This is a genomic window from Mycolicibacterium arseniciresistens (assembly GCF_030519285.1).
Lineage (GTDB): Bacteria > Actinomycetota > Actinomycetes > Mycobacteriales > Mycobacteriaceae > Mycobacterium > Mycobacterium arseniciresistens.
Map to the genome: position 1 here is coordinate 1 of NZ_JAUMSQ010000025.1, position 56,136 is coordinate 56,136.

The following is a 56,136-nucleotide window of genomic DNA, read 5'->3' on the forward strand; positions in this document are numbered from 1 at the left end:
GTCGGCGTCGGCGCGCAGCGCGGCGGGCGCGTCGAAGTTCGGTACGCGGCCCTCGCCCGGCCCGGCGGGCGCGAACGAACACATGCCCAGCACACCGGCCAGCACGACGCACGCCAGCACCAGTGGGCCTATCGACCAGAACATGTCCCGGCCGTCGTGGAGCAGCCGTGACTTCGGCTCCTTGGGAGCGGGCTGCGGCTGCGTCATAGCTGCCAGTATCCCAGCTCCCACCGGTGCATCCCCTTCTGGGACAATCACCGCATGCCTGATCGCCGCCGAGAGGCCCCCGACCGCAACCTCGCCCTCGAACTCGTCCGCGTCACCGAGGCCGGTGCCATGGCGGCGGGCCGCTGGGTGGGCCGCGGCGACAAGGAAGGCGGCGACGGCGCGGCCGTCGACGCGATGCGCGAGCTGGTCAACTCGGTGTCCATGCGCGGCGTCGTCGTCATCGGCGAGGGCGAGAAGGACAACGCGCCGATGCTCTACAACGGCGAGGAGGTCGGCAACGGCGACGGCCCGGACTGCGACTTCGCCGTCGACCCGGTCGACGGCACCACGCTGATGAGCAAGGGCATGCCGAACGCGATCTCGGTGCTCGCGGTGGCCGAGCGCGGCGCGATGTTCGACCCGTCGGCCGTCTTTTACATGAACAAGATCGCCGTCGGGCCCGACGCCGTCGACGCCATCGACATCACCGCGCCGATCGGCGAGAACGTCCGCTCGGTCGCCAAGGTCAAGGGGCTGTCGGTGCGCGACGTCACGGTGTGCATCCTGGACCGGCCGCGGCACGAACAGCTGATCGCCGACGTCCGGGCCGCGGGGGCACGCATCCGGCTGATCTCCGACGGCGACGTCGCGGGCGCGATCTCGGCGTGCCGGCCCGGCTCCGGCACCGACATGCTCGCCGGTATCGGCGGCACGCCCGAGGGCATCATCACCGCGGCGGCGATCCGCTGTATGGGCGGCGCCATCCACGCCCAGCTGGCGCCGACCGACGACGCGGAACGGCAGAAGGCCGTCGACGCCGGACACGACGTCGACCGCGTCCTGAAGACCGAGGACCTGGTGTCCGGGGAGAACGTGTTCTTCTGCGCCACCGGCGTCACCGACGGTGACCTGCTGCAGGGTGTGCGGTACTCCGGCGGCGGCTGCACCACCCAGTCGATCGTGATGCGCAGCAAGTCCGGCACCGTCCGCATGATCGAGGCGTACCACCGGCTGTCCAAGCTCAACGAGTACTCCGCTGTCGACTTCACCGGCGACAGCACCGCCGCCTATCCCCTGCCGTAAGAACTCCGACAACCCAAGGGACACATCACACAATGGCCGACAAAGACGTCGAGTACCGCATCGAGCACGACACCATGGGCGAAGTCCGGGTGCCGATCGACGCGCTCTGGCGTGCGCAGACCCAGCGCGCCGTGGAGAACTTCCCGATCTCGGGCCGCGGCCTGGAGCGCACCCAGATCCGGGCGCTGGGGCTGCTCAAGGGCGCCTGCGCGCAGGTGAACAAGGATCTCGGGCTGCTCGACCCGGACAAGGCCGACGCGATCATCGCCGCCGCCGCTGAGATCGCCGACGGCCGCCATGACGACCAGTTCCCGATCGACGTGTTCCAGACCGGGTCGGGCACCAGCTCCAACATGAACACCAACGAGGTGATCGCGAGCATCGCCGCGCAGAACGGCGTCACGGTGCACCCGAACGACCACGTCAACATGTCGCAGTCGTCCAACGACACCTTCCCGACCGCCACGCACATCGCTGCGACCGAAGCCGCTGTGCGGCACCTGATCCCGGCACTCGAGGTGCTGCACGAGTCGCTGGCCGGCAAGGCGCGACAGTGGCGCACGGCGGTCAAGTCCGGCCGCACGCACCTGATGGACGCGGTGCCGGTGACACTCGGCCAGGAGTTCGGCGGCTACGCCCGCCAGATCGAGGCCGGCATCGAACGCGTCAAGGCGACGCTGCCCCGTCTCGGCGAACTGGCGATCGGCGGCACCGCCGTCGGCACCGGACTCAACGCACCCGACGGATTCGGCCCCAAGGTCGTCGAGGTGCTGGTGGACCAGACCGGGGTGGCCGAACTGACCACGGCCAAGGACTCTTTCGAGGCGCAGGCCGCCCGCGACGGGCTGGTCGAGGCGTCCGGCGCGTTGAAGACCATCGCGGTGTCGCTGACCAAGATCGCCAACGACATCCGCTGGATGGGCTCCGGTCCGCTGACGGGGCTCGGCGAGATCCAGCTGCCCGACCTGCAGCCGGGCAGCTCGATCATGCCCGGCAAGGTCAATCCCGTTCTGCCCGAGGCGGTCACGCAGGTCGCCGCGCAGGTCATCGGCAACGACGCGGCCATCGCCGTCGGCGGGTTGTCCGGCGCGTTCGAGCTCAACGTCTACATCCCGATGATGGCCCGCAACCTGCTGGAGTCGTTCAAGCTGCTGACCAACGTGTCGCGGCTGTTCGCCGAGCGGTGCGTCGACGGCCTAGTCGCCAACGAGGACCACATCCGCGAGCAGGCCGAGTCGTCGCCGTCGATCGTGACGCCGTTGAACTCCGCGATCGGCTACGAGGAGGCGGCCAAGGTCGCCAAGGAAGCGCTCAAGGAGAAGAAGACGATCCGCCAGACGGTCATCGACCGCGGCCTGATCGGCGACAAGCTGTCACTCGAGGAGCTCGACAAGCGCCTCGACGTGCTGGCGATGGCGAAGGTCAAGGACGGCGACTGAGCCCACCCAACGCGATTTCGGCGCGCTCACGTTCACGGAGCGAACGTTTCCGCGCCGAAATCGCTAGGGGACGCGGCGGTCGGTGATCGGGCCGCGGGTCAGGTCGCGCCGCAGGTTGGCCAGCATCGACCGATACTCAAGCACCGGACTCTCCGTCTGCCCACCGTGAAGGAAGCCGTCGCCCATGTCGGCCATCGCCTCGGCCGACGAGTAGCGCGGCGTCCAGTCGAGTTCGGTTCGCGCGCGGGTGGTGTCGAGCAGCGGCACGGTGAACGACAGGTCGAGCCAGCCCTCGTCGATCGGCTGCAGGCGCGCCCGCCAGCTCAGCGCGACGGCGGTGCGCAGCAGACCCGACGGGACGTGCACCGGCTTGGCGCCCAGCGCTTCGGCGACGTCGTCGCGGCGCACCGGCGGCTCGGCCGCCAGGTTGAACGCGCCCGCGGCGCGGCGGTCGATGGCAGCGACATACGCCGCGGCGACATCCGAGGCGTGCACGATCGGCACCACCAGCGAACGGTCGAGCGGCAGCACGGGTAGGAACCGCAGCCAGCTCGGCTCGATGAACGCCGGCAGGGAATAGCGGCGCAGGCCGCCGGCGGCGTCGCGCTGCACGATGAAGCCGGGCCGCATCCGGGTGATGGTCACACCGTCCGGATTGTGCTTCTCGTAGCCGTCGAGCAGGGCCTCGGCGGCGGACTTGTGCCGGCTGTAGGCCGACGACGGGACGCCCGCGGTTGACCACGACTCGTCGACGTACTGGCCGTAGCGGCCGGGCGCGTAGGTCCCGACCGACGACATGTGCAGCAGGTGACCGACACCGGCGGCGTCCGCGGCGGCCAGCACGGACCGGGTGCCGCCCACGCCGAGGGCCTCGAGGTACTCGATATTGCGGGTCGGTTGGAAGCCCCACGCCAGATGCACCACGCAGTCGGCGTCCTTGACGATCGGCTGCAGCCGCAGCGTGGCATCCTTCTCGGCGAGGTCGACCTGATGCCATGTCGCCGAGCGGTAGATGCCGGAGTCGGGCGGTCGCCTGCGGGCGATGCCGGTGACGTCGTAGCCGCCGGCTTCGGCGAGGGCGGTCAACAGAGCAGTGCCGACGTTGCCGCTGGCACCGGTGATCACGACACGTGTAGCCATGGTCCTGCCATACCCGTCGCGCCGCGGCTCAACCCCTCACCAGACCAGGGGCACCAGGAACCGCTGGGCGTAGGCGCGCACGGCGTCATCGTCGCGGATGTCGAGGGCGGGCGTCGGCACCTGGGCCAGCGAGCAGGCCAGCCGGATGTGCAGTTCGGCGACGGCCTGCAGATCGGCGTCGGGCATCGTGGCACCCGACGCGCGCAGTGCCTTGGCCATCGCGGTGGACGCGCTGGTGAGGAAGGTGACGGCCTCGGCGTAGACGCCGGCCACCGAGGTCATCTCCGCGTCGGGTTGCAGAAAACGCTGGATGACGGGTTCGGTGCTCATCAGCCGCAACCCCTCGCAGAAGGCCGCGACCGCAACGTCTTTGGGCCCGGAGTCGATGCCGACCGTGCGCAGCCGGACCATCGCGGCCTCGAATGTGCGCCTGCCGAGTTCGGTGATCAGCAGGTCGCGGCTCGGGAAGCGCCGGTACAGCGTGCTGCGGCTGACACCGGCCTGTCGGGCGACGACGTCCATGCTGGCGCGGCCGATGCCGACGAGCGCCACCTCTTCCGCGGCGGCCTTGAGGATCGCGTCCTCCTGCTCGGAAGGGGTGGCGGTGCTGCGCGAACGGGCCATCGTCACCAGTGTGTCACCCGACGGGGCATCCGCTCGGCGGCCCGAACGAGTCGAGGGACACCGAGCGGTGCAGCCGGACCAGCTTCTCGTACTGCAGCCGGTTGTAGGCCAGCGGGATCAGCAGCAGCCGGTCGGGCAGGGTGCGCCAGATCAGTTGCAGCACCCGGGTGTACACGGCGAACTCGGCGTCGTGGCGGGACTGCCAGTCGAAGCCGGTGAGCTCGCGGACGCCAGGATGCATGATGCCGAACGAGCACACCTTGATCACGCGCCCGGCGACCGGCCGGACGGCAGCCCACAGCGGCGTCAGCCCGGCCCGCAGTGGCGGCGGCAGGAGAAGCGTCGGCAGCGGCAACCGGGTGAGGTTGTCTACGACGCGATCGAGGAACGGGTTGGCCGCGAGTTCGGTCGCCACCATCCGGTCGTAGTAGCTCACCGCGTCGGCGTGGGTGGCAGGGAGCCGGCCGGCCTTTCCCGGCAGTTCGATCGACCTGAACGCCTCGAGGAGCTGCTGGTAGGCGGCTTCGCGTTCGGCCGGGTTCAGCGCGATGCCCGTGGCCGGGGTGAACGAGTTCAGGGTGATGAAGATGCCGCTGACCGCGATCCAGTTCCACAGGTCGGGGTTGAGTGCGCTGTAGCGGGTGTCGGCGAACTCGCCCTTGCCGCGGCCGCGCACCTCCCGGTGCATCGTCTTGAGGCGCTCACCCTCCGCTTCCCGGTCGGCGGGATCACCCCAGATCGCCAGCAGCGCCGAGAAGCCGCTGCGCACACCGCGATCGGCGAAGTTGCTCTCGAAGCGGCCGGTCCGGTCGACGGCTGCGGCGACCGGCACCAGCGCGACTTCGTCGAAGGCCGCCGCGCCGAAGACGCCGGTGAGCACGCTGCCGCTGTGCTTGCGGAACTGCCGCATCACCCACGGCCGAACCGTCGCGTCCTCCGCCACGTCAGGTACCCGCGCTGTCATTGCTTTGGTCATGACGACTCCCCTCGACACGTTGACACAAAGACTAGGCTTCTGTGTCAACGTGTCAAGAGCACCGCGATTTCGGCGCGCTCCCGTTCGTTCGCCCACCGAACGAAAGCGCGCCGAAATCGCTAGGTCATGGCAGGGCGCCGGGGCTGAACTCCTCCAGCATCTCGGTGACCAGCGCAGCGATCGGCGAGCGCTCGCTGCGTAGCAGCGTGATGTGGGCGAACAGCGGGTGACCCTTGAGCTTCTCGATCACCGCGGCCACGCCGTCGTGCCGGCCGACACGCAGGTTGTCGCGCTGGGCGACGTCGTGGGTGAGCACCACCCGCGACCCGGCGCCGAGGCGGGACAGCACGGTCAGCAGCACGTTGCGCTCCAGCGACTGCGCCTCGTCGACGATCACGAAGGAGTCGTGCAGCGAACGCCCGCGGATGTGGGTCAGCGGCAGCACCTCGAGCATCCCGCGCGAGAGCACCTCCTCGAGCACCGCGGGGCTCGCCAGGCCTTCGAGCGTGTCGAAGACGGCCTGCGCCCACGGGCCCATCTTCTCGCTCTCACTGCCCGGCAGGTAGCCCAGATCCTGCCCGCCGACGGCGTAGAGCGGACGGAACACCACGACCTTGCGCTGAGTGCGCCTCTCCAGCACCGCTTCCAGGCCCGCGCACAGTGCCAGCGCCGACTTGCCGGTGCCCGCCTTGCCGCCCAGCGAGACGATGCCCACCGACTCGTCGAGCAGCAGGTCGAGGGCGACGCGCTGCTCGGCGGAGCGGCCACGCAACCCGAACACCTCGCGGTCACCGCGCACCAACTGGACCCGCTTGGCCGCGTTGACCCGCCCGAGCGCGCTCGACGTGCCGCCGATCAGCCGGATACCGGTGTGGCACGGCAGATCTCGCGCCGCGGTCAGGTCGATCTCGCCGTCGGAGAAGAGCGTGTCGATCTCCTCGGCGGTGACGTCGAGCTCGGTCATCCCGGTCCAGCCGGAGGTGACGACATCCTGGGCGTGGTACTCGTCGGCCGCCAGGCCCACCGCGCCCGCCTTCACACGCAGCGGAATGTCCTTGGTCACCAACGTGACCCGCTTGCCCTCGGCGGCGAGATTGGCCGCACAGGTCAGGATCCGCGAGTCGTTGCTGTCGGTGCGGAAGCCCGCGGGCAGTACCGCAGGATCACTGTGGTTGAGCTCGATGTGCAGCGTGCCGCCCTGTGTCCCAACCGGAATCGGCTGATCGAGGCGTCCGTGTTCCAGCCGGAGGTCGTCGAACATCCGCAGCGCCTGGCGGGCGAACCAGCCCAGCTCGTGGTGATGGCGTTTGGCCTCCAGTTCGCTTATCACGATCAGCGGGACGACCACTTCATGCTCGGCGAATCGCGTCGCCGCCCACGGATCGGACAGCAGAACGGACGTGTCGAGCACGTAGGTCCGGGTGGAGGAATCAGTCACGTGGCGCTCCTCGAGTCCGCGCGGCCCCGCACGAACCTCTCGGCGGACACTGCGGTCCCAGGACCGGGGCCGGCCCTCTCATCGGGTACCGCCCGGATAGCAGAGCATGTCGCTAGCCATCGACTGCGACGCTACTCCCGCAACGGCATCCGTGCCTTTCGGCGCGCCGCGTGTCGGTTGCCCGCCGGGTTACGCCTGGGTGAACTGCGCGAGGCTCGGCTCGTCGGCCACACCCCACGCCGAGATGCGGTCGGCGATGACCTTGCGCAGGGTCGCCTTGTCGAAGATGCCCGCCTCGGCCACCTGCGCCACCTTGTCCTGGTAGGCGTCGATGTCACCGCCGACGACGTCCATCTCGCCGGCGATGCGCGCGATCGCGGGGATGGTCTCGTCGCGCATCGATCCCAGGCAGTAGGCGACCAGGTTCGAGAAGAACTCCTCGTGGCGTTCCTCGTCGGCGGCGATGCGGCCGATCAGGCCCTTGAGCACCGGCTCGTCGGTCTGCGCCTCGAGGTTGCGGGTGAACACCGCGTGCGCCCGCTCGAAGAGCGACATGAACACCAGCGTCTCGATCTGCGAGTGGCCCTCGGCGCGGTAGCCCTTCATCACATGCTCGACGCGCACGTCCTCGTTCGCCGTCGGATCCACCTCGCGGGTCACCACGAGGTAGTTGCGCAGCGCGACGGCGTGCAGGTGCTCCTCGGCGGTCCAGCGGCCGATCCAGCGTCCCCACTTGTCCTGCAGGATGAAGTTGAACACCATCTCGCGGTGGTATCCGGCGAGGTTGTCCTTGGTGATGAGCAGGATCTCGACCGCGTCGGTCACGTGCTTGGGCAGCGTGACCTGTGACGGGTCCCAGTCGCGGCCGCCGAGGAAGGCGAAGTTCTCGCCCTGGTCGAACGGCACGTAATCGTGTCCGTACCAGACGTCCTCGGTGTCGATGTGCCGACGGAACTCCTGGCTGACCACGGGCTCCAGCTCGAGCAGGAACGCGTTAGGGACAGGTATCTGTGCCATGGGGTTACATTAACCCAATCCTGTGGGAATCGTAAAATTCCCACGTCCGCGCGTCGCGGCTAGAGCGTCAGGCCCGGATACAGCGGGTTGGCCGCCAGCATGTCGGCCGACGCGGCATGCACCCGCGCGGCCGTGCCGTCGGCGATCGTGTACTTCGCCTTCGACAGACCGGACGATGCCTGCGTCGGGGTGGTGTTGTTGAGCACCTCGACCACCAGCTCGGCGACCCGGTCGAACTCGTCGGCGCCGAAGCCGCGCGTGGTCAGGGCCGGTGTGCCGAACCGGATGCCGCTGGAGTACCAGGCCCCGTTGGGGTCATTCGGGATGGAGTTGCGGTTGGTGACGATGCCCGCGTCGAGCAGCGCCGATTCCGCCTGGCGGCCGGTGAGCCCGAACGACTGCACGTCCAGCAGCACGATGTGGTTGTCGGTGCCGCCGGTGACCAGGTTCGCGCCGCGCTTGAGGAAGCCCTCGGCCAGCGACTTGGCGTTGTCGGCGACGTTCTGGGCGTAGGTCTGGAACTCCGGGCGGCGTGCCTCGGCCAGCGCGACGGCCTTGGCCGCCATCACGTGGCTCAGCGGCCCGCCGAGCACCATCGGGCAGCCCTTGTCGACGGCAGGCGCGTACTCCTCGGTGGCCATCACCATGCCGCCGCGCGGTCCGCGCAGCGACTTGTGCGTCGTGGTGGTGGTGACGTGGGCGTGCGGCACCGGGTCCTCGTCGCCGGTGAACACCTTGCCTGCGACCAGGCCGGCGAAGTGCGCCATGTCGACCAGCAGCGTCGCGCCGACCTCGTCGGCGATCTCGCGCATCTTCGCGAAGTTCACCCGCCGCGGGTAGGCCGAGTAGCCGGCGACCAGGATCAGCGGCTTGAACTCCCGCGCCGCGGCGGCGACGGCGGAGTAGTCGATCAGGCCGGTCTGGGGGTCGGTGCCGTAGCTGCGCTGGTGGAACATCTTGCCGGAGATGTTCGGCCGGAAGCCGTGGGTGAGGTGGCCGCCGGTGTCCAGCGACATGCCCAGCAGCCGCTGGTTGCCGAGCTTGTTGCGCAGGCTCTCCCAGTCCTGCTCGGACAGGTCGTTGACGTGCTTGGCGCCGAGTTCGGCCAGCCCCGGGGCCTCGATCCGGGTGGCGAGGATCGCCCAGAACGCCACCAGGTTGGCGTCGATGCCGGAGTGCGGCTGGACGTAGGCGTAGGGCGCGCCGAACAGCTCGCGGGCGTGTTCGGCGGCGATGGACTCGACGGTGTCGACGTTCTGGCAGGCCGCGTAGAAGCGGTGGCCGATCGTGCCCTCGGCGTACTTGTCCGACAGCCAGGTGCCCATCGTCAGCAGCACGGCCGGCGACGCGTAGTTCTCACTGGCGATCAGCTTCAGCGAGTCGCGCTGGTCGGCGAGCTCCTGCCGGGTGGCCGCCGCGATGCGGGGCTCGACCGATTCGATGACCTCGAGCGCCGACCGGTAGGCCGCGCTGGCGGTTCCGGCGTACTCGGCTCCGGGAGCTGCCGACGAGGTCAGAGGATCTGCAGTCATGGTGTCGAGGGTAGTCGGGCGGGCTGTCAGTCCGGTACCGGCCACCCACGCGTCGCGAACGTGCGGTCACTGCGAGATTCGGGCGGCTTTCTCGCAATGGGCGCACGTTCGGCGTGCGGGTGTTTCACGCGCCACACCCGTCCCTGGCCGGGAGAGCGTGTCCTCCCGCACGCGTCAACATGTGTTGACGGCGCGCCGACGCGAAGAAGTCAGGCGGCCCGCAGCGACGACGGGATCAGCGGCTCGTCGAGCAGCCGGCCGAACCGCTGGGTGAGGCTGACGTCGGCGGGACGGGCGTCCAGCCAGCCCCGCAGCAACCGGTAGCCCTCCACGTACGTCGACGTGTAGGCCCGCCACAGCGGCGACGACAGGAAGCGCAGCGTCTGCCGGGCGCGCTTGTCGTCGACCAGCAGCCAGTGCCGCAGGAAGTCGACGACGTCATCGACGTCGCGGTGCTCGTCGTGGAGCATCAGCGCGGCGTCCTGCCGGACGTCGGCCAGCGCGGCCGTCGCCTCGGACACCGCCTGGGCCCGATGGCCGTCGAACCGCAGCCCAAGATCGGCATAGATCTCGGACGCCCACGCTCCCCAGCCGGAGCCGATCGCGGCGTGCAGCGCCAGGTCGGCCAGGCCCTCTGCCATCAGGCACTGCGGAGTGTTCACCAGGAAGATCGTCTGCTCCACCTGACCCTGCCCCTCGACCAACCCGAATTCTTTGCGGCAGTGTTCGGTGTGGTGGCCCGGGTAGGACTCGTGGGCGACGAGTCGCGGCAGGTTGGCCATCTGCTGCTTGAGGTCGGCGTTCACCGCGACGGTCGAGGTGTAGTTGCCGAGGTAGTAGTTGAAGCCCGACCACGGCTTGTCGGTGACCACTTCGTAGTTGATGGTCTCGGCGTCGGGCAGCGGGAAGTCGGCGCGCACGCGGTCGCGCAGGGCACTGGAGAACGCGTAGATGCACTCCTCGAGCCGCTCCGGCGGGACCTCATTGGCGGTGCGGTGGGCATGCACGCGGGCTGGCAGCGGGCCGTCGCCGGGCAGCGCCTCCTCGAGCTTGGCGTGGGCGGCCTCGTAGCGGGAAGGGTCGCCCTTGCCGATGCGCACGTCGAAGTAGGCCTCGACCTCGTCGACGAAGCCGACCTGCTCGCCGGCGAACTTGCGGCCCGCACAGTCGAGCGCGCGCAGATGGGCGGCCAGGTAGTCGGCGCGGGCCTGTTCCAGTCCCCCGCTCTGCGGGATCTCGGCGAGCAGGCGTCGGGCCTGGCGGGCCAGGTCGGCGGGGTCGGGCGGGGGCTCGTCGGCGACGGCGCGGCGCAGAGCCGGATCGCCGGTGAACGAGTCGACGTAGCCGTCCTCGATGCGGTCGAAGCGCAGTCCCAGCAGCAGGTACTCACGGATGAGCGTGTCGGCCTCCATGGCCGTCAACGCTACCCAGGCTCTGCCGGGTCGCGCGCGTGCTGCAAGACTGGCCCCATGCCGCGGCTGAGCGAGCCGAGTCCGTATGTGGAATTCGACCGGGGTCAATGGCGCGACCTGCGCATGTCGACGCCGTTGAAGCTGACGGAACAGGAAGTCGCGCAGTTGCGCGGCCTCGGCGAGAAGCTCGACCTGCTCGAGGTCGAAGAGGTCTACCTGCCACTGGCCCGGCTGATCCATCTGCAGGTCGCCGCGCGGCAGCGACTGTTCGCCACCACCGCGGAATTCCTCGGCGAGCCGCAGCAGAATCCGGACCGGCCGGTGCCGTTCGTGATCGGCGTCGCGGGCAGTGTGGCCGTCGGCAAGTCGACCACTGCGCGTGTGCTGCAGGCGCTACTTGCCCGCTGGGGCAACCACGCCCGAGTCGACCTGGTCACCACCGACGGGTTCCTGTATCCCAACGCCGAACTGCACCGGCGAAACCTGATGCATCGCAAGGGTTTTCCCGAGAGTTACGACCGCAGGGGCCTGATGCGGTTCGTGACGGCGGTGAAGGCCGGCGCCGACGAGGCGTGTGCGCCGGTGTACTCGCACCTGATCTACGACATCGTGCCCGGCGAGAAGCAGTTGATCCGGCACCCCGACATCCTGATCCTCGAGGGCCTCAACGTGTTGCAGACCGGCCCGGCGCTGATGGTGTCGGACCTGTTCGACTTCTCGGTCTACGTCGACGCCCGCATCGAGGACATCGAGGGCTGGTACATCTCGCGATTCCTCAACATGCGGGCCGGCGCGTTCGCCGATCCGAAGTCGCACTTCCACCACTACTCGACGCTGACCGACGAGCAGGCGGTGTTCGCCGCCCGCGACATCTGGCATTCGATCAACCGGCCCAACCTCATCGAGAACATCCTGCCGACGAGGCCGCGGGCGACGCTGGTGCTGCGCAAGGACGCCGACCACAAGATCAACCGGCTGCGCCTGCGCAAGCTTTGACCGCCCAACGATTTCGGCGCGCTCGCGTTCGGTGAGTGAACGGGAGCGCGCCGAAGTCGGGTGGATCAGGCCGCGATGCGCTTGACGCCGACGTACTGCAGTTCGGCGAACACCGCGGTGTAGACGCCGCTGGCGAGCATCATCACCACGCCGAGCGTCGTGAGCGGCCACACGTCGGTCAGCACCACGGCGACCGCCGCGACGGTGCAGATGACGTTGGCGATCGCGGCGCCGATGCCGGCGGTGCGGACGGCGGGCCGCGAGGCCAGCCAGGTGACGATGACGCCCCAGGCGATGAAGAACGCGGCCAGCCCGTATGCGGCGGCGACGGGCAGGCCCAGCACCGGGGACAGCGGCTGTGCGGCGGCGGCGAAGACGATGCCGACGACGCCGACCGGGATGGCGTCGGCGCGCATGGCGAAGCGGAGCAGGGAGTCGGACGTGGTGGTCGAGACTGCGGTCATGACAGTTCCTTTCAGAGTGATCGGGTGAAGACCGGTGCGGGGCGGCGCGCCGTAACCTCTTGCGGCGGCGCCCCGCACCGGCGGGGAGGGAGTCACGCCGAGAGGCGGCGCACTCCGAGGTACTGCAGTCCGCCGAAGAAGGCGGTGTAGAGGGCCATCGCGAAGGTGACGGCGACGCCGGCCTGGGTGAGCGACAGCGTGCCCGCGGCCACCACGGCGATGGCGGCGACGGTGCACGCCACGTTGGCGATCGCGACACCGATGCCCACGCCGCGCAGCGACTCCACCGCGGCCAGCGCGTAGACGATCAGGCCGTAGAACACCAGGGCGGCGCCCAGGCCGTAGGTCTGCGCGCCGGTGAGTCCGGTGAGCGAGGCCGTCGGGCCGGCGGTGGCGGCGATGAGCAGTCCGGCGACGCCGGTGAGGGTGGCGTCGGCGCGGAGTGCGAAGCGCAGTAGCGAGTCGGTGGAATCGGACAGTGGTCGGTGGGTGATGGTGGCCATTGCGGGCTCCTCGGCGTTGAGGTCGGGGTGGAACACCACTGATGTTGCTTCCGAGGCACTGCCAGATCGACGCCTGCTACTGCCAGGCGCTGCCAACCGCAGGTCAGGGGGTTGTCAGTCGTCGGCGGTGACGAGGGTGCCGCGCAGATCGGCGGCGATGACGCGGGCTGCCGCGTTCTGCCAGTTGTGCAGGGAGCGTTGCGGGACCTCGGTGACGAACCACTGCCACGCCTTTCGGGCGACCGGGTCGAGCCCTGAGGCGGTGGCGTTCTGGGCGTAGGCGCGCACGCCGACGACGTAGGGGAAATACAGCGAGTTGTAGTGCCGCCAGTGTTCGGTGGTGCCGAAGTCGCCGCCGTCGCGCGGTTTCAGGGCGGCGATGCGGTCGGCCAGCAGGGCGCGCAGTTCGTTGGCGCGTTCGATCGGCTGATCGGGTGCGCCGCGGGCGGCGAGGCGCTCGTCGATGACGGGCAGCGCGGTGAGCGGGCTGGCGACGAGCTTGGACAGGTCGCCGTAGTGGCCGAGCGCGCGGCGGGTGAGGCGGGCGAAGGTGTCGTCGTCGACGTCGTCGAGCGGGTTGGCCGATCGCAGCGGCAGCGCGGCCTCGGTGCGGCGCAGCGCGGCGCGGTCGGCGCGCAGGTCGGGTGAGCGGGAGAAGGCGAGGCGGTCGAGCACGCCGGCGAGCGGGTCGGCCAGCACGTTGATGGAGATGGCGATGGCGAGGCTGGTGAACAGCAGGACGGTCAGCGCGGTCGCGGCGCCGTCGGTGGCGGCGAGGCCGACCAGCGCTTGGCCGCCGAACAGGAACGCGACCACGGCGGTGGCCGTGAATGAGCGCAGCATGTCCGCGCGCAGCGCCTGGCCTTCGTCGAAGGCGTCCCAGATGGCGACGGCGATGCCCAGCAGGGCGACGTCGAAGCCGGTGGACGCGAGCGCGAGCCAGCTGGGCACCAGGCCGAGCGGGATGATGAGGATCGCGTTGCCGAGTGCGAAGAAAAGCGTGGCGATGACGAGGAAGCCGACGACCGGGACGGGCCGGACGCCCTGCAGGACGGCACGGATCATCGCCCCCAGGGAGGACACGCTGACGACGGCGAACATCATCCAGTGGCCGGAGTTCAGCGGCCCGTCGACGGAGTCGGCCAGGTCGGCGCCGACGAGGGCGAGCGCGGCGATGACGGTGACGGCGGCGAGTTCACCGGCGCGGCCGCGCCAGGTCTCGATCGGGCGGGACAGTTCGACGACGACGGCGAACCAGGCGATGCCCGGCAGGGCGACGAGGTAGATCTCGATGCGGCCGAGCAGTTCGGATCCGGTGAGGACGCGGACGGCGTCGAGCGCGACGACGACGGCGAAGCTGGTGAGACCGAGGGCGGCGAGCACGAGAACGGGCTTGCGTGGGTCGCGGGCGAGCAGGTACAGGCCCAGCCACCAGCTCAGCGAGAAGACCACCGCCGACAGCGCAGCCATGTGATCAGTGTGTCACGGCGATGAGCGCCTGCGCGAAGAGCTGATCGCCGGGTTACTTGCCGTAGCGGCGGTGACGCTGGGTGTAGTCGCGTAGGGCGCGCAGGAAGTCGACGCGGCGGAAGGCGGGCCAGTAGGCCTCGGTGAACCACATCTCGGAGTAGGCGCTCTGCCAGAGCAGGAAGCCGGAGAGCCGTTGTTCGCCGGAGGTGCGGATGACGAGGTCGGGGTCGGGCTGACCGGAGGTGTAGAGGTTCTCGGAGATGGCCTCGGCGGTGACGGCTTCGACGAGCTGTTCGCCGTGCGCGCCGTCGGCGAGTGCCTTGCCGAGCAGGGCGCGGACGGCGTCGACGATCTCCTGGCGGCCGCCGTAGGCGACGGCGACGTTGACGTGGAAAGTCCCGGCAGCCGCTGCAGTCGATTCGACGGCGTCGCGCAGGCGGCGGGCGGCTTCGTCGCCGAGGAGTTCGAGGTCGCCGACGGTGCGGACGCTCCACTTGTTGGCGGGGGCGCAGATCTCTTCGACGACGTCGGTGATGATCTCGATGAGCTCGCCGAGTTCGTCGGGATCGCGCTGGAGGTTCTCGGTGGAGAGCAGATAGACCGTCGTCATCTCGATGCCGGCGGCCTGGCACCAGCGCAACATCTCGGCGATCTTGGCGGCGCCCACGCGGTAGCCGTAGCTGACGTCGTCGTGACCCTCGTCACGGGCCCAGCGGCGGTTGCCGTCGCAGAGAACGGCGATGTGGCGGGGCAGTTGGGATTTGGACCGCGCCAGCTCCTGGCGCAACCGCATCTCGTAGACCCGGTAGGCCGGCTCCTTGAGACGCGGGGGAATGATGTCCACGACGATCAAGACTACTGTGACGTTCGGGTACTCCAATGGCATTGGTGGAGGTGAGATGGCTCAGATCGATACCGCTGACGAAGCCCAGCAACAGCCGCCGCGGGTGTACGCGGAGGACTTCCCCGAGGCTGTCGTCGATCAGGTCGCGCAGTTCTTCGGGAAGCCGAGAGCGCGCGGGTGGATACACGTGTACTCGGCGATCGTGGCGCTCATCGCCGGCGCGGCGCTGGTGTCGGTGTCGTGGTCGCTGGAGTCGCAGCGGGCTGGGATCGCGACGCTGATCTACACGTTCACGATCGTGGCGATGTTCGCGGTGAGCGGGACGTATCACCGGGTGAACTGGACCTCACCGTCAGCCCGCAAATGGATGAAGCGGGCGGACCACTCGATGATCTTCATTTTCATCGCGGGCAGTTACACGCCGTTCGCGATGCTGGCTCTGCCCGAGCGCAGTGGCGTGGTGCTGCTGGCGATCGTGTGGGGTGGGGCGCTGGCCGGGGTGCTACTCAAGATGTTCTGGCCGTCGGCGCCGGCGTGGGTCGGGGTTCCGCTGTACATCCTGTTGGGCTGGGTGGCGGCGTGGTTCATCGGGCCGATCATGGACGGCGCGGGAGTGGCGGCGGTGGTGCTGCTGATCGTCGGCGGCGCGTTGTACTCGATTGGTGGGGTGCTGTACGCGGTGAAGTGGCCGAACCCCTGGCCGACGACGTTCGGGCATCACGAGTTCTTCCACGCGTGCACGGCCGTCGCGGCGATCTGCCACTACATCGCGATGTGGTTCGCGGTCTTCTAGGAAGTGGCGGCCTTGCAGGCCGTGCCGCGTTACCTGAGCTCAGATTAGGAGGGCTGAAGTTCTGACAGCGCATCAGCGGTGAGAACGCCGAGGTGCTGCCAGTAGATCCAGTCGGCGATGGCGGCGCGCAGTGTCGTCGCGTCGGCGGCGGTGTGCGCCGAGTGCAACGCCTTCTCCTGTGAGTAGTTCGCGTACTCGACGAAGGCCTTCAGGTGGAACTGCCCGCGCTCGTCGGACTGGCTCATCATCGGCTTCATCACGTTGAACCACTTCTGGAATGTCTCGTCAGCCGGAGGTGTCCCGTCCGCCGGCGCGACGGGCAACAACTCAGGAAGGTCCGCGTCGCTGACCGCCCCCAGCTGCGCCGCCGCTTGGGGCGCGATCACTTCGAGGCGCGAGCGGCCGTGCATCTGCCCGTTCTCCGGGATGTCGTCGGGTTGCAGGATCATCTTCGCCGCACCGGGGTCGAAGCCCTGGAATTGTGACTCCGTCGCTATGACCATCCGCAGAGTGGTGCTGTGCTGCTCTGCCCACCCCTTGAGCGTCAACATCGGATACGTCGCCCACTTGCCACGGTCGACCGCCGGGATCGACTCGTCGGCGCTGGCCATCTTCACCTGCTCGGGCAGATTGACGCCCTCGGGGATGTAGCCGATGCCGTAGCTGTTCGCGACCACGATCGTGCCGTCGACCGTCAGTGCCGTGACCCAGTAGAAGCCGAAGTCCTGCGTCGGAATCGCGTTGAGCGCAGCAGCGATTCGCGTCGCCACTTGGGACGGATCGTTGCCGCGGCGACTGACGGCTGCGATGGCGTCACGTTCGCGCCGAGCTGTCGATACCGGGATGGGCGCTGCAGCCGCGGCGGCGGCGGGTGGTGCCGAGGCCGGCGCCATGGGTGGCGGAGCCATCGGCGGCGGAGCAGCGGGTGACACTGTAGGCGGTGGCGCGAGCGGCATGCCGCCCATGCCGCCTCCGGTTACCGGCGAGCCAGTGTTAAGCGGAGCGGCAGGGGCCGATTGTCCGACGGGTGCAACGTTGCTCGGCTGGCTGGCAGACGGATTATGTCCAGCCGCCTGCGTTGAGGTGTTAGTCGGATCCGGCGCAATGGGTGCCGGCTGAGCGGCGGGCGCAGGCGAACTGCCCGCCGACGCCGGGTTCATCGAAGGCTCAGCTTCCGCGTATCCCTGCATGAAAGCTTCGACTGGATTCGACGGCGTGTGGCCGGCTTGGTTTGCGTTCGTAGCGGAAGCGTCGGTAGGCGACGATTCGGCTGAGGACCCAGAGTTCTCCCACAGGCCGCCGGACCCATCTCCACCGCTTCCTTGAGTCCCCGTAACACCCTGGGAAGCGCCCGAAACAGGCGTCACCGACGACGCGCCCGAAGCCGGACCTTGTGCCGCTCCAGAAGTCACGGGTCGATTACCCGACTGCTGCGCAGGAGGCGCACCCAACGGCGGCGGCCCATAGGGGCCGACAGCTGGAGGCGCGGACGTGGACTCGGTCGTCGTTCCAGCGTCCGTGCCATTCGCCAGCCCGACATTCGGGCTAGTGACCGGCGCAGGTTGACTTGGCTCAACTTCAGATTGCGTTGCACCCCCTGCGTCACCGTGTTTTACGGGATCGGCCGCGGAAAGAGGTTCGGGCGCGGGCATCGATTCGGTGGGTTTGTCACCGTCGCCACCCTTGCCGGAGAAAGCCGCTGACATCACGCTGAGGGCGTCGCTATCCGCGGGCGCCCCCTCTGCATCTTCTTCAGTCGAGAATGGGGGCGGACCGGGAGCCTGAGCTTCGCCGCCCAGCTTTCCAGCGGCATCGTTTACAGTGCGCGTGTTAGTCAGCCACGACTCGTTGACAATATTCTGAATAGCCTGGGTGGGATCGGCCTCATCCTCTGCGGCATTGTTGATGGCAGTTCTAATGCGTTCCTGCGCTCTTTCAACCTCGTTGCGAATTTCACCTTTCGCCGTCAGGATGGTCGTTGCAGCTGTCTCACATGAGGCGATGGCGCTATTGATTTGCGACTGTTGGTCCTCTAGAGCTTTGGTGCTTGCCGAGACGACGGCGGCTGCCGCTGAGGCGCTTGCACCGGCCCAAACGAGCACGCCATTGAAGATTTGAGCTCCGGACGTTCTCCATTGATAAATAGACTCCGCCAGCTCCGATTTCTGCTTTTCGAGTTCCGACTTTCGATCGCGGTAAACTGACGCGTTGGTCTCCGGCCAGGCGCCAGATTCGGTCATTTCTTCTGAATAGTCGCCCGACGGTTTTTCATCCGAACCGACTTCCGCGCCTATAAGCGAGCTTCCGATACTAACTAGCTTGTTTCCGAGTCCCGTTTCGCTCACGTCGCCGCCTTGCAAGCCCAATTAATTGTACGGACGAGTTGCGTAGCCGTCTGCGACAAGAAATTATCGTTGGCCGTGTACGTTGGCAGCGCTGCAACATATGCCCTGCGGTATTGGCCCGCGAGCGTAGCGAAATCTTCAAGGATTGCGTTTCCGCTTCTTCGACCCATGTCTTCGAGTTTGTCGGCATTTGCAGACATAACAGGACCAATCGCGTCATTAGTCGCTTTTTGTTCTGGCGTCCATTCGGACGCGGGTATTTTGGCATCTATCGCTTGCCATGCTCGAGTTTCGTCGTCGAATGACTGCGTTAGCGCGTCCCATTCCGAGCAGACTTCATTGGCAGAGCTTAGGAACATTTTCTCTACCGAAGCATCGATAGCGATAGTATTTGAGGGCGGCGAGGCAATCTGCACCAAAGGTGCAACGGCTGTTGCGGTGCCATATTCGATGGCCGAGCAGACTGAAGCAGTCGCAGTGACCAACGTATCGGTGACCACCGCTAGATCGCCGTCGTCCGCCGTATAGGACGGTACTTTCTGACTGAAGGCTCGCGCGTATTGTATGAATTGACCGTAGAGTTCGCGCATTGCCCGATGAGGCGTCTGGCGCATCAAACTGCCGGTGCGATCTGCAGCAGATTCCATCGCCTCAGCTACGGTTTGATACATTGCGCGCTGCTCCGGATTCCACCCATTGGCCGGTATGGAATCATCCCGTTCGCCCCACTTAACGTTCTTGGTTCGCTGAGAATAATCCCTAGCGATCTTCCCCCAAGCCGCACACGTCGGATCTTCCGTGATGATGTTCACCGGCCCGGTGTCATTCGCACTCGCGAATTCCGAGTCGCCATTCTGCTGCGTCGGATCACCATTCCCGCCGCCACCATCAGCGGGACGCACGACGAGCACCGTGATGACCACCGCCAGAGCGATCGCCAGAACCACAGCGATACCTCCGAGGATCCACTTCCCCCGGCCACTCTTCGGCGGCTGACCACTCGGGCCGCCCCACTGCTGCTGCGGTCCCCACGGCCCCTGCGGCGGTGGACCATAGCCGCCGCCGAACCCCTGCGGCGGCACCCCACCCTGCTGACTCCCCCACTGCGGTGACACCCCACCGCCCGGCTGACCTCCGCCGTGAGGCGGCTGCGAACCGTACGGATCCGGTGGGGGAGGCAACGTCATCGGCACACCTTCTCGTCGATCGGCATCACGGTCACACGATTATTGGAGCATCCGAGCCCGCCGGGCGGGTCGGCGCCGGTTTGGGCGGCGGAGCCGCTTCAGGCACCGGACCCGACTGCGGGGCGCCCTGTCCAGGACTCGGCTGCGGCTCTCCCACCGGCGCTTTCTCCGCACCCGGCTCCCCTGGCGCACCCGCCTGAGGCGAATCCGCTTCGTCCTTTTCCTTGTCCTCGTCGCGCTCCCCACGGCGCTCATCCTCGGACCGCTCGTCCCCGGGCGCCGCATCCTCCGCGCCGGGCAACTTGCCCGCCTCGCCGAGGTCGCCGCCTTTACCGCCCGCACCCGCCAGCTGACTGATCTGCTGCATGCCCTGCGAGACGCCCTGCGCAATTCCCTGCGGAATCGACGCGGCCATCTGCGCCATCTGCGCACCCATCTGGCCGGCCATCTGCGCCATCTGCATCGGCATGCTCATCATCTGGCTGAGCTGACTCGACGGGTCACCGCCCGCCGGCGATGAACCACTCGAGCCTGACTGTGACGACGCCTGCTGAACACCCTCGGCGCCCAGCTGATCGGCCTGCTCGTACAGACCCGCAGCTCTGAGGATGTTCTGCGCAGCCGCACGCGCCTCGTCCTTAGTCCTCGGCAGATTCTCCGCGATCGGCGCCTCGAAGCCCTGCACGTAACTCGTGGCGGCAGTCGACAGTGCATCGCTACCGCCGCCTGAGAACTGTGGCAGCGGGTCCGGGATCCCATCTGCGGCGCTTTCCAGTCCGGTGGCCCCGTTCCTCAGCTCCCCCGGGTTGACCCTGAGCTCACCGGACACCGCTAGCCCCCGCCTTCAGTTCGCGACTGACCGACGCCACGCCCGTCAACACCGAACGCTCCGCTGACACGGTCAGACGCCTCCCATCGCCGTCGCGCGAATAGGCCACAGCCGACGCGAAATCGCGCATGACCAGCCCTTCACCAATTCGATAGCAAATGCTACCGGAGCTGATCACACCTCAGGAGCACCAAATCCGACGCCGCAGACCCCCACGCAAGCGCTCAGATCTGCTTCATGTGCTCCTGCGTCCAGTACGCCTTCATGGCCTGGATCTTGCCCTCGTCGTTGAACACCATTACGTCGATCGGGTCGACCTGCATCTGCGTCTCACCGAAGTCCAGCGTCAGCCGGAAATGAAATGCCGCCTCGTGGCCCGCCACCCGCAGCGTCAGCAGCTCGGACTCGGCCTTGACACCCTCGACCGCGCCGTAGAACCCGCGGATCGCCTGCCGGCCGATGTGCACCTCGCCGCCCACCGGGTCCTCCACCGTCGCGTCGTCGGCATACAGCTCCGCCACGCCGTCGGCGTTGCCCTTGGCCACCAATTCGAGGTAGCGATTGACGGTTTCGGTGATGTGCTCAGCACTCGACATGGGCTCGAAGCTACACGGGAACGCCCAGCGCAACAGCCAATTCCGCGGTGGTCGTGACCGGCAGGTCGCACACCTGCCCCCGGCACACGTACGCCGCGTCCGCACCGCGCACCCTGTCCCGACCCGCCAGCAACTCCGAGGAATCCGCAGGCCCGCCGACCACCACCGCACCGCCCGGCGCCAGTGTGCGTGCGGCGCGCAACAGCTCCGATGACGCCGGGTCGCACGCCACCGCGATCTGGATCGGCCCACGCACCGCCGCCTCCGCGACCGTCAGCCAATGCCCACCGGCCCGCGGTGCCCTGGCCAGGATCGGCGTCGCCGATGCCAATGTGGCCGATGCCGCCTCCAGATACGTCGGCGAACCCGTCAGATGCGCCGCCAACTGCAGGGCCTCCGCCATCGACGACGCTCCCGACGGCGTTGCCCCGTCCATCGGGTCCGAGGGCCGCACCATCAGCTTGTCCGCGTCATCGGCCGTGTCGAACCACCGGCCCGGCACCTCAGGATCCGCGAAATGCTCCAACGCCACATCCAGCAGCCGCGAGGCCGCCCGCAGCCACGACGGCTCCCCCGTCACCGTGTACAGCGTCAGCAGACCCGTCGCCAGCATCGCGTAATCCTCGAGGATGGCCGCACTCTCCCCCACCCGGCCGCCCAGGCTGGCTCGCCGCAACCGGCCGTCCACCACATGGAAGTCGACCAGACGCGAGGCGCAGGCCACCGCCGCATCCAGGAGATCAGACCGTCCCAGCGCGACCGACGCCTCAGCCAGCGCCGTGATCGCCAACCCGTTCCACGCGGTGACCACCTTGTCGTCCCGCCCCGGCTGCGGCCGGTCTGAGCGCGCAGCCGCGAGAGCCGCGCGCACCTGTGCGAACCGCTCGACGTCGTCCGGATCGCGGAGCAGCTGTAGCACCGACGCGCCGTGCTCGAACGTCCCCGCCGCCGTCACGCCCAGAACATCCGCCGCCCACGCCCCGTCGTCGGGCCCGAGCACCTGGGTCAACTGCGCCGGCGTCCACACGTAGGTCAAGCCCTCGACGCCGTCGGTGTCCGCATCCAGCGACGACGTGAACATCCCGCCGTCACCCAGCGCGTCGATCAGGAAGCCAGCCGTCGCCGCGGTGACGCGCACGGCCAGAGGCGAGCCGGTCCGCCGGGCCCAGTGCGCATACAGCCGCAGCAGCAACGCGTTGTCGTAGAGCATCTTCTCGAAGTGCGGCACCACCCACGCGACGTCGACGCTGTAGCGCGCGAAGCCGCCGCCCAACTGGTCGTAGATGCCACCGCGGGCCATCGCGTCGCACGTCCGCTCCACCGCGGCCAGCGCCTCGGCGGACCCCGTGCGTTCGTAATGTCGCAGCAGCGCCTCCGACAACGCCGACGGCGGGAACTTCGGGGCGCCGCCGAAGCCACCGCGCGCCGCGTCGAAGTCCGCCAGCACCGCAGAGACCGCCGCGTCGCACAGCGCCGCCTCCATCGCAGGCCCACCGCCCGGCAATCCCGCAGCCATCACCCGCAGCTCACCCGCGATGTGGTCGGATGCCTCCTCGACGTCCCCGCGCCGCGACCGCCACGTATCGCCGACCGCCGCCAACAGCTCGAGGAAGCCGGCCTTCGGGTAGTACGTACCGCAGAAGAATGGCCTGCCGTCCGGGGTCAGGAAGCACGTCATCGGCCACCCGCCCTGCCCGGTCAGCGCGACGGTGGCGTTCATGTAGACCGCGTCCAGGTCGGGCCGTTCCTCACGGTCGACCTTGATGCAGACGAAGCCGTCGTTCATCGCGGCGGCCACCTCGTCGTCCTCGAACGACTCGTGTGCCATCACATGGCACCAGTGGCAGGCCGCGTACCCGATCGACAGCAGGATCGGCACGTCACGAGTGGCCGCCTCCGCCAGCGCGTCCTCCGTCCATTCCCGCCAGTGCACCGGGTTGTCGGCGTGCTGGCGCAGATACGGGCTGGTCGCGTCCGCGAGACGGTTAACCGGGAGGCTCCTGGGTGCGCGGCTGGCCGTCCGGGCCCAGGTCGACGGTGCCCTCGTCGACGGCCTGGTCGGGCTCGGGATGCTCGCGGTCGAAGGACTCGGGGAGCCGCTTGAGGTGCTTGCTCATCGACCACACCAGCAGGAACGTGCCGATCAGCAGCAGCACCACGACGAGCAGGCCGAACGGGCTGGCCTTACCGAAGTTCGGCCCGGTATTCCGTGGCTGGTCTTGGGCCAGCAGGGTCATTGCCAGCAGGAGGGTGTCGGTCATCGCTCCGCCTCCATTCCGGCGAACAGATCCGTCTCCGGCAGCTCTACCGGGATGCGCGAGCGGGCCAATTCGTACTCCTCGGTCGGCCACAGCTCCTGCTGCCACCCCATCGGGGTGGCGAAGAAGAAGCTCGTGGGGTCGATCTGCGTCTGGTGAGCGCGCAGCGCGTCGTCGCGCAGCGGGAAGTACTTCGCGCACTCGACCCGCGTCGTCACCCGGTCGGCGAAGATGTCCTTATCGGCGTCCCAGTGCTCCAGCCACGTGGCGAACGGCCCCTCGAGCCCGCGCTTGGCGAACTCGTCCTGCAGCAGCTGCATCCGCTGCCGCAGGAAGCCGTGGTTGAAGTACAGCTTCGACACGGCCCACGGGTCGCCGGCTTCGGGGAACAACCGGTAATCGGCGGCCGCCTCGTACGCGGCGACCGACACCTCATGGCAGCGGATGTGGTCCGGATGCGGGTAGCCACCGGTCTCGTCGTAGGTGGTCATCACATGCGGCTTGAACTCGCGGATCACCTTCGTCAGCGCCTCGGTGGGCCCGTCCAGCGGGATCGCCGCGAAGCAGCCCTCGGGCAGCGGCGGCAGCGGGTCCCCCTCCGGCAGACCGGAATCGATGAAGCCCAGCCAGTGGTGCTCGACGCCGAGGATCTCCGCGGCGCGGGCCATCTCGTCGCGCCGGATCTCGGCCATCCGGCCGTGCACCTCGGGCAGGTCCATCGCGGGATTGAGGATGTCGCCGCGCTCGCCGCCGGTCAGGGTGACCACCAGCACGCGCGCGCCCTCGTCCGCATAGCGCGCCATCGTCGCGGCGCCCTTGCTGGATTCGTCGTCGGGGTGCGCATGCACCGCCATCAACCGCAGTTCACTCATCTCATCTCATCTAACTACGGCGCCGGCGAACCTATGCCGCGGTGTCGATCACTTCTGTCGCCCTATAGTTCCAGTTCTGATTGTTCTCTCCGACCGACGGGCTGCCAAAACGAGATGATCGAACGTCCCGCCGACCGCTACGGGCGGCAGCGGTCGCCGCGCCGCAACCGCCGCTGGCTCGGCGTCGCGGCGTTGGCCGGGGCACTCGTGGTCGGCGTGATCGTCGCTCTGGTGGCGTTTGCGCGGTTCGGATCCAACGAGGTGGAGGGCGAACTGAGCGCCTACCGCCTGATCGACGACGAGACCGTCGAGGTGACCATCGGCGTCACCCGCCCCGATCCGTCGCTGCCCGCGGTGTGCATCGTGCGGGCCCGCGCCAAGGACGGTGGCGAGACCGGCCGGCGCGAGGTGTTGATCCCGCCATCGTCGCAGGCCACCGTGCAGGTCACGACGATCGTCAAGTCGACGCGCACGCCGGCGGTCGGCGACGTCTACGGCTGCGGCACCGACGTCCCGCCCTACCTGAAGGCGTCCTAGAACACCGTCGATCGGGCCCCGCAACAAACGCCAACCAGCGAATTCGTGAAAACCACACGTCCTGCCGGTGGTATGATCGGTCGGTACACGGTTCCCGCTGGGACCGTGTATTGCTGCATTTGCGGGGGGATATCTCGAGGGCTCGCGAAGCGCTGCGATACGCGTGTGAATCCCGGCGAACCCCATAACTTCGTATGCGAACAGCGCGAGACAACGACGACAGGAGCGCGAGGACATGACTGACACCCAGGTCACGTGGTTGACCCAGGAGTCCTATGACCGGCTCAAGGTCGAGCTTGACCAGCTCATCGCCAACCGGCCGGTGATCGCGGCCGAGATCAACGACCGCCGCGAAGAGGGCGACCTGCGCGAGAACGGCGGCTACCACGCCGCACGCGACCAGCAGGGCCAGGAAGAAGCCCGCATCCGTCAGCTGCAGGAGCTCCTCAACAACGCCAAGGTCGGCGAGGCCCCCAAGCAGTCCGGCGTCGCGCTGCCGGGTTCGGTCGTCACCGTCTACTACGACGGCAACAAGTCCGACGAGGAGACGTTCCTGATCGCCACCCGGCAGGAGGGCGTCAACGACGGCAAGCTCGAGGTCTACTCGCCGGTGTCGCCGCTGGGCGGCGCCCTGCTCGACGCCAAAGAGGGCGAGACGCGCTCATACACGGTGCCGAGCGGCAAGACCGTCAAGGTCACCCTCGTCAAGGCCGAGCCCTACCACTCCTGACGACGCCGGCGCATCCGCTCGGGTGCGCGGGCCGCGCACGTGCCGGGTTACCCTCCGACCGTGGCGCAGATCGCCGAGGACCTCTTTCTCCTGCTGCTGGACAACGCGTCCGGCCAGCCGGGGCTCGACCGTGCGCGCCGTGAGCGGGTGTTGACGGCTGCCGTACTGCTCGATCTGGCGTACACCTGCCACATCCGGCCCACCATGCCCGGCGAACCGGTCGAAGAGGGCCGACTGATCGCACTGACGGCCAACGCGCCGCTCGATCCGGTGACCGAGCCCGCCTTCCGGCTGCTTCAGCAGCGGCCGATGCGTCCGGCCGCCGTGGTCGGCAAGCTGCGAAAGCACACCGAGGACAACCTCGCCGAGTACCTGCACCGCACCGGGCAGATCGACCGGGTCGAGTTGCCCGCCAAGGGTTTCGGGCACGCCTACGCGTGGCCGCTGCTCAATCGCGACCGGGTGGGCCACGCCAGGGCGGCCGTGTTGTCGGCATTGTTCGACCGCACCGCACCGGCGCCGTCCACCGCCGCGATCATCTTCCTGCTGCACGCCGTCGACGGTCTCGGCGCCCTGCTCAGCCTCAACGACCGCGGCTGGCGCTGGGTGCACGGCCGCGCCGGCGAGATCGCGCTGGGCAGCTGGGTCGAGGAGTCCTCGTCCGCGCTGCCCGAGATGAACCTGGCCGTCACGGCGTCGGCACTGCGGTCGGCGTTACGCTAGCGCCTGCTCCAGATCGGCAAGCAGGTCGGCGGGATGCTCGATGCCGACCGACAGCCGCACCAGATCGTCGGGCACCTCCAGCTGCGAGCCTGCGGTGGACGCGTGCGTCATCGCGCCGGGGTGCTCGATCAGCGACTCCACCCCACCGAGCGACTCGGCGAGGATGAAAAGCTCTGTGCGGGAGCACAGGTCGCGTGCCGCCTGCGCCCCGCCGCGCATCCGCAGCGACACCATCCCGCCGAAGCCGCTCATCTGCCGGGCGGCGACCTCGTGCCCGGGATGGCCGGGCAACCCCGGGTAGAGCACGGTCTCGACCGCCGCGTGGCCGTCCAGGAACTCCGCCACCAGCGCGGCGTTCTCACTGTGCCGCTGCATCCGCAGCACCAGTGTCCGCAGGCCGCGGATCGTCAGGTAGGCGTCGAACGGTCCCGGCACGCCGCCTGCACCGTTCTGCAGGAACGCGAACGCCGCGTCGAGGTCCTGGTCGTTGGTCAGCAGCGCACCGCCCACCACGTCGGAGTGCCCGCCGAGGTACTTGGTGGTCGAGTGCAGCACGATGTCGGCGCCAAGCGACAGCGGCTGCTGCAGTGCGGGTGAGGCGAACGTGTTGTCCACCAACACCTTCACTCCCGACGACGACGCCAGCTCCGCGATGCCCGCGATGTCGGCGATCGACAGCAGCGGATTGGTCGGCGTCTCCACCCAGATCAGCCGGGTCTGCGGCGTCACCGCCGCGCGCACCGCGTCCAGGTCGGACAGCGCCACTGCGGTGTAGCTGATCCCCCACTTGCTGAACACCTTGTCGATCAGCCGGAAAGTGCCGCCGTAGGCGTCGTCGGGGATGACGAGGTGATCCCCCGGCTGCAGCAGCGCCCGCAGCGCGCAGTCGGTGGCGGCCATCCCCGAACTGAATGCCCGCCCGTATGCGGCGCCCTCGACCGCGGCCAGCGCCGACTCCAGCGCCGCGCGGGTCGGGTTGCCGGTCCGGGCGTACTCGAAGCCCTCCCGCAGCCCGCCGACGCCGTCCTGGGCGAACGTCGAGCTGGCGTAGATGGGGACGTTGACGGCGCCGGTTCGGGGATCGGGCCGTACGGCGTGAATGGCCGTCGTGGCCAGGCCCTGCCACTTGCTGTGTGCACTCATAACGCGTCGAGCCTATCCCCGTCCGCGCCCGCGGTGAGCGGGTGTAGACATGGATCATGACGACGCGTATCGACGACCTGCTCGACATCGACCAGATGCTGGAACCCGAGGAACTGGCGATCCGGCAGACCGTGCGTGAGTTCGGTGAACAGCGGCTGCGGCCGCACATCGCGGAGTGGTTCGAGGCCGGCGAGGTGCCGGTGCGCGAGCTGGCCACCGAGTTCGGCAAGCTCGGCCTGCTCGGCATGCACCTCACGGGCTACGGCTGCGGAGAGTCCAGCGCCACCGCCTACGGAGTCGTGTGCCAGGAACTCGAGGCCGTCGACAGCGGGCTGCGCAGCATGGTCTCGGTGCAGGGCTCGCTGGCGATGTTCGCGATCCACCGGCACGGCAGCGAGGAGCAGCGCCAGCAGTGGCTGCCCGGGATGGCGACCGGCGACACCATCGGCTGCTTCGGCCTGACCGAACCGGACTTCGGATCCAACCCGTCCGGGATGCGCACCACGGCTCGCCGGGACGGCTCCGACTGGATCCTCAACGGGTCGAAGATGTGGATCACCAACGGCTCGGAGGCCGACGTCGCGATCGTCTGGGCCCGCGCCGAGGAAGGCATCCTGGGGTTCGTCGTGCCGGGCGGAACGGATGGATTCACGGCGCGCAAAATGACGCACAAACTGTCGCTGCGGGCGTCGAACACCTCGGAACTGAGCTTCGACGACGTGCGTCTGCCCGAAGATGCCCGGCTCCCCGGGGCGCGCGGGCTGTCGGGTCCGCTGGCCTGCCTGTCGGAGGCCCGCTTCGGCATCGTGTTCGGCAGCGTCGGCGCCGCCCGCGACTGCCTGCAGACCGCGATCGACTACGTCGGCACCCGCGAGGTGTTCGACAAGCCGCTGGCCGGCTACCAGATCACCCAGGTCAAGATCGCCGACATGGCCGTCGAACTGGGCAAGGCGCAGTTGCTGGCGCTGCACCTCGGGCGGCTGAAGGACGCCGGCCGCATCCGGCCCGAGCAAGTGAGTTTCGGCAAGCTCAACAACGTGCGGGAGGCACTCGAGATCGCCCGCCAGTGTCGAACGCTGTTGGGCGCCAATGGCATCACGCTCGAGTATCCAGTGCTGCGGCACGCCAACAACCTGGAATCCGTGCTGACGTACGAGGGCACCTCAGAGGTGCATCAGATGGTCATCGGAGAGGCGCTGACGGGCGTCAGCGCCTTCCGATGAACCGTCCTGGTTACTGCTGAGGTCCGCCGTACTGCTGCCCCGGCTGACTCTGGAAGCCCTGCTCCTGACCCGACAGCGGAAGCGCGACGTGGTTCAGGATCTTGTCGACGAGCGTCTGCCGCTTCTGATCCCACAGCGGGAACAGCACGGCGACGATCCAGACGATGCCGCAGACCGCGGAGGCGACCCAATACAGCACCTCGCGCAGGAACGACATGCCGAATCCGACGGGCTGACCGGTGCTTTCGCTCACGATCTTGAACTTCATCCGGCCCTTGCCGATGCTGGAGCCCGTCGTCCCCTGCTTGTAGCCGAGGTTCCAGACCCAGTAGGCGATACCGGCGATCCACGTGAGGGCCAGCAGGGCGAAGCCGATGCCGGAGAACTCGGATGTGCAACCGCCGCCGTAGCCGTAGGTGTCGCCGTAGCAGTTGTTGTCGGCGGTGGCGAAGGCGATGCCGTAGCCGATGCCCAACAGTATGAGCACCGGAATGTAATCGATCAGGTAGGCGAGCACGCGGGTGCCCCAGGAGGTGTAGGCCTCCGCCGGCATGGCACCGACTCCGAGACCGTGCTGTGACGGGTACCCCTGCGGCCCACCGAATCCGCCCTGCGGACCCTGGTAGCCACCGCCCTGCGGGGGCGGCGGATAGCCGCCCTGCGGCGGGGGCGGCGGGTAGCCACCGCCCTGCGGAGGCGGCGGATAGCCACCCTGCTGCGGAGGCGGCGGATAACCGCCGGGTGGCGGCGGGGGCGGGGGCGGGTATCCCCCGCCACCCTGAGGCGGCGGCGGGTAGTCGCCAGGTGGTTGTTCAGTCATGTGTCCTCCGGGATCAGTAGTTGGGTTGGCCGGGTGTCTGGTCGAGCGGTACGCATACGGTGGTCATGATCTTGTCAGCAAGAGATTGCCGTTTGGGGTCCCACAGCGGAAAGAGAACGGCGACGAGCCAGACGACGCCGCACGCCGCCGACGCCACCCAGTAGATGATCTCGCGAACCAGCGAAAGCCCGAAACCGATGGGCTGCCAAGTCTTCTCGCTGACCACCTTGAACTTCATCACCGACTTGCCGATGCTCGACCCGGTGGTGCCCTGGCGGTAGCCGTAGTTCCACACGCCGTAGGCCAGCGGCAGCAGGACGCCGAACAGGCCGAACGACAGCTGGCCGAGAGTCGATGCGCCTTCGGCGCAGAACTCGCCCATCTGGTACTCGGAACTGTCGGTGATGCACTCGGTCTCCCGAGTGCCCATCAGCAGCCCGTACCCGATTCCGGTCAGGATGATCACCGGCACGTAGTCGATCAGCCATGCCAGCACGCGGGTTCCCCACGACGTGTAGGCCTCCTGCGGCAATACCGAACCCTGTGGCGACGGGTACCCGGACCCGCCCTGCGGAGGCGGATATCCACCACCCTGCGGCGGCGGGGGCGGTGGGTAGTTTCCACCCGGTGGTGGTGGAGGTGGGAGGTTTCCAGAGGGCGGCGGCGGTTGTTCGCTCATGAACACCTTCCAGGTGAGGTAGCCGACGACAAGCGAGCTAACAGTACCTGAGATACCGCTTTGAGCAGCGTTTCTCGCAAGATCTTGAAGCTGCTGGTAGAGCGGGCAACGACCACCGGGTATCGGTTTGCCGGGCTCGAAATATGGGGCGGCTGAGCCTACCTGCGGCCGCTGCCCTCGGACAGGAAACCGAGCAGATCATGACGCGTCAGCACGCCGATCGGCTTGCCGTCCTCGACGATCATCACCGCGTCGCATTCGCGCAACGTCTTGGCCGCCGTGCTGACGAGTTCGCCGGCGCCGATCAGTGGCAGCGGCGGACCCATGTGGTCGGCGACGGCGTCGGCGAGCTTGGCACGGCCCTCGAACACCGCCGAGAGCAGCTCGCGCTCGGAGACGCTGCCTGCGACCTCGCCCGCCATCACCGGCGGTTCGGCGCCGACCACCGGCATCTGCGAGACGCCGTACTCCCGCAGGATGCCGATCGCGTCGCGCACGGTCTCCGACGGATGGGTGTGCACCAGATCGGGAAGCGCACCCGACTTGCGGCGCAACACATCTCCGATGGTCGACTGCTCGATCGACCCGTCGAGCCTGCTGCGCAGGAAGCCGTAGGACGACATCCAGGCGTCGTTGAAGATCTTCGACAGGTATCCGCGGCCGCCGTCGGGCAGCAGCACCACCACGAGAGCATCGGGGCCTTCCCGCTCGGCGACCCGGATCGCGGCGACCGCCGCCATGCCACAGGATCCACCGACCAGCAGCGCCTCTTCGCGGGCCAGCCGCCGGGTCATCTCGAACGAGTCGGCGTCCGAGACGGCGATGATCTCGTCGGGCACCGCGGGGTCGTACGCCGAGGGCCAGAAGTCCTCGCCGACACCCTCGACCAGGTACGGCCTGCCGGTGCCGCCGGAGTAGACCGAGCCCTCGGGGTCGGCGCCCATGATCTTCACCTTCCCGCCGGAGACCTCCTTGAGGTAGCGACCGGCGCCGGTGATGGTGCCGCCGGTGCCCACGCCCGCGACGAAATGCGTCACCTTGCCGTCGGTGTCGGCCCAGATCTCCGGACCCGTCGTCTCGTAGTGCGACTCCGGTCCCATCGGATTGGAGTACTGATCGGGCTTCCAGGCGCCGTCGATCTCGGTGACGAGCCGGTTCGAGACGCTGTAGTAGCTGTCCGGGTCGTCGGGCGCCACTGCCGTCGGGCAGACGACCACGTCGGCGCCATAGGCGCGCAACACGTTTCGCTTGTCCTCGCTGACCTTGTCGGGACAGACGAAGATGCACTTGTAGCCGCGCTGCTGGGCGACCAGCGCCAGGCCGACGCCGGTGTTGCCCGAGGTGGGTTCGACGATGGTGCCGCCGGGCTTGAGCTCGCCGCTGGCCTCGGCAGCGTCGATCATCTTGATCGCGATGCGGTCCTTGGAGCTGCCGCCGGGATTGAGGTACTCGATCTTCGCGGCGACCGTGCCAGCGCCGTGAGGGACAACGGAGTTCAGCTGTACCAGAGGGGTATTGCCGATGAGCTCACTGACGTGCCGGGCGATGCGCATGAGTCCATCGTGTCAGGCCCGCGGTCAGCTCACCACGTGGCCTCACGGATGTACTCGCCGATCTGGCGCAGCGACCGCGTCGCTTCCTTCACCATCGGAGCCGCGATCTGGAAAACGTGCATCTGACCAGGCCAGATGCGGATCTCGACGGGAACACCCGACTCGGCGAGCAGCCGGGCCGCCTTTCGCGCGTCGCTGATCAGAACCTCCGAGCCGGACACGTGGATCAGCGTGCGCGGCAGGCCGGGTTCGATGTGGTCGAGCGGTTCGTAGATCTCCGGCGCCACGCCGGCGACGGGATTGCGCCGGTTGGCGTGCTCGATGAGGTCCACCAGGGCTCCGAACGCGTGCGCCGGGAACATCGCGTCACTGCGCACGTTGGGGTGCTCGGCTCGACGCTCGTTGTCGATCTCGAACAGGGGCGACATCGTGACCATCGCGGCCGGCTCCTCGCCCTCGGCGAGCAGACGCTGGGCGAGGGCCAGCGACAGGTAGCCACCCGCCGAGTCGCCGGCCAGCACGATCTGGTCGGGCTCGTAGCCCTTGAGCCGCAACCACCGGTAGGCGTCATAGCAGTCGTCGAGGGCCTGGCCCACCGAGTGCCTGGGGATCATCCGGTAGTTCACCACCAGCACGGGGCTGTCGGCGTAGCCGCTCAACGAATTGACGATGCGGTGGTGGCTGTTCACCCCGCAGGTGATGAACGCGCCGCCGTGCAGGTACAGGATGACGCTGCGCTTACCGTCGGCGGGCAGCACACCCGGCGCCCGCACCAACTGTGCATTGCAGTTCGTCAGGCCGATCGTCGCCCGGACCGTGCCCGGAGGCGGCCGCAAGATCCGGCAGGCGAAATCCACCATTCCCCAGGGCCAGGGCATCTTGGGGGCGTAGCTACCGATGGCCAGAGTTGGCTTGATCGTGGCCATCGCGACCAGTCCGACCAGCCGTCCTGCGAGGCTGGGACCGTCCTCGAGCACCTCGACCGGCGCCCCGTCACTGACCGGATATCGACGCGGTTTATTGGCTCTAGCTGCATGAATGGCAGCACGAGGAGTGCTGGGAACCTTACTAGGTGCGGTCATCGCCACCACTTCCTACGCCGTTGTAGTGCCCCGGGGGCATGTTGTGTCAGCCAATCCCGGTGACTTAGCTTGACACCTGTTTCCGTTTTCCTAGCTTGTTAAACCAATTTCGTACCGGAGTTGATACCGCACCGTGACTGCCAGTAGGCGCCGCCACGCGGTCAATGACCGATTCGGCACCTAAACTGGCCGCGTGGGCATACGTGCACCGCGAAAAACGACCGTCGCTCTCGCCGCTGCGGCCACGCTCGCATCGACGGGCTCCGCCTATGTCGGAGCCCGCAATCTGCTGATCGGGCAGGCCGATCAGGCACGTCAGACCATCCCGAAGGCCTTCGACATTCCGCCGCGCGCCGACGGCGTCTACTCCCCCGGCGGCGGACCGGTCGAGAAGTGGACGCGGGGGGTGCCGTTCGACATCCACCTGATGATCTTCGGCGACTCCACGGCCGTCGGTTATGGCTGCCGGGTGGCCGACGAAGTGCCGGGAGTCCTCCTCGCACGCGGGCTGGCCGAAGCGTCCGGGAAGCGGATCCGGCTGAGCACGAAGGCCATCGTCGGCGCCACGTCGAAGGGTCTACAGGGCCAGATCGACGCGATGTTCGTCGCCGGGCCACCGCCGGATGCCGCGGTCATCATGATCGGCGCCAACGACATCACGCGGCCCAACGGCATCAGGGCATCGGCGCGCCGCCTCGGCGACGGAGTGCGACGGTTGCGGGCCGCGGGCGCGGTCGTCGTCGTCGGCACCTGCCCGGACTTCGGCGTGCTCACGGCGATCCCGCAGCCGCTGCGCATGGTGACCCGCACTCTCGGCCTGCGGTTGGCGCGCGCACAGGCCGGTGCGGTGCGGGCGGCCGGCGGCATGCCGGTGCCGTTCGCCGACCTGCTGTCACCCGAGTTCCTCAACGCGCCGGACCTGATGATCTCCGACGACATGTTCCACCCGTCCGCCGACGGCTATGCGCTGGCGGGCAACCAGCTGCTGCCCGCGTTGTGCGCCGCGCTGGGCGTCTCGACCGCGGACACCGACACTGCCCTGGAGCCGCGCGCCCCCGAGGGGAGTTCGCTGCTCGAGCGGATCGGCGGCGTCTCACGGCTGTGGCGCCGGCCCACCACCGGGGTGCCCGCGCCGATCGTCGGGCCCGCCAGCTAGGTTCTTCGGTGACCAGCAAGTTGAGGAGCCGTCATGCCTGAAGCCGTCATCGTCGCCACCGCCCGCTCGCCGATCGGCCGCGCCAACAAGGGGTCGCTGGTCGACATGCGACCCGACGACCTGGCCGCCCAGATGGTCCGCGCCGCGCTGGACAAGGTCCCGTCGCTGGACCCGCATGACATCGACGACCTGATGATGGGCTGTGGCCAGCCCGGCGGCGAGTCCGGCTTCAACATCGGCCGCGCCGTGGCCGTCGCCCTCGGCTACGACTTCCTGCCCGGCACCACCGTCAACCGCTACTGCTCGTCGTCGCTGCAGACGTCGCGGATGGCCTTCCACGCGATCAAGGCCGGCGAGGGCCACGCCTTCATCTCCGCGGGCGTCGAGACGGTGTCGCGGTTCGCCAAGGGCAACGCCGACGGCTGGCCCGACACCAAGAACCCGCTGTTCGCCGAGGCTCAGGAACGTTCGACCCAGGCCGCTGCCGGCGGCGACGAGTGGCACGACCCGCGCGAGGACGGCTCGCTGCCCGACGTGTACATCGCGATGGGCCAGACCGCCGAGAACGTCGCGCTGCACACCGGCATCAGCCGCGAGGACCAGGACCACTGGGGCGTGCGGTCGCAGAACCGGGCGGAGGAGGCCATCAACAGCGGCTTCTTCGAGCGGGAGATCTCGCCGGTCACGCTGCCGGACGGCACCGTCGTGAGCAAGGACGACGGCCCGCGCGCCGGCACCTCCTACGAGAAGATCAGCCAGCTCAAGCCGGTGTTCCGGCCGAATGGCACCGTCACCGCCGGAAACGCCTGCCCGCTCAACGACGGCGCCGCCGCGGTGGTCATCCTGTCCGACGAGAAGGCTCGCGAACTGGGCCTGAAGCCGCTGGCGCGCATCGTCGCGACCGGGGTGTCGGGGCTCTCGCCGGAGATCATGGGCCTCGGCCCGATCGAGGCGTCGAAGAAGGCGCTCGCCAACGCGGGCATGGGCATCGGCGACATCGACCTCTACGAGATCAACGAGGCGTTCGCCGTCCAGGTCCTCGGCTCGGCGCGCGCGCTCGGCATGGACGAGGAGCGCCTCAACGTGTCCGGCGGCGCGATCGCGCTGGGCCATCCGTTCGGCATGACGGGCGCCCGCATCACCGCCACGCTGCTGAACAACCTGCAGACCCAGGACAAGCAGTTCGGCCTCGAGACCATGTGTGTCGGCGGCGGCCAGGGCATGGCGATGATCGTGGAGCGCCTTTCCTAGCTTGTGGCGTTGACTCTGCGCTCACGGCGGCGAAGTGCGAGTGGAGAGCACCCTGGCCGCAGAGTCAACGGGACAAGAGCCGCCATGCGCGCTCCACGCGTTGAATGACGTCGAATTCTGAGTGGCGCGCCGCCACGCGAATGACGTGCCAACCCATCGTTGCGATGTCCTCGGCGCGCCGGATCTCGTAGGCGTAAAGCTCTTTCGACGTGCGATGGTGATCGCCGTCGTACTCGACGGCCAGCTTGCGGTCCTCCCAACCCATGTCGAGGTAGTAGGTCCTGTAGCCATCGGGACTCAGCACCGGGATCTGCGTGCGGGGTCGCGGAAACCCGTTGCGAATGAGTAGGAGTCGCAGCCTGGTCTCCTGCGGGGACTCGGCACCGGCGTCCACGAGGTCGAGGGCTCTCTCGAGCTGGCGCAGCCCGCGCGTGTGCCGGTGTGCTGCGGCGAGAATCTCGATGTCGACGGTCTTGATGTCCGTCGCTCGGATCAACGCGTCGAGCCGGGCTACCGCCGTCACGAACGGTCCGCGGCGGCCCAGATCGAAACCCGTCCGCGCGGCAGAGGTGACGAGAAGACCGTCAAGCGTGAGCACCTCGTCCTCGATCAACGTGTCGGCGCGGGTTATGACACCGGTTGGTGTGCGTGCATTTCGCCAGATCAACTCGACGGGTACGTCGTCGTCGACCCATTTGGATCCGTGCAGTGATGCGGCCGCCAGGCCCGCAATGACGCCTTCGCGTTGCGTCCACAACCAGGCCGCCGTTGTCCGTCGATGCAACGACGGCTCGGCCCGCCGCTCGACGTAGACGTCGGGCATCACCGCTCGGTGATACCGGCGGAGTTCGTGGCGGGTCAGTCGGCCGGCCGCGAGCGCCTCGGAGCCGATGAAGGGTTCGCCGTCCATGAATGCAGGGTCACGACGGCAGCCGACAATTCGGACTTCTGATTTGGCGCGGCGATCCCGCCTGTGGACAGATCGCCCTCTGTTGACTACCGCCCACCCCGACGACTCTGCGCTCACGGCGACGAAGTGCGAGTAGCGACCACCCTGCACGCAGAGTCAACGCAAAGTACGCAAACTCAACGCAAGAGCCCGCCTCCACAACGCAGAAAGCCCGACACCTCGTCCGGTGCCGGGCTTCCCTCGCGAAGGCTGCTAGTCGTTCTGGAAGTACGTCAGCAGCCGCAGGATCTCGAGGTAGAGCCAGACCAGCGTGACGGTCAGGCCGAGGGCGATGCCCCACGCGGCCTTCTCCGGCGCGCCGGCACGGATCATCTGGTCAGCGGAGTCGAAGTCCAGCAGGAAGCTGAACGCCGCGATGCCGATGCACACCAGCGAGAAGATGATGGCCATCGGGCCGCCGTCACGCAGTGGGCCGGCGCCATCGGTGAACATCGCGAAGACGAAGTTGCCGAGGGCGAGAACGACCACGCCGATCATGGCGGCGACGAGCATGCGGGTGAACTTCGGCGTCACACGGATGGCGCCGGTCTTGTAGACGACCAGCATGCCGAAGAACACGCCGAAGGTGCCGAGCACCGCCTGCGAGATCAGCCCGCCGGCGCTGGCGCCCTGGATGTTGAAGGTCAGCAGGAACGACACCGCGCCGAGGAACAGGCCCTCGAGCACCGCGTAGCTCAGCACGATGGCCGGGTTGTCCTGCTTGCGGCCGAACATCGCGATCATCACGAGCGCCAGGCCGCCGAGGCCACCGATCAGGGTGAGCGGCATGGCCAGCCCGATGTTCTGGGTGACCAGGAAGAAGGAGACCACGGCCGAAACCGTCAGCACGGCCAGCGTCATGCCGGTGCGGGTGACGACGTCGTCGATGGTCAGCGGCCGGGCGACGCCCGTCTGCTCGGGGTACTGAGCGGTATAGGGCTCAGCGTGTGTCTGCTGGGCACCGTAGCCGGCGGCTCCGGTACCGAATGACGCGTATCCGCCCTGCTGCCCCTTGGGCAGCGAGCGGAATACCGGGTTGCTGCTCTCGCGCACCGTCGGATCCTCTCCTGTGCTGTGGTTCGAGTGACGAACACACTCTCAACGATCACCGGCGCCGAGTTGGTTCCCGAGATGACAAGGGATCCTGGGAACTTCCTGTGGCCGGTTCGTGGCAAAACATTACCCGTCGGACGTGAGAGGCGGGCGACGATCTAGATTGCTACTCGTGGCAGAAAACGAGGATGTCCTAGTAACCGTCGAGAACAGCGTCGGCCTGCTCACCCTGAACCGGCCGAAGGCGATCAACTCGCTCAACCACGGCATGGTCACGGCCCTCGCCGAGGCGCTCGACGCCTGGAGACACGACGACGACGTACACACCGTGCTGCTGACCGGCGCCGGTGAACGAGGCCTGTGCGCCGGTGGCGACGTCGTCGCGATCTATCACAGCGCCAAGGCCGACGGCTCCGAGGCCCGCCAGTTCTGGTACGAGGAATACCAGCTCAACGCGGTGATCGGCCGCTATCCGAAGACCTACGTCGCAATGATGGACGGCATCGTGATGGGCGGTGGGGTCGGCGTCAGCGCGCACGGCGACGTCCGTGTCGTCACCGACACCACCAAGATGGCAATGCCCGAGGTCGGCATCGGCTTCATCCCCGACGTCGGCGGCACCTATCTGCTGTCCCGCGCGCCGGGCCTGCTCGGCCTGCACGCCGCATTGACGGGCGCGCCGTTCTCCGGCGCCGACGCCATCGCAATGGGGTTCGCCGACCACTACATCCCGCACGATTCACTGAGAGCGTTCACAGAAACACTCGTCGCCGACGGGGTCGAAGCCGCATTGAAGGCCCACACCGTCGAGCCGCCGGCGAGCCCCCTGCTCGAGCAGCGGGAGTGGATCGACGAGTGCTATGCCGGGGACACGATCGCCGACATCGTCGCGGCCCTGCGCGGTCACGGCGCCGAACCGGCCGACAAAGCGGCCGACCTCATCAGCGGCCGCTCCCCCGTCTCATTGGCCGTCACGCTCAAAGCCGTGCGCCGCGCCGGCGAACTCGCCACCCTGGAGGACGTGCTGCGCCAGGAGTACCGGACGTCGAGCGGCTCGCTGCGATCCCACGACCTCGTCGAAGGCATCCGTGCGCAGCTGGTGGACAAGGACCGCAACCCGAAGTGGTCGCCACCTTCGATCGCCGACGTCACCGAAGAAGACGTCGACGCCTACTTCGCCCCCGCCGACCCCGACCTGACCTTCCCGGAGGAACAACCGTGACGTCCTACGAGACCATCCTCGTCACCCGCGACGACCGCGTCGGCACCATCACGCTGAACCGGCCGAAGGCGCTGAACGCGCTCAACAGCCAGGTGATGGCCGAAGTCGGTGCTGCCGCAACCGAACTCGACCAGGATCCGGGCATCGGTGCCATCATCGTCACCGGCAATGAGAAGGCCTTCGCCGCGGGCGCCGACATCAAGGAGATGGCGACCCTCGAGTTCGCCGACGTCTTCGCGGCCGACTTCTTCGCGCCCTGGGGCACATTCGCGGCCACCCGCACGCCCACCATCGCGGCCGTCGCCGGCTACGCGCTGGGCGGCGGCTGCGAGCTGGCGATGATGTGCGACGTGCTGATCGCCGCCGACACCGCGAAGTTCGGCCAGCCCGAGATCAAGCTCGGCGTGCTGCCCGGAATGGGTGGCTCGCAACGGCTCACCCGCGCGATCGGCAAGGCCAAGGCGATGGATCTCATCCTGACGGGCCGCACGATCGGCGCCGAGGAGGCCGAGCGCAGCGGCCTGGTGTCGCGACTCGTCCCCGCCGACACGCTGCTCGACGAGGCCAACGCCGTCGCGAAGACCATTGCGGGCATGTCACTGAACGCCGCCAGGATGGCCAAGGAAGCCGTCAACCGCGCGTTCGAATCCTCACTGGCCGAAGGCCTGCTCTACGAGCGCAGGCTCTTCCACTCCACCTTCGCCACGGCCGACCAGAAGGAGGGGATGGCGGCCTTCAGTGAGAAGCGCCCGCCGAACTTCACCCATCGCTAAAGTGCTCTGGTGACCGAGACCGCGGAGGCCGAACCGCAGGCGCCTCCGCAGGACGAGCAACCGCCCGCCAAACGACCTTGGTGGCTACGCCGCTACACCTTCTTCGGCACCGCCGTCGGTCTGGTGTTCCTGTGGTTCTCGATGACGCCGTCGCTGCTGCCCCGCGGGCCGCTGTTCCAGGGCCTCGTCAGTGGCGGCGCAGGCGCATTCGGCTACGCGCTCGGCGTGTTCGGGGTGTGGCTGGTCCGCTTCATGCTCTCGAGGAACTCCAGTCCGCGTGCCCCGGCATGGGCGTGGCTCGGACTGCTCGTCGTGGGCGTCACCGGCCAGGTGCTGATGATCGTGTACTTCCATGTGTGGCAGGACCAGGTCCGCGACCTGATGGGGGTGCCGCGGCTGGGATTCTGGGACCATCCGCTGACGGCGGTGCTGTCGGTCGTGGTGCTGTTCGCCCTCGTGGAGGTCGGCCAGCTCATCCGCAGGCTGATCCTGTTCCTGATGCGCCAGCTCGAACGCGTTGCCCCACCGCGAGTTTCGGCCGTCGTGGTGGTGGCCCTGCTGCTGGTGCTGACGATCGCGATCCTCAACGGCGTGGTCGTCCGCTTCGCGATGAGCACGATCAACAACACCTTCGAGGCGGTCAACGACGAGACCGACCCGGATTTCGCGGCGCCCACGTCGACACTGCAGTCCGGCGGCCCGCAGTCGCTGGTCAGTTGGGAGTCCCTGGGCCATCAGGGCAGGGTGTTCGTCGCGGGGGCGACGCCGGCGGAGAAGCTCACGCGGTTCAACGGCACACCGGCCGTCGAGCCGATCCGCGCCTATGCGGGACTCAACTCCGCGGACGGCATCAAGGCCACCGCCGCACTCGCGGCGCAGGAACTGCTGCGCACCGGCGGCCTGGACCGCGACGTGGTCGCGGTGGCCACATCGACGGGCACCGGCTGGATCAACGGCGCCGAGGCCGCCGCGCTGGAGTACATGTTCAACGGCAACACCGCGATCGTGTCGATGCAGTACTCGTTCCTGCCGAGTTGGCTGTCGTTCCTCGTCGATAAGGAGAACGCCCGCCAGGCCGGGCAGGCGCTGTTCGAAGCCGTCGACGGCCTCATCCGGGCGATGCCCGAAGCGCAACGGCCCCTACTGGTGGTGTTCGGCGAGAGCCTCGGCTCCTTCGGCGGCGAGGCGCCGTTCCTGGCGCTGAACAACCTCGTCGCCCGCACCGACGGCGCGCTGTTCAGCGGGCCGACATTCAACAACACGATCTGGACCGACCTGACGCTCAACCGCGACGCCGGATCGCCGGAGTGGCTGCCGATCTACGACAAGGGCGAGAACGTCCGGTTCGCCGCCCGGCCGGAGAACCTCGAGCGGCCAGCCGATCCGTGGGGCGTGCCGCGGGCGGTGTACCTGCAGCACGCCTCCGACCCGATCTCGTGGTGGAACCCGGATCTGCTGTTCGCCCGGCCCGACTGGCTCGAGGAACCGCCCGGCTACGACCGCACCGCCCGGATGAAGTGGATTCCGGTGGTGACGTTCCTCCAGGTGTCGGCCGACATGGCGGTGGCGATCGACGTGCCGGACGGGCACGGCCACGTCTACGTCAGGGACGTCGCCAACGCGTGGGCGGCGATCATGCAGCCGCCGGGGTGGACGCCGGAGAAGACCGAACGGCTGCGGCCGATGCTGCGTTCCGGCGAGAGCAGCTAACTAAACCGGTCACCGGTTGACCGGAGCATTTCCGCGCAAACACCTTCATTTCCCGGGTCGGGGGCTATGTTTGCGTCATCGGCGTCATTTGAGGAGCAATCATGACGCTTGTCTCAAGATCGATCTGCACCGGAGTGGCCGTCGTCGGTATCAGTGCGCTTGTCGCATCGCCGACGGTGACGCCACCTGTGACCGAAACAGCCGCCGTGCGGTACGTGGCCGACGTGCGGCCCGCCGCGCAGACGAGCCAGTTCCCGGAACTGTACGAGTGGTGGCAGCAGATCTTCTGGCCCAGCGCGTCCCCGTCCCGTGAGGTACCGCAGCCGCCGGTTACTGGGCCGCTGCCCACGCCGGGTTCTGTGGCCGGCGGTCTCGAGCAGGCGTACCACATCATCGAGCCGTGGGTCCGGTACGGCTTCGAACTCGGCGAATACGCCGTCGGATGGATCCCGTACGTCGGGTGGCTCGCACCCCAGGTGATGATCCTCTACAACTTCGGCGAGCGCATCGTCCATGCGATCGTCCACAACACGCTCGACTGGATCGACGGCGACGGCAGCTTCGGGCAGAACCTCGCCGAAGGTATCTCCTGGAGTGTGGACGCGCTGATCCAGCTGGGGATCGACGAGCTGAACTTCTTCCTGCCGAACCTGCCCCCGCTTCCGCCGTTCCCCGGGTCGACGGAGTTCGCCGAGGGTTATGAGGCTTTCCGCACGTCGGTGCGGGATTTCCTCGGCGACCTGTCGGATCTGCTTCCGTACCACGATGAAGAGCGGCCACCGGTGGGATCGACGTTGGTCGACGTGAGTCTGGCGACGACGGAGGTGGCGCCGACGGCGAAGGAAGACGTCGCCGTCAATCCGGCCGAACCGGCCGGGACTCTGGTCGACGCGCAACCCGGCACGGGCGTCGAAACCGTCGTCGATCCAGTCACGCCGAAGCCGGCGGCTGCGGTCGACCCGCAACTCGATATCGGCCCGGCCGTGCTCGACACGGCACCCGTCGACACCGCCCCCGCGCCCACGCTGCCCTCGACACCGAAGACGGAAAAGCAGCTTCTGCGCCCCGCCGGCGTGCTCAGCGAGGTCAGGAGCAATCTGAAGCAGGCGCGCGACGAACTTCGCGGCGCCGCAGCCGAAACGAAGAAGTCGTTGACCGGCCGAGGGGATGCGACGCGAGAGGCCGACGATTCGGCGAAGCCGGCGAAGGACCTTCGAACGCGAATCAAGAACCGCGTCGAAAAGGCCACGGACCAGATCCGTTCCAGGAGCGAGCGCGCGACGTCGGACGCGGCCCCGGCCGCCGACCGAAAGAAGAAGAAGAAGGCCGACGCAGAGAGCTAGACGAGGACGCCTTCGGCCTTCAGCGCGTGGTAGCCGCCGATCACGTCGGTGGACCGGTGCAGCCCGAGATCGAGCAGCGCGGCGGCGGCCAGGCTCGAGGTGTAACCCTCGGAGCACAGCACCACCCATTCGACGTCGTCGTCGACGGCCTGGGTGATCTTCGCGTCACTGGTCGGGTCGCAGCGCCACTCCAGCACGTTGCGTTCGATCACCAGCGCGGCGGGCACGTCGCCCTCGCGGGCCCGCTGCGCCTGCGGACGGATGTCCACCAGCAGGGCGCCGCGCTCCAGCGCTGCGGGCACGTCGCGGGCCGGCATCCGCTCGAGACGCGATCGCGCACTATCGAGGATGCGGTCGATGCGGCTGGCCATGCTCATCCCTCCGGGTGTTCGGTGAGTTCGGTGCGGTTGCGCCGCAACGTCTGCCGATCGGTGACCTCGTAGTACGACATCGCCGTCAGCGGCGGCGAGTAGGCGTGCACGCTGAGCGTAGGCGTCGGAACGGGGTCCGGCGCCCACACCACATCGTGCACCCAACCCAGCGGGAAGCCGGCCTGATCGCCCGCCGACAACCGCCGGCGCCGCAAAGCCTCGCCGTCCCAGCGGGTTTCGGACAGCGATCCCGACACCACGGTGAGCGCGCCGAGCGAGCCGCCGTGGTCGTGCAGTTCGGTCGACCGGTCGGGCACCCAGCTGATGAGCCAGATGTCGAGTTCGTCGTCGCCGTACATGCGGGTGAACCAGCGGTCGTCACTCGGAACGCCGCGCTTCGGCAGCAGGTGGTCGTAGCGGCCGCTGAGCACCTCGTCGGCGCCGGCGTCGGTGGCGTGCAGCAGATCGGGCAACCGGAGCCGGGTGGGCGCCGAGACGGCCGGGGCAACCGCGACGGGCGGCAGCGTGAGGGGACGCGTGGAAACCGCGGAAACCATGGAGGAGCTCCAAAGGGGTGTGACGGGACGGATCGGGGGCGGGCGTCAGGCCCGACAACACTCCAGACGGTCAGTCGTCTTCGTCACAGCGCCAAGTGTTCCACAGCCCGGGACGGCCCGGTAGCCGCCGGCTTTAACCTCAGGATGAATCTGGAAAAGCGCTGGTCGGCTCCCGAGCGCCGGCGGAGCGAACAGAGTGTCGAAGCGTTGGTTCGACGCCTTCGCCCGGGGGTAAAGTCGTGTTCGGGCCGTGGGGAGACGCTGCAGGAGGCCTGCAATGAAGATCAGACATCTGGCAGTCGCCGCGGCTGCCTCGTTCGCGCCGCTGTTGTTCGTGACGGTCGCGACGCCCGGTGTGGGCAGTGCCGCCGAGTGCGGCCCCGGCACGGTGTACGACGCGCCGTCCAACTCGTGTGTGGGTGCTCCCCCGCCACCGCCACCCCCGCCACCCCCGCCACCTCCCCCGCCGTGGAACGGCGACCCGACCCCCGGGTTCTCGATCGGCGTGTGTGCGCCGATCCCGTTCGTCTCGCTCTGCACCGGCATCTGACGCAGGCGGCGGCGGGCCGCTTCGCGCGGTTGCCTAGATTGAGCGGTATGCGCAGCTACCCCGCAGTGGTGTTCGCGGCCGCCGGTGTCCTCGCCCTCGCCGGCTGTTCGTCGGGCTCCGACGACGCCGTCCCCGGCACTTCGCCGCAGCCCGGCCCGTCGACGACGGCCACGTCGGAGACGCGCACGGCGGCCCCGGGCGCGCAGGAGGTGACGCCGGGCGGGGTGACCACCGCCGTCGGCTCGCCAGCGGAGTCCACCGAGGAGGAGTACTTCCAGGCGTGCAACGCCGCCAGGACGTGGATGACCGAGAAGGGCGGCGACCTCGCGTCGCAGATCGAGCCGTACCTCGGCGAGCTGCAGCGTTCGGACTCCGCGGGGCCCGGGACGTTCGGCACGCCGTGGTCGAAGCTGACACCGCCGCGGCAGGCGGCGGTGATCGTCGCGGTCGAGGCGGCGGCCGGCGAGTTGTGCGGCTGACCGTTTCGAACCGGCAGGGCGCACAATAGCGCCATGAGCAAGCGGGTCGCTCTGGTGCTGGGCAGCGGCGGGGCTCGTGGCTACGCGCACATCGGGGTGATCGACGAGTTGCGCGGCCGCGGCTACGAGGTCGTCGGGGTGTCGGGGTCGTCGATGGGCGCCCTCGTCGGCGGCCTGCACGCAGCGGGGAAGCTCGACGAGTACGCCGAGTGGGCGAAGGGCCTGACGCAGCGTGCGGTGCTCCGGCTGCTCGATCCGGCGATCACCGCCGCCGGGGTGCTGCGGGCCGAGAAGATCATCGACGCGGTCCGCGAGATCCTCGGCGAGGTGGCGATCGAGGACCTCCCGATCCCGTACACCGCGGTGACGACGGATCTGATCGCGGGCAAGTCGGTGTGGTTGCAGCGCGGGCCGCTCGACGAGGCGATCCGCGCCTCCATCGCCATTCCCGGCGTGATCATGCCCTACGTGCTGGACGGCCGGTTGCTCGCCGACGGCGGCATCCTCGACCCGCTGCCGATGGCGCCGATCTCGGCCGTCAACGCCGACCTGACGATCGCGGTGAGCCTGAGCGGCAGCGAGTCCGGCGGGCGCGCCGAACCCGACGGCGACCAGTCGGGCGTCAACACCGAATGGCTGAACCGCCTGCTGCGCAGCACATCTGCGCTGCTCGACACCAAGTCGGCTCGCGCAGTGCTCGACACGCCCGCGGTGCGGTCGATGCTCAGCCGGTTCGGCACCACCGAAGACCCGGAGGACGGCACCGTCGACGACGCTGCCGACGGGGACGGCTCCGAGGACCTCGACGAGGTGGATGACGTCGTGGTGCCCCGGCTGAGCAGCTTCGAGGTGATGAACCGCACCATCGACATCGCGCAGGCAGCGCTGGCCCGCCACACGCTGGCCGGCTACCCGCCGGATCTGCTGATCGAGGTGCCTCGCACCGTCTGCCGCAGCCTCGACTTCCACCGCGCCGCTGAGGTCATCCAGGTCGGCCGCGAGCTGGCGACGCGCGCGCTCGACGAGCTGGAGGCGCCGGGCCTCAGCCCGCTGCTGACCCCCTAGCCGAGGAACGCCGCGATCTCAGCGGCCACCCGGCGGCCCTGTGTCCGCCCGGCCTGTGCGGAGGGGATGCGGCATGCCGGGTCGAGCGGGTTGGCGCCGAATGCGGCGAGCGCGTCGTCGTCGGCGAACACCCCGAGCACCCGGTCACCGTGTGAGGCGATCTCTTCGGCAGCGCCGCCGCCGAACGGCGACGGCGAGTTCCGGCCGGACGGCACCAGCACCACGACGGCGTCGCAGTCGTCGACGAAGCGCAGATTGATGGTGCTGCCCACACCGCCGTCCATGTAGCGGCGGCCGTCGATCGTCACCGGCGGCCATGCACCGGGCACCGCACAACTGGCGGCCACGGCGTCGACGAGGCCGACACCGGCGGACCGGTCGAAGACGACGAGTTCACCGGTCGCGGTGTCGATCGCAGGGATCCGCAGCACCCGGTCGGGCCACTCGTGCGACGGCAGCCGGGCGGCGATGACGTCGCGCCGCACCGCCTCGTCGACCGTCGGGGTGGACACCGCGATCTCGCCGATCCGCTGCAGCTTCTGCGTGGTGGTCAGGCCGGGCTGCGCCATCGCGCCGACGAACAGTTCGACGATGCCTTCGATGCCGACGGCCGGACTGAGTTCGGCGGACGCCGTAGCCAATTGGCGCTCGAACAGCGCGTCGAGGCCCGTGCCGCTGCTGATCTGCGCGGCGACCGTCGATCCGGCGGAGGTGCCCAGCAGGACGTCGGCGCCGAGCAGCGCCTGCGCCGTCGACGGCGACTCGTCGGCGATGCCCTGCAGAATGCCGGTCTCCCAGGCGATACCCGCTATCCCGCCGCCGGCGAGGACCAGTGCCCTTTTCGTTGTCACGGGTCCCGAGTGTGCCAGCCGTCGCCTACCGTGAGGCGGATGGCCACCATGCGCGCGCAGCGCTTCTACGCCGACACCAGGACCGTCACCGTGGAGGACGTCCCGGTTCCCGCGCCGGGCCCGGGTGAGGTGCTGGTCAAGGTCGCGTACTGCGGCATCTGCCACTCCGACCTCAGCCTGATCAACGGCACATTTCCCTCGCAGCTGCCGGTGGTCACCCAGGGGCACGAGACGTCGGGCACCGTCGCGGCCATCGGGCCCGGCGTCACCGGCTGGGCGGAGGGCGACCGCGTGGTGGTGGCCGCCGGCAAGCCGTGCCTGGAATGCGTGAACTGCCGCCGCGGCGACATGTCGAACTGCCTGCGCATCCGGTTGATGGCGTTCGCCTACGACGGCGGCTGGGCCGAATACACGGTGGCTCAGGCGTTCGGCCTGACGAGGATTCCGGACAACGTGCCGATGGAGCAGGCCGCGATCCTGGCCGACGCCGTCTCGACGCCCTATGGGGCGGTGGTCCGGACGGCCGGTGTCGGTATCGGCGAATCCGTCGGCGTCTGGGGTGTCGGCGGATTGGGCACGCACATCATCCAACTCGCCCGGCTGGTCGGCGCCGCCCCGATCATCGCGGTCGACATCAAACCCGCCATCCTCGACAGGGCGCTGGCCGTCGGCGCCGACCACGCGTTCGACGCGCGCGACCCCGACCTCGCGGGCAGGATCGCCGAGGTCACCGGCGGACGCAACCTCGACGTCGCGTTCGACGCGGTCGGCCTCGGGTCGACGTTCGAGCAGGCCCTGAACAGCCTGACCGTCGGCGGCAGGCTCGTCGGTGTCGGGATGAGCGCCGACGCTCCCACCATCGGGCCGACCTCGATCTTCAACCTGTTCAAGCGCCAGGTGCTCGGACACCTCGGGTATCAGAACTCCGACATCGGCACACTGGCTCAACTAGTTTCGCTGGGCCGCCTGGACCTGTCGCGCTCGATCAGTGCCGTCGTTCCGCTGGAGGACGTGGCACTCGGCATCGAGAAGTTGGAGAAGGCCGACGGCGATCCGATCCGGATTCTGGTGCAGCCGTGAGTCTTCGGGTCAGCGCAGCCGCGGCGCCGCCTTGGCGCTGATCAACGGCAGGTCGAGGTAGGTGGCGATGCCCGGCGCGGCGGCACACACCGCGGGCACCGAGTTCACACAGTGCGCCGCTGTCGCCACGATTCCGTTGTTGCACTCGAGGCCCTCCGCCACGCTCTCGGGCTGGAATCCCTTGATGGTCACCGCGAAGTCCGGGTTGCCCTTCGCCTCCATCTCGTAGCGCTCGCCCGCCGGTCCGAAATCCCATGGCGGGTCCAGGTTCTCCTGTCCCATCAGCCAGTTGACGGTGACCCGCACGACGACCTCGTCGCCGACGAGCGCCTCCCAGTGGAACTTGCGGCCTGCGACCTGCCCGGGTTCGATGGCGCCCATCGGGGAGTCGATCGGCGCGGTCGCGACGGCGATCTCCTGCGTGGCGCAAATCTGCGGGTCGGCGTTGAACCCCATGGCGTCGACGATCATCTTCACCGACTGGATGAAACCGCCGTCGAGCAGCTTCTGCATCGGTCCGGTGAGCGCCTTCTCGGGCGTGTCGCCGAAACCCATCACGTAGCGCAGCACGTCGGGTGCGTCGTAGGTGCGCAGATCGGAGAACTCCTCGGCGCGAACGAACGTCACACCGGTCGACATGATCGACATCATCAGCGGGAACTTGTCGCTGATGCCGCCCGGCGCAATGCCGGTGCCGTGCAACGTGACACCGCCTTCGACGGCGGCGGTACGCAGCGGTGCGCTCTCCTTCTCCCCCGGGTAGAACCAGCCGACCGGGGTGACGACGTTCTTGCCCGAGCGCAGCAGCGCCTCGACCTCCTGGGGGTTGGGCAGCAACGGCGCGTAGATCACCGCGTCGGCGTCGAGGGCGAGGATGTCCTCCACACTGTTGGTCGCGGCGATGCCGATCGGGTCGACACCCACCAGGTCCCCGACGTCGCGTCCGGCCTTGTCCGCTGAGTGCACCCAGCATCCGGCGAGTTCCAGGTCGGGGTGCTCGAGCACGCCCTTGATCGCGGCGACCCCGACTCCGCCCGTCGCCCACTGCACGACCCGTAGGCCCACGTCACCCTCCTTGTCGGCGAATTAGAACACGTTCTATTGTGGTCTACACCACTTGCGGTGATAAGCGAAGGGCCACAGCCATGCCTGAAAAAGTGTTCGTCGTCGGCGTCGGGATGACGAAGTTCGAGAAGCCCGGCCGCCGCGAGGGGTGGGACTACCCGCAGATGGCCAAGGAGTCGGGCACCAAGGCGCTCGAGGACGCCGGCATCGACTACTCCGAGGTGCAGCAGGGCTACGTCGGCTACTGCAGCGGCGACTCGACGTCGGGCAACCGCGCGCTCTACGAGCTGGGCATGACCGGCATCCCGGTGGTCAACGTCAACAACAACTGCTCGACCGGGTCGACGGCGCTGTTCCTGGCCGCCCAGACCATTCGCGGCGGACTGGCCGACTGCACGATCGCGCTCGGCTTCGAGAAGATGCAGCCCGGCGCGCTGGCCGGCGGCGCCGAGGACCGCGAGTCGCCGCTGGGCCGCCACATCAAGGCGCTGGCCGAGATCGAGGAGTTCGCCTTCCCCGTCGCGCCGTGGATGTTCGCCGCCGCCGGCCGCGAGCACATGCGCCAGCACGGTTCCACCGCAGAGCATTTCGCCAAGATCGGCTACAAGAACCACAAGCACTCGGTGAACAACCCGTACGCACAGTTCCAGGAGGAGTACAGCCTCGACGACATCCTTGGCGCGCGGATGATCTCCGATCCGGTGACCAAGCTGCAGTGCTCGCCCACCTCGGACGGCTCCGGGGCGGCGATCCTGGCCAGCGAGGCGTTCATCGACAAGCACGGACTGGCGGGGCAGGCCGTGGAGATCGTCGGCCAGGCGATGACCACCGACTTCGAGTCGACGTTCGACGGGAGCGCCAAGAACGTCATCGGCTACGACATGAACGTGCAGGCGGCGCGCCAGGTGTACGACCAGTCCGGTCTCGGCCCCACCGACTTCCAGGTGATCGAGCTGCACGACTGCTTCTCGGCCAACGAACTGTTGCTCTACGAGGCCCTCGGCCTGTGCGGCGAGGGTGAGGCCCCGAAGCTGATCGACAACAACGACACCACCTACGGCGGCCGCTGGGTGGTCAATCCGTCGGGCGGGCTGATCTCGAAGGGCCACCCGCTGGGCGCCACCGGGCTGGCGCAGTGCGCGGAGTTGACGTGGCAGCTGCGCGGCACCGCCGACAAGCGTCAGGTCGACAACGTGACAGCAGCGCTGCAGCACAACATCGGGCTCGGCGGCGCGGCCGTCGTCACGGCCTACCAGCGCGCCGAGCGGTAGTCACCTTCCAGCGCGAGCAGACGCAAAATCGCACGGCCGAGGGCACAGACGTGCGAATTTGCGTCTGCTCGCCGGAGAAACGTCAGTCCCGCAGTTCGATGACCTCGTAGGCGCCGTCGGCGTGGCGGGCGCGGATGGTCTTCTTGTCGTACTTGCCGACGCTGGTGCGCGGCACCTCGTCGACGAACGTCCAGCGTTCCGGCAGCCACCAGCGGACGACCTTGTCGGCGAGGAACTCCCGCAGTTCGGCGGGATCGGCGGCCGCGCCCTCGTTGAGCACCACCGCCGCCAGCGGGCGCTCCTGCCACCGGTCGTCGGGCACGCCGACGACGGCCGCCTCGAGCACCGCCTCGTGCGCGATGAGGTGGTTCTCGAGTTCGACCGATGAGATCCACTCGCCGCCGGACTTGATGACGTCCTTGGCACGGTCGGTGAGTGTGACGAAGCCCTGCGGGTCGACGCGGCCGACGTCGCCGGTGCGCAGCCATCCGTCGTCGAACTTCTCGCCGTCGCGGCCGCGGTAGTAGCCGCCGGTGATCCACGGCCCGCGGACCTCGATCTCGCCGACCGCCTTGCCGTCGTGTGGCAGCGGGTTGCCCTCGTCGTCGACGATCCGCACCTCGACCCCGCACGCCGGGCGGCCCTGCGACGCACGCTGCATCCACCGCTCGTCTTCGCTCACACCGGGTGTCGGATGCGCCACGGTCGCCAGCGGCGACGTCTCGGTCATCCCCCACGCCTGCACGATCCGCACACCGAGCTGCTCGTAGGCGCGCATCAGCGAGACGGGCACCGCCGACCCGCCGCTGGTGATCAGCCGCAACGACGAGATGTCGTGCCCCGAAGACGATTCGATCCGGTGCAGGATGTCGTTCCAGATGGTGGGCACCGCGCCGGCCACCGTGGGCCGTTGCGCCTCGATGACGTCGATCAGCGATGCCGCGTCCATGAACCGGTCGGGCAGCACCAGATCGGCGCCGGCCATCAGCGCCGCGTACGGCAGACCCCAGGCATTGGCGTGGAACATCGGCACGATCGGCAGCACCGAGTCGCTGTAGCCGATACCCGACGCGTTGGCCGTACAGGCGTTCATGGAGTGCAGGTAGCTCGAACGGTGGCTGTAGACAACGCCTTTGGGATTGCCGGTGGTGCCGCTGGTGTAGCACATCGCGGCCGCCGAATTCTCGTCGATCGCCGGCCAGTCGAAGACCGGACGTTCGTCGGCGACGACGTCGGCGTAGCGCAGCACCCTCATGTGCGGCGAATCGAGCCGGTCGAGGTCACCGTCGCCGACGGCGATCACGGTGTGCACAGTGTCCAGCAGCGGCAGCACGGGCGCGAGCTGAGCGACCAGCGAGACATCGGCGATGATCACCCTGTCCTCGGCCTCGTTGGCGATGAACGCGATCTGTTCGGGCGACAGCCTGATGTTCAGCGTGTGCAGCACCGCACCCATCGACGGCACCGCGAGGTAGGCGGCCAGGTGTTCGGCGTTGTTCCACATGAACGTGCCGACGCGTTCGTCGCCGGTGACGCCGAGCCGCCGCAGCGCGTTGGCCAGCCGGGCGGCCTGGTCACCGACTTCGCGGTAGCTCATCGTGCGGTAGCCGCCCTCGCCGGTGGCGGTGGTGACGGCGCGGTCGCCGTTCACGGTCGCGGCGTGCCGCATGATCGCCGCGATCGTCAACGGACAGTCCTGCATGGTGCTGCGCATCGAACGCCTCCCCTCCGGTTGGGCGCGATGCTAATGCGGGGGCGCCGGCGGAGTCCTCCGATTGGTGCTGTCGAACGCCCGGGCTCCGGAACGTTTGGGCTTCCGCCGGCGATGTATTCAGAGGATGGTTGAGGTGAACCAGGAGGTTCGGTCATGAATGCGAAGACAGCACTGGGCGCGGCGGTACTGGCGATGTGTGGGGTGCTGGCCGTACCCGCCGGTCTCGCGTCGGCCGAGGAAACGGCGCTGGAGACCATCACCCGCTATGAGGACGCCGGTTACACGGTCAACATCGACCGGATCGGTTCCGCACCGCTCGACCAATGCACCGTCACCGGGATCCGCAATCCCCAAGAGACCATACGGCTGGAACCCAACAACGGTCAGTACCGATGGTGGGACGACGACTACGACGACAGGTTGATCGAGGTCGTCGTCCGCACCATCTCGGTGTCGCTGAACTGCTCGCGCTGACACCCTCAGCGTGAGCAGTCCACCGAGACGGTGATCGTCTGGCGTCGGTTGTCGCCGGTGGCGAACGGGTTGTCGCCGTCCTCGTCGCGCAGGACGAATCCGGTCTGCCTGCGCGGGTTCTTGATGTCGGTGACGACGCATTCGTCGAGCGGCGCGCTGCCCAACCGGTTGACCTTCACGTCGAAACCCTGTGCCTCGAGGGTGGCGATGGTCAGGCTCGCCGAGTCGGCAGCCGCCTCGGCCACTGCCGCCGGCGCGAGGATCGCCGCGCAGGCCGCGGCCGCGATACCGGTGGTGATCAACAGGTAGGTCTTCATGGTCGTGCCCTTCATTCGTCGTTGACTGCTTCAGAAGGCTCGACGGCAGAGGCACCGAAAAGGTTCACCGCAGCGAAAAGCCCGGCCGAGGAGTGTCGGCCGGGCTCTTCGCGTGTCGGTCAGGCGGTGACGGTCTGCCGCCTGTCCGCGTGGTCGTCGTCCACCATGGTGAGTTCGTCGAACGGATCGTCACCGCGCAGGACGGAGTCGACCCTGCCCTTGTCGATCGTGTGGGTCCACGAACCGACGAGGATGGTGGCGACGGCGTTGCCGGAGAAGTTGGTCAGCGCGCGGGCCTCTGACATGAACCGGTCGATACCGACGATCAGGCCCACACCGTCGAGCAGGTCCGGGCGGTGCGCCTGCAGACCGCCTGCCAGGGTGGCCAGGCCTGCGCCGGTGACCCCGGCCGCACCCTTGGACGCGACGATCATGAACACCAGCAGCCCGATCTGTTCGCCAACCGACAGCGGGTCGCCGAGTGCTCCGGCGATGAACAGCGACGCCATCGTCAGGTAGATCGCGGTGCCGTCCAGGTTGAACGAGTAACCGGTCGGGACAACGACACCGACGGTGGTGCGGTCGACGCCGAGGTGCTCCATCTTGGCGATCAGCCGCGGCAGCGCCGATTCCGACGACGACGTCGACACGATCAGCAGGTACTCGCGCGCCAGGTAGCGCACCAGCTTGAAGATGGACACGCCGGACACCACCCGCAGGATGACGCCGAGCACACCGAACACGAAGATGATGCACGTGATGTAGAAGCCGAGCATCAGGCCGAGCAGCTGCGTGACCGCCGACCAGCCGGTCTGACCCACCACGTTGGCGATGGCGCCGAAGGCGCCGATCGGGGCCAGCCACAGGATCATCACCAGGACCTTGAACACCAGCTTCTGCAGCGAGGCGATGGCCCGCAATGCCGGCTCGCCTGCGGTGCCCATGCCCTGCAGCGCGAATCCGACGAGCAGCGCGACGAACAGCGCCTGCAGCACGCTGCCTTCGGTCAGCGAGGAGAACAGCGTCTCGGGGATGATGCCCTGGACGAAGTCGAGCATGCCGCCCGACTCGTGGGCCTTCTCGGCCAGCTCCGCACCCTTGCCCGCGGTGCTCTCGGACAGGTTCAGCCCGCTGCCGGGGTGCAGGATGTTGCCGACCACCAGGCCGATGGCGAGGGCGAAGGTGGACATCGCGAGAAAGTAGACGAAGGCCAGGCCACCGAGCTTGCCGACGGTGGCGGCCTTGCGTACCGATCCGATGCCCAACACGATCGTGCAGAAGATGACGGGGGCGATCATCATCTTGATCAGGTCGACGAACATCGTGCCGAGAATGCCGACGCTCTTGCCGACCTCGGGGGCGAGCAGGCCCACCACCACGCCGGCCACCACGGCGACGACGACCGCGATGTAGAGCCAATGTGTGCGGTCGCGGCGCTTGGGCGGCTCAGGCGTGGGATCGGGTTGCGACGGCGGGGGCGGGTCCAGGGTCACGCTCATGGCTCTTCTCCAAGGTCGACAGCGAATGTGATCTGCAAGTAGGTTCGGCGAGGACGTGAGCCAGGTCACGCTTTAGTTCATTAAGTGCAGCGGGAGGCGGAAGGGTGGTCGACGACACGGACGGCGCCGAAGGTCAGGTGACGACGCCGGACGGCCGCACCTTGAGCTATCTCGAAGTGGGAAACCCGGGCGGGCCCCTGGTGCTACACAACCACGGCGGGCCCAGCAGCAGGCTCGAGGCGCGCCTGTTCGCGGACGCGGCGGCGGCCCGAGGGCTGCGGTTCGTCTGCGTCGACCGTCCCGGCTTCGGGCGCTCCACCCGGCAGCGCAATCGCACCTACCGCGGCTGGACCGAGGACCTGACCACGGTCGCCGACGCACTGGGCCGCCACGAATTCGGTGTGACGGGCTGGTCGGAGGGCGGCCCGTGGGCGCTGGCCGCCGCGGCCTACCTCGACCCGGCACGGCTGCGCCACGTCAGCAGTCTGGCCCCGGGCAGCTACGGCGCCTTCGGTGACAACTGGGCGGCCGGCCGGCTGTCGAGAGCCGACGCGTTCGGCGGCACCTTGGCGCTGCGCTTCCGGCCGGGCTTCCATCTGATGTACGCGGCGGTCGGGTTGACGGCCACCCGCTTCCCGCGGAGTTACCTGAAAGAAGTGCGCAAGGCCGTCAACGACTACGACCGGGAGATCCTTCAGCAGGCCCACAACGCGGCCGCCTTCGCCGACGCCGGCGCCGAGTGCTTCGCGCAGGGCAGCGAGGGATTGGTGCGCGACGCCGACCTGCTGTACCGGCAGTGGGCTTTCGACGTGACGGCCATCGAACGTCCGGTGCATCTGTGGCAGGGACTCGACGACCGGCTGGTCCCGGCGTCGATCAACGCGACGGTGGCCGAACGGATGCCCGGCGCGCAGTGGCATCCGGTACCCGGGGCAGGGCATTTCGTCGCCGTCGGCTGCGCCGACGAGGTCTTCACAATCGCCGCAGCGGATCTCGGCGCGGACTAGGCGGGCGCCCGGTGCGGTGGACAGCCTGGCCGCGGTCGCTGGCCGGTCAGGCGATCGCGATGCAGATCGTGGTGATCGCCGTGATCGTGCTGGCCGGCAGCGTGCTGGCGCTGCTGGACGCGCGCCGCGACGGCGACGAGGCCGCGCGTCAGCAGGTGATCGCCATCGCCACCGCGCTGGCCGACGCACCGTCGACGGCGTCGGCGATCGAATCAGGCACTGCCACAGCGGCTCTGCAACCGGTCACCGAGGCGGTCCGGATGCACACCGACATCGCGTTCATCACCATCATGGCGCCCGACGGCATCCGCTACACCCACACCGATCCCCGCCAGATAGGCGGCCGGTACCTCGGCACGACGGAGCCCGCCCTGCGCGGTGAGACGTTCAGCGAGGTCTACACCGGCACGCTGGGTCCGTCGATCCGGGCGGTCGCGCCCGTGCGCAACGGGTCCGGTGAGATCGTCGGGCTGGTCTCGGCGGGGATCACCCAGCAGACCCTCGCGCAGCGATGGCGCGGCCAGGTCCCCACGATCGCCGCGGTGAGCGCTGCGGCGCTTGTGGTGTCGTCGCTCGGGCTGTGGCTCATCCGGCGACGCCTGCTCCGGCAGACCCACGGCCTGCGGCCCGACGAACTGCGGGTGATGTACGAACACCACGACGCGATCCTGCATTCGGTGTCGGAGGGTCTGATCGTGCTCGACCGCAACGGCGTCGCGCTGGTCAACGACGAGGCCCGCCGCCTGCTCGGGCTGCCGCCCGGCCCGGTGGACGCCTCGGCACTGCCCGACTTCCTGCGCGCCCACGACCCCGGTGTGCGCGACGAGGTGCACGTCACCGACGAACGGGTGCTGGTGGTGAACCGCTCGCGGGTCGCCGAATCGGAGTCCGAGGTGGTGACGGTCCGCGATCGCACCGAATTACAGGGTGCGCTCGGCGAACTCAGCTCCCTGCAGGTGCTCGCCGACTCGCTGCGCGCGCAGGCGCACGAAGCCGCCAACAAGCTGCACACCGTCGTCACCATGGTGGAGATGGGCAGGCCGGAGGACGCGGTGACGTTCGCGACCCGCGAGCTGGAGCTGTCGCAGCGCCTCGTCGACCGGCTCTCCGAGGCCGTCGGCGAGCCGGCGTTGGTGGCGCTCCTGCTCGGCAAGACCGCGCAGGCCGACGAGCGGGGCATCGCGCTGACCGTCACCGAGGACACCCACCTGCCGTCGGATGCCGATGACGTGCCGCTGACCGGTCAGGAGATGGTCACGGTGCTGGGCAATCTCGTCGACAACGCGATGGACGCGTGCGACCGCGACGACCCGTGGGTGGAGGTGACCGTGACCCTGGACGACGACACCCTGCTGATGCGGGTGGCCGACAGCGGGTCAGGGATGGACGCCCAGGCGTTCCGGCGGGCGATGCAGCGCGGGTACTCGACGAAGTCCGGCACGGACGCCGACCAGCACGGCCTCGGACTCGCGTTGGTGGCGCAGGTGGTCGACCGCCATCGGGGCACGCTGACCGCCGACGTCACCTACGGTTCGGTGGTGACGGTGACCGTGCCGCGGGAGGCGTCGTGATCTCGGTGCTGATCGTCGAGGACGACCCGTTGATCGCCGAGGCGCATCAGGTGTATCTCGGCCGGCTGCCGGGGTTCACGACGGCGGCCGTCGCGCACACCGCGCGCGACGGCATGCGGTTGGCGGCCGAGGCAGCGGCGTCGGACGCTCCGATCGACCTCGTGCTGCTCGACATCGGACTGCCCGACGCGAGCGGGATCTCGCTGGCGTCGGCGCTTTCGGGGTTGCGGCCCGCACCCGACATCATCGCGATCACGTCGGAGCGGGATCTGGAGATGGTGCGCGCCGCGGTG

At 68.5% G+C, this 56,136-nt stretch carries 56 protein-coding genes (1 of these 56 only partly in view); 23 read left to right on the plus strand and 33 right to left on the minus strand.

All coding sequences use genetic code 11. The annotated features are described in order from the left end of the window. Positions 1-207, minus strand: a 207-nt coding sequence (locus tag Q2100_RS05700) for a DUF4245 family protein (protein ID WP_302913195.1), incomplete at its 3' end; no start/stop codon positions are given. A gap of 54 nt (positions 208-261) precedes the next feature. Between Q2100_RS05700 and glpX the strand changes: the two genes are divergently transcribed. Together glpX and Q2100_RS05710 are read left to right on the plus strand one after the other, a co-directional pair. Next, a complete protein-coding gene (glpX, locus tag Q2100_RS05705) occupies positions 262-1,290 on the plus strand; it encodes a class II fructose-bisphosphatase (protein ID WP_264012772.1) in 1,029 nt (342 codons plus the stop codon). Positions 1,291-1,322: 32 nt separating this feature from the next. Beyond that, complete coding sequence (locus Q2100_RS05710; RefSeq protein WP_302913196.1) at positions 1,323-2,729, plus strand: class II fumarate hydratase; 1,407 nt, start codon at positions 1,323-1,325, stop codon at positions 2,727-2,729. 63 nt (positions 2,730-2,792) lie between these two features. On the opposite strand, the gene Q2100_RS05715 is transcribed toward Q2100_RS05710, so the two are convergent. From Q2100_RS05715 to Q2100_RS05745, 7 genes are all read right to left on the minus strand, one after another. Next, positions 2,793-3,869, minus strand: a complete 1,077-nt coding sequence (locus tag Q2100_RS05715; protein ID WP_302913197.1) for an NAD-dependent epimerase/dehydratase family protein — start codon at positions 3,867-3,869, stop codon at positions 2,793-2,795. Between the two features lie 36 nt (positions 3,870-3,905). Continuing rightward, entirely contained in the window at positions 3,906-4,493 is a 588-nt protein-coding gene (locus tag Q2100_RS05720; protein WP_302913198.1) for a TetR/AcrR family transcriptional regulator, read from the minus strand. Positions 4,494-4,506: 13 nt separating this feature from the next. Then, positions 4,507-5,457, minus strand: coding sequence for an oxygenase MpaB family protein (locus Q2100_RS05725; protein WP_407667583.1), 951 nt, complete (start codon positions 5,455-5,457; stop codon positions 4,507-4,509). Between the two features lie 136 nt (positions 5,458-5,593). Further along, positions 5,594-6,907, minus strand: a complete 1,314-nt coding sequence (locus Q2100_RS05730; RefSeq protein ID WP_264012777.1) for an RNA 5'-3' helicase PhoH2 — start codon at positions 6,905-6,907, stop codon at positions 5,594-5,596. 189 nt (positions 6,908-7,096) lie between these two features. Continuing rightward, positions 7,097-7,924 carry an acyl-ACP desaturase gene (locus Q2100_RS05735; protein ID WP_302913200.1) on the minus strand — a complete coding sequence of 276 codons (828 nt, stop codon included), beginning with the start codon at positions 7,922-7,924 and terminating at the stop codon, positions 7,097-7,099. Positions 7,925-7,983: 59 nt separating this feature from the next. After that, positions 7,984-9,456, minus strand: a complete 1,473-nt coding sequence (locus Q2100_RS05740; protein WP_302913201.1) for a glycine hydroxymethyltransferase — start codon at positions 9,454-9,456, stop codon at positions 7,984-7,986. A gap of 209 nt (positions 9,457-9,665) precedes the next feature. Further along, complete coding sequence (locus Q2100_RS05745; protein ID WP_302913202.1) at positions 9,666-10,868, minus strand: DUF885 domain-containing protein; 1,203 nt, start codon at positions 10,866-10,868, stop codon at positions 9,666-9,668. A 57-nt stretch (positions 10,869-10,925) separates the two neighbouring features. Between Q2100_RS05745 and coaA the strand changes: the two genes are divergently transcribed. Then, the gene (gene coaA / locus Q2100_RS05750; protein ID WP_264012781.1) at positions 10,926-11,864 is read left to right on the plus strand and encodes a type I pantothenate kinase; all 939 of its coding nucleotides are present in this window, start codon (positions 10,926-10,928) and stop codon (positions 11,862-11,864) included. A 65-nt stretch (positions 11,865-11,929) separates the two neighbouring features. Here the strand turns inward: coaA and Q2100_RS05755 are convergent, their stop codons facing one another. The 4 genes from Q2100_RS05755 to Q2100_RS05770 all read right to left on the minus strand — a co-directional run bounded on the left by Q2100_RS05755 (position 11,930) and on the right by Q2100_RS05770 (position 15,145). Next, positions 11,930-12,328 carry a hypothetical protein gene (locus Q2100_RS05755; protein ID WP_302913203.1) on the minus strand — a complete coding sequence of 133 codons (399 nt, stop codon included), beginning with the start codon at positions 12,326-12,328 and terminating at the stop codon, positions 11,930-11,932. Between the two features lie 92 nt (positions 12,329-12,420). After that, on the minus strand, positions 12,421-12,831 hold the full coding sequence (locus tag Q2100_RS05760) for a hypothetical protein (protein WP_302913204.1): 411 nt from the start codon (positions 12,829-12,831) through the stop codon (positions 12,421-12,423). A gap of 114 nt (positions 12,832-12,945) precedes the next feature. Further along, positions 12,946-14,301 carry a hypothetical protein gene (locus Q2100_RS05765; RefSeq protein WP_264012783.1) on the minus strand — a complete coding sequence of 452 codons (1,356 nt, stop codon included), beginning with the start codon at positions 14,299-14,301 and terminating at the stop codon, positions 12,946-12,948. Positions 14,302-14,353: 52 nt separating this feature from the next. Next, a complete protein-coding gene (locus Q2100_RS05770; RefSeq protein WP_302913205.1) occupies positions 14,354-15,145 on the minus strand; it encodes a (2Z,6E)-farnesyl diphosphate synthase in 792 nt (263 codons plus the stop codon). 55 nt (positions 15,146-15,200) lie between these two features. Here Q2100_RS05770 and trhA point away from each other — a divergent pair, with 55 nt between their 5' ends. Then, on the plus strand, positions 15,201-15,938 hold the full coding sequence (gene trhA / locus Q2100_RS05775) for a PAQR family membrane homeostasis protein TrhA (RefSeq protein WP_302913206.1): 738 nt from the start codon (positions 15,201-15,203) through the stop codon (positions 15,936-15,938). A 44-nt stretch (positions 15,939-15,982) separates the two neighbouring features. Here trhA and Q2100_RS05780 read toward each other — a convergent pair whose 3' ends face one another. From Q2100_RS05780 to mca, 7 genes are all read right to left on the minus strand, one after another. Next, the gene (locus Q2100_RS05780) at positions 15,983-18,283 is read right to left on the minus strand and encodes an EspK C-terminal domain-containing protein (protein ID WP_302913207.1); all 2,301 of its coding nucleotides are present in this window, start codon (positions 18,281-18,283) and stop codon (positions 15,983-15,985) included. Continuing rightward, the gene (locus tag Q2100_RS05785) at positions 18,280-19,230 is read right to left on the minus strand and encodes an ESX-1 system-associated protein (protein WP_302913208.1); all 951 of its coding nucleotides are present in this window, start codon (positions 19,228-19,230) and stop codon (positions 18,280-18,282) included. The genes Q2100_RS05780 and Q2100_RS05785 overlap by 4 nt, the downstream gene beginning before the upstream one ends. Positions 19,231-19,501: 271 nt before the next feature. Further along, positions 19,502-20,299 carry a WXG100 family type VII secretion target gene (locus tag Q2100_RS05790; protein ID WP_302913209.1) on the minus strand — a complete coding sequence of 266 codons (798 nt, stop codon included), beginning with the start codon at positions 20,297-20,299 and terminating at the stop codon, positions 19,502-19,504. A gap of 224 nt (positions 20,300-20,523) precedes the next feature. Then, positions 20,524-20,895, minus strand: a complete 372-nt coding sequence (locus Q2100_RS05795; protein WP_302913210.1) for a nuclear transport factor 2 family protein — start codon at positions 20,893-20,895, stop codon at positions 20,524-20,526. Between the two features lie 10 nt (positions 20,896-20,905). Further along, entirely contained in the window at positions 20,906-22,828 is a 1,923-nt protein-coding gene (locus Q2100_RS05800; RefSeq protein WP_407667581.1) for a thioredoxin domain-containing protein, read from the minus strand. Positions 22,829-22,880: 52 nt separating this feature from the next. Next, positions 22,881-23,156: a hypothetical protein gene (locus Q2100_RS05805; protein WP_302913211.1), complete on the minus strand. Its 276-nt coding sequence runs from the start codon at positions 23,154-23,156 to the stop codon at positions 22,881-22,883. Next, positions 23,153-24,025 carry a mycothiol conjugate amidase Mca gene (gene mca, locus Q2100_RS05810; protein ID WP_302913212.1) on the minus strand — a complete coding sequence of 291 codons (873 nt, stop codon included), beginning with the start codon at positions 24,023-24,025 and terminating at the stop codon, positions 23,153-23,155. Before mca ends, Q2100_RS05805 begins: the two co-directional genes overlap by 4 nt. A 114-nt stretch (positions 24,026-24,139) precedes the next feature. Here mca and Q2100_RS05815 point away from each other — a divergent pair, with 114 nt between their 5' ends. The 3 genes from Q2100_RS05815 (at position 24,140) to Q2100_RS05825 (ending at position 26,015) form a co-directional block, all read left to right on the plus strand. Further along, positions 24,140-24,562 carry a DUF4307 domain-containing protein gene (locus Q2100_RS05815; RefSeq protein ID WP_302913213.1) on the plus strand — a complete coding sequence of 141 codons (423 nt, stop codon included), beginning with the start codon at positions 24,140-24,142 and terminating at the stop codon, positions 24,560-24,562. 235 nt (positions 24,563-24,797) lie between these two features. Continuing rightward, the gene (greA, locus tag Q2100_RS05820) at positions 24,798-25,292 is read left to right on the plus strand and encodes a transcription elongation factor GreA (RefSeq protein WP_264012794.1); all 495 of its coding nucleotides are present in this window, start codon (positions 24,798-24,800) and stop codon (positions 25,290-25,292) included. Between the two features lie 60 nt (positions 25,293-25,352). Beyond that, positions 25,353-26,015: a GOLPH3/VPS74 family protein gene (locus Q2100_RS05825; protein WP_302913214.1), complete on the plus strand. Its 663-nt coding sequence runs from the start codon at positions 25,353-25,355 to the stop codon at positions 26,013-26,015. Here the strand turns inward: Q2100_RS05825 and Q2100_RS05830 are convergent. Continuing rightward, on the minus strand, positions 26,007-27,158 hold the full coding sequence (locus Q2100_RS05830; protein ID WP_302913215.1) for a cystathionine gamma-synthase: 1,152 nt from the start codon (positions 27,156-27,158) through the stop codon (positions 26,007-26,009). The genes Q2100_RS05825 and Q2100_RS05830 overlap by 9 nt on opposite strands. A gap of 56 nt (positions 27,159-27,214) precedes the next feature. Between Q2100_RS05830 and Q2100_RS05835 the strand changes: the two genes are divergently transcribed. Beyond that, entirely contained in the window at positions 27,215-28,381 is a 1,167-nt protein-coding gene (locus Q2100_RS05835; protein ID WP_264012797.1) for an acyl-CoA dehydrogenase family protein, read from the plus strand. Between the two features lie 10 nt (positions 28,382-28,391). On the opposite strand, the gene Q2100_RS05840 is transcribed toward Q2100_RS05835, so the two are convergent. From Q2100_RS05840 to Q2100_RS05855, 4 genes are all read right to left on the minus strand, one after another. After that, positions 28,392-29,201: an Rv1078 family RDD domain-containing protein gene (locus Q2100_RS05840; RefSeq protein WP_264012798.1), complete on the minus strand. Its 810-nt coding sequence runs from the start codon at positions 29,199-29,201 to the stop codon at positions 28,392-28,394. A 13-nt stretch (positions 29,202-29,214) separates the two neighbouring features. Then, positions 29,215-29,880 carry an Rv1078 family RDD domain-containing protein gene (locus Q2100_RS05845; protein ID WP_328518109.1) on the minus strand — a complete coding sequence of 222 codons (666 nt, stop codon included), beginning with the start codon at positions 29,878-29,880 and terminating at the stop codon, positions 29,215-29,217. Positions 29,881-30,038: 158 nt separating this feature from the next. Next, complete coding sequence (locus Q2100_RS05850; protein ID WP_302913217.1) at positions 30,039-31,433, minus strand: cystathionine beta-synthase; 1,395 nt, start codon at positions 31,431-31,433, stop codon at positions 30,039-30,041. 29 nt (positions 31,434-31,462) lie between these two features. Beyond that, on the minus strand, positions 31,463-32,515 hold the full coding sequence (locus Q2100_RS05855) for an alpha/beta hydrolase (RefSeq protein ID WP_302913218.1): 1,053 nt from the start codon (positions 32,513-32,515) through the stop codon (positions 31,463-31,465). Between the two features lie 193 nt (positions 32,516-32,708). Here Q2100_RS05855 and Q2100_RS05860 point away from each other — a divergent pair, with 193 nt between their 5' ends. Both Q2100_RS05860 and Q2100_RS05865 read left to right on the plus strand, forming a co-directional pair. Beyond that, entirely contained in the window at positions 32,709-33,671 is a 963-nt protein-coding gene (locus Q2100_RS05860; protein ID WP_302913219.1) for an SGNH/GDSL hydrolase family protein, read from the plus strand. 33 nt (positions 33,672-33,704) lie between these two features. Continuing rightward, entirely contained in the window at positions 33,705-34,922 is a 1,218-nt protein-coding gene (locus tag Q2100_RS05865) for an acetyl-CoA C-acetyltransferase (RefSeq protein ID WP_302913220.1), read from the plus strand. A 64-nt stretch (positions 34,923-34,986) separates the two neighbouring features. Here the strand turns inward: Q2100_RS05865 and Q2100_RS05870 are convergent, their stop codons facing one another. Continuing rightward, entirely contained in the window at positions 34,987-35,832 is an 846-nt protein-coding gene (locus Q2100_RS05870) for an endonuclease domain-containing protein (protein ID WP_302913248.1), read from the minus strand. Between the two features lie 252 nt (positions 35,833-36,084). Further along, positions 36,085-36,924 carry a Bax inhibitor-1/YccA family protein gene (locus tag Q2100_RS05875; protein ID WP_302913221.1) on the minus strand — a complete coding sequence of 280 codons (840 nt, stop codon included), beginning with the start codon at positions 36,922-36,924 and terminating at the stop codon, positions 36,085-36,087. A 172-nt stretch (positions 36,925-37,096) separates the two neighbouring features. Here Q2100_RS05875 and Q2100_RS05880 point away from each other — a divergent pair, with 172 nt between their 5' ends. From Q2100_RS05880 to Q2100_RS05895, 4 genes are all read left to right on the plus strand, one after another. Next, the gene (locus Q2100_RS05880; RefSeq protein ID WP_302913222.1) at positions 37,097-38,146 is read left to right on the plus strand and encodes an enoyl-CoA hydratase/isomerase family protein; all 1,050 of its coding nucleotides are present in this window, start codon (positions 37,097-37,099) and stop codon (positions 38,144-38,146) included. Further along, complete coding sequence (locus Q2100_RS05885; RefSeq protein WP_302913223.1) at positions 38,143-38,919, plus strand: enoyl-CoA hydratase; 777 nt, start codon at positions 38,143-38,145, stop codon at positions 38,917-38,919. Before Q2100_RS05880 ends, Q2100_RS05885 begins: the two co-directional genes overlap by 4 nt. Before the next feature lie 9 nt (positions 38,920-38,928). Next, on the plus strand, positions 38,929-40,629 hold the full coding sequence (locus Q2100_RS05890) for an alpha/beta hydrolase (RefSeq protein WP_302913224.1): 1,701 nt from the start codon (positions 38,929-38,931) through the stop codon (positions 40,627-40,629). A gap of 215 nt (positions 40,630-40,844) precedes the next feature. After that, positions 40,845-41,972, plus strand: coding sequence for a hypothetical protein (locus Q2100_RS05895; RefSeq protein ID WP_302913225.1), 1,128 nt, complete (start codon positions 40,845-40,847; stop codon positions 41,970-41,972). On the opposite strand, the gene Q2100_RS05900 is transcribed toward Q2100_RS05895, so the two are convergent. Together Q2100_RS05900 and Q2100_RS05905 are read right to left on the minus strand one after the other, a co-directional pair. Beyond that, a complete protein-coding gene (locus tag Q2100_RS05900) occupies positions 41,969-42,343 on the minus strand; it encodes a rhodanese-like domain-containing protein (RefSeq protein WP_302913226.1) in 375 nt (124 codons plus the stop codon). The two genes, Q2100_RS05895 and Q2100_RS05900, sit on opposite strands and share 4 nt — an antisense overlap. 2 nt (positions 42,344-42,345) lie before the next feature. Beyond that, positions 42,346-42,900, minus strand: coding sequence for a cysteine dioxygenase (locus Q2100_RS05905; RefSeq protein ID WP_269892464.1), 555 nt, complete (start codon positions 42,898-42,900; stop codon positions 42,346-42,348). Between the two features lie 277 nt (positions 42,901-43,177). On the opposite strand from Q2100_RS05905, the gene Q2100_RS05910 reads away from it, so the two are divergent. From Q2100_RS05910 to Q2100_RS05920, 3 genes are read left to right on the plus strand one after another with little or no spacing between them, the layout of a single operon-like run. Beyond that, positions 43,178-43,450, plus strand: a complete 273-nt coding sequence (locus tag Q2100_RS05910; protein ID WP_264012811.1) for a hypothetical protein — start codon at positions 43,178-43,180, stop codon at positions 43,448-43,450. Between the two features lie 47 nt (positions 43,451-43,497). After that, on the plus strand, positions 43,498-43,929 hold the full coding sequence (locus tag Q2100_RS05915) for a lipoprotein LpqV (RefSeq protein WP_302913227.1): 432 nt from the start codon (positions 43,498-43,500) through the stop codon (positions 43,927-43,929). 33 nt (positions 43,930-43,962) lie between these two features. Further along, a complete protein-coding gene (locus Q2100_RS05920; RefSeq protein ID WP_302913228.1) occupies positions 43,963-44,994 on the plus strand; it encodes a patatin-like phospholipase family protein in 1,032 nt (343 codons plus the stop codon). On the opposite strand, the gene Q2100_RS05925 is transcribed toward Q2100_RS05920, so the two are convergent. Further along, entirely contained in the window at positions 44,991-45,845 is an 855-nt protein-coding gene (locus tag Q2100_RS05925; protein ID WP_302913229.1) for a patatin-like phospholipase family protein, read from the minus strand. The genes Q2100_RS05920 and Q2100_RS05925 overlap by 4 nt on opposite strands. A gap of 39 nt (positions 45,846-45,884) precedes the next feature. Between Q2100_RS05925 and Q2100_RS05930 the strand changes: the two genes are divergently transcribed. Then, a complete protein-coding gene (locus Q2100_RS05930) occupies positions 45,885-46,925 on the plus strand; it encodes a zinc-binding dehydrogenase (RefSeq protein WP_302913230.1) in 1,041 nt (346 codons plus the stop codon). A 9-nt stretch (positions 46,926-46,934) separates the two neighbouring features. On the opposite strand, the gene Q2100_RS05935 is transcribed toward Q2100_RS05930, so the two are convergent. Next, on the minus strand, positions 46,935-47,990 hold the full coding sequence (locus Q2100_RS05935; protein WP_302913231.1) for an NAD(P)H-dependent amine dehydrogenase family protein: 1,056 nt from the start codon (positions 47,988-47,990) through the stop codon (positions 46,935-46,937). Between the two features lie 80 nt (positions 47,991-48,070). Here Q2100_RS05935 and Q2100_RS05940 point away from each other — a divergent pair, with 80 nt between their 5' ends. Continuing rightward, a complete protein-coding gene (locus Q2100_RS05940; protein ID WP_302913232.1) occupies positions 48,071-49,261 on the plus strand; it encodes a lipid-transfer protein in 1,191 nt (396 codons plus the stop codon). Positions 49,262-49,343: 82 nt separating this feature from the next. On the opposite strand, the gene Q2100_RS05945 is transcribed toward Q2100_RS05940, so the two are convergent. Further along, complete coding sequence (locus Q2100_RS05945; RefSeq protein WP_302913233.1) at positions 49,344-50,975, minus strand: long-chain fatty acid--CoA ligase; 1,632 nt, start codon at positions 50,973-50,975, stop codon at positions 49,344-49,346. A 153-nt stretch (positions 50,976-51,128) separates the two neighbouring features. On the opposite strand from Q2100_RS05945, the gene Q2100_RS05950 reads away from it, so the two are divergent. Next, entirely contained in the window at positions 51,129-51,449 is a 321-nt protein-coding gene (locus tag Q2100_RS05950) for a hypothetical protein (RefSeq protein ID WP_302913234.1), read from the plus strand. Between the two features lie 5 nt (positions 51,450-51,454). On the opposite strand, the gene Q2100_RS05955 is transcribed toward Q2100_RS05950, so the two are convergent. Together Q2100_RS05955 and Q2100_RS05960 are read right to left on the minus strand one after the other, a co-directional pair. Further along, positions 51,455-51,781 (minus strand): hypothetical protein, encoded by a 327-nt coding sequence (locus Q2100_RS05955; RefSeq protein WP_407667582.1) that lies wholly within the window; start codon positions 51,779-51,781, stop codon positions 51,455-51,457. A gap of 104 nt (positions 51,782-51,885) precedes the next feature. After that, positions 51,886-53,265 (minus strand): cation:dicarboxylate symporter family transporter, encoded by a 1,380-nt coding sequence (locus tag Q2100_RS05960; protein WP_302913235.1) that lies wholly within the window; start codon positions 53,263-53,265, stop codon positions 51,886-51,888. Between the two features lie 104 nt (positions 53,266-53,369). Here Q2100_RS05960 and Q2100_RS05965 point away from each other — a divergent pair, with 104 nt between their 5' ends. The 3 genes in view from Q2100_RS05965 to Q2100_RS05975 are tightly spaced (at most 59 nt apart) and all read left to right on the plus strand, a layout consistent with a single transcriptional unit that may run on beyond the window. Beyond that, positions 53,370-54,272: an alpha/beta fold hydrolase gene (locus tag Q2100_RS05965; RefSeq protein ID WP_302913236.1), complete on the plus strand. Its 903-nt coding sequence runs from the start codon at positions 53,370-53,372 to the stop codon at positions 54,270-54,272. A gap of 59 nt (positions 54,273-54,331) precedes the next feature. Beyond that, the gene (locus tag Q2100_RS05970; RefSeq protein WP_302913250.1) at positions 54,332-55,843 is read left to right on the plus strand and encodes a sensor histidine kinase; all 1,512 of its coding nucleotides are present in this window, start codon (positions 54,332-54,334) and stop codon (positions 55,841-55,843) included. Beyond that, positions 55,840-56,136: the 5' end (the start) of a response regulator gene (locus Q2100_RS05975; protein ID WP_302913237.1), read on the plus strand. 393 nt of this gene lie beyond the right edge of the window; the window shows 297 of its 690 coding nt (coding positions 1-297); its start codon is at positions 55,840-55,842; its stop codon lies off the right edge, out of view. Before Q2100_RS05970 ends, Q2100_RS05975 begins: the two co-directional genes overlap by 4 nt.

Excerpts from the sequence above, each read along its gene's own strand:
- glpX (WP_264012772.1), top strand. The coding sequence starts at position 262 with ATGCCTGATCGCCGCCGAGAGGCCCCCGACCGCAACCTCGCCCTCGAA.
- Q2100_RS05710 (WP_302913196.1), top strand. The coding sequence starts at position 1,323 with ATGGCCGACAAAGACGTCGAGTACCGCATCGAGCACGACACCATGGGC.
- Q2100_RS05715 (WP_302913197.1), bottom strand. The coding sequence starts at position 3,869 with ATGGCTACACGTGTCGTGATCACCGGTGCCAGCGGCAACGTCGGCACT.
- Q2100_RS05720 (WP_302913198.1), bottom strand. The coding sequence starts at position 4,493 with ATGGCCCGTTCGCGCAGCACCGCCACCCCTTCCGAGCAGGAGGACGCG.
- Q2100_RS05725 (WP_407667583.1), bottom strand. The coding sequence starts at position 5,457 with ATGACAGCGCGGGTACCTGACGTGGCGGAGGACGCGACGGTTCGGCCG.
- Q2100_RS05735 (WP_302913200.1), bottom strand. The coding sequence starts at position 7,924 with ATGGCACAGATACCTGTCCCTAACGCGTTCCTGCTCGAGCTGGAGCCC.
- Q2100_RS05740 (WP_302913201.1), bottom strand. The coding sequence starts at position 9,456 with ATGACTGCAGATCCTCTGACCTCGTCGGCAGCTCCCGGAGCCGAGTAC.
- Q2100_RS05745 (WP_302913202.1), bottom strand. The coding sequence starts at position 10,868 with ATGGAGGCCGACACGCTCATCCGTGAGTACCTGCTGCTGGGACTGCGC.
- coaA (WP_264012781.1), top strand. The coding sequence starts at position 10,926 with ATGCCGCGGCTGAGCGAGCCGAGTCCGTATGTGGAATTCGACCGGGGT.
- Q2100_RS05755 (WP_302913203.1), bottom strand. The coding sequence starts at position 12,328 with ATGACCGCAGTCTCGACCACCACGTCCGACTCCCTGCTCCGCTTCGCC.
- Q2100_RS05760 (WP_302913204.1), bottom strand. The coding sequence starts at position 12,831 with ATGGCCACCATCACCCACCGACCACTGTCCGATTCCACCGACTCGCTA.
- Q2100_RS05765 (WP_264012783.1), bottom strand. The coding sequence starts at position 14,301 with ATGGCTGCGCTGTCGGCGGTGGTCTTCTCGCTGAGCTGGTGGCTGGGC.
- trhA (WP_302913206.1), top strand. The coding sequence starts at position 15,201 with ATGGCTCAGATCGATACCGCTGACGAAGCCCAGCAACAGCCGCCGCGG.
- Q2100_RS05795 (WP_302913210.1), bottom strand. The coding sequence starts at position 20,895 with ATGTCGAGTGCTGAGCACATCACCGAAACCGTCAATCGCTACCTCGAA.
- Q2100_RS05805 (WP_302913211.1), bottom strand. The coding sequence starts at position 23,156 with ATGACCGACACCCTCCTGCTGGCAATGACCCTGCTGGCCCAAGACCAG.
- mca (WP_302913212.1), bottom strand. The coding sequence starts at position 24,025 with ATGAGTGAACTGCGGTTGATGGCGGTGCATGCGCACCCCGACGACGAA.
- Q2100_RS05815 (WP_302913213.1), top strand. The coding sequence starts at position 24,140 with ATGATCGAACGTCCCGCCGACCGCTACGGGCGGCAGCGGTCGCCGCGC.
- greA (WP_264012794.1), top strand. The coding sequence starts at position 24,798 with ATGACTGACACCCAGGTCACGTGGTTGACCCAGGAGTCCTATGACCGG.
- Q2100_RS05830 (WP_302913215.1), bottom strand. The coding sequence starts at position 27,158 with ATGAGTGCACACAGCAAGTGGCAGGGCCTGGCCACGACGGCCATTCAC.
- Q2100_RS05835 (WP_264012797.1), top strand. The coding sequence starts at position 27,215 with ATGACGACGCGTATCGACGACCTGCTCGACATCGACCAGATGCTGGAA.
- Q2100_RS05840 (WP_264012798.1), bottom strand. The coding sequence starts at position 29,201 with ATGACTGAACAACCACCTGGCGACTACCCGCCGCCGCCTCAGGGTGGC.
- Q2100_RS05845 (WP_328518109.1), bottom strand. The coding sequence starts at position 29,880 with ATGAGCGAACAACCGCCGCCGCCCTCTGGAAACCTCCCACCTCCACCA.
- Q2100_RS05850 (WP_302913217.1), bottom strand. The coding sequence starts at position 31,433 with ATGCGCATCGCCCGGCACGTCAGTGAGCTCATCGGCAATACCCCTCTG.
- Q2100_RS05855 (WP_302913218.1), bottom strand. The coding sequence starts at position 32,515 with ATGACCGCACCTAGTAAGGTTCCCAGCACTCCTCGTGCTGCCATTCAT.
- Q2100_RS05865 (WP_302913220.1), top strand. The coding sequence starts at position 33,705 with ATGCCTGAAGCCGTCATCGTCGCCACCGCCCGCTCGCCGATCGGCCGC.
- Q2100_RS05870 (WP_302913248.1), bottom strand. The coding sequence starts at position 35,832 with ATGGACGGCGAACCCTTCATCGGCTCCGAGGCGCTCGCGGCCGGCCGA.
- Q2100_RS05900 (WP_302913226.1), bottom strand. The coding sequence starts at position 42,343 with ATGGCCAGCCGCATCGACCGCATCCTCGATAGTGCGCGATCGCGTCTC.
- Q2100_RS05905 (WP_269892464.1), bottom strand. The coding sequence starts at position 42,900 with ATGGTTTCCGCGGTTTCCACGCGTCCCCTCACGCTGCCGCCCGTCGCG.
- Q2100_RS05910 (WP_264012811.1), top strand. The coding sequence starts at position 43,178 with ATGAAGATCAGACATCTGGCAGTCGCCGCGGCTGCCTCGTTCGCGCCG.
- Q2100_RS05915 (WP_302913227.1), top strand. The coding sequence starts at position 43,498 with ATGCGCAGCTACCCCGCAGTGGTGTTCGCGGCCGCCGGTGTCCTCGCC.
- Q2100_RS05920 (WP_302913228.1), top strand. The coding sequence starts at position 43,963 with ATGAGCAAGCGGGTCGCTCTGGTGCTGGGCAGCGGCGGGGCTCGTGGC.
- Q2100_RS05930 (WP_302913230.1), top strand. The coding sequence starts at position 45,885 with ATGGCCACCATGCGCGCGCAGCGCTTCTACGCCGACACCAGGACCGTC.
- Q2100_RS05940 (WP_302913232.1), top strand. The coding sequence starts at position 48,071 with ATGCCTGAAAAAGTGTTCGTCGTCGGCGTCGGGATGACGAAGTTCGAG.
- Q2100_RS05945 (WP_302913233.1), bottom strand. The coding sequence starts at position 50,975 with ATGCGCAGCACCATGCAGGACTGTCCGTTGACGATCGCGGCGATCATG.
- Q2100_RS05950 (WP_302913234.1), top strand. The coding sequence starts at position 51,129 with ATGAATGCGAAGACAGCACTGGGCGCGGCGGTACTGGCGATGTGTGGG.
- Q2100_RS05955 (WP_407667582.1), bottom strand. The coding sequence starts at position 51,781 with ATGAAGGGCACGACCATGAAGACCTACCTGTTGATCACCACCGGTATC.
- Q2100_RS05960 (WP_302913235.1), bottom strand. The coding sequence starts at position 53,265 with ATGAGCGTGACCCTGGACCCGCCCCCGCCGTCGCAACCCGATCCCACG.
- Q2100_RS05970 (WP_302913250.1), top strand. The coding sequence starts at position 54,332 with ATGCAGATCGTGGTGATCGCCGTGATCGTGCTGGCCGGCAGCGTGCTG.